Annotated in this window: 49 protein-coding genes (2 of these 49 cut by a window edge); 17 read left to right on the top strand and 32 right to left on the bottom strand. The window is 60.7% G+C overall.

Annotated elements, in window-relative coordinates; translation table 11 throughout:
- From QMK33_RS09910 to panB, 4 genes are all read right to left on the bottom strand, one after another.
- Positions 1-498, bottom strand: the 5' portion of a protein-coding gene (locus QMK33_RS09910) for a 30S ribosomal protein S16 (protein ID WP_283564420.1). It extends 57 nt beyond the left edge of the window; 498 of the gene's 555 nt are visible here — the first part of the coding sequence; its start codon is at positions 496-498; its stop codon lies off the left edge, out of view.
- Positions 499-654: 156 nt separating this feature from the next.
- Positions 655-1428 (bottom strand): acyl-CoA desaturase, encoded by a 774-nt coding sequence (locus tag QMK33_RS09905; RefSeq protein WP_283564419.1) that lies wholly within the window; start codon positions 1426-1428, stop codon positions 655-657.
- 224 nt (positions 1429-1652) lie between these two features.
- Positions 1653-2366, bottom strand: a complete 714-nt coding sequence (locus QMK33_RS09900; RefSeq protein ID WP_283564418.1) for an RluA family pseudouridine synthase — start codon at positions 2364-2366, stop codon at positions 1653-1655.
- A gap of 248 nt (positions 2367-2614) precedes the next feature.
- Positions 2615-3430 carry a 3-methyl-2-oxobutanoate hydroxymethyltransferase gene (panB, locus tag QMK33_RS09895; protein WP_283564417.1) on the bottom strand — a complete coding sequence of 272 codons (816 nt, stop codon included), beginning with the start codon at positions 3428-3430 and terminating at the stop codon, positions 2615-2617.
- 150 nt (positions 3431-3580) lie between these two features.
- On the opposite strand from panB, the gene QMK33_RS09890 reads away from it, so the two are divergent.
- Positions 3581-5059 carry a TlpA family protein disulfide reductase gene (locus QMK33_RS09890; protein WP_283564416.1) on the top strand — a complete coding sequence of 493 codons (1479 nt, stop codon included), beginning with the start codon at positions 3581-3583 and terminating at the stop codon, positions 5057-5059.
- Between the two features lie 90 nt (positions 5060-5149).
- On the opposite strand, the gene QMK33_RS09885 is transcribed toward QMK33_RS09890, so the two are convergent.
- The 7 genes from QMK33_RS09885 to QMK33_RS09855 form a co-directional block, all read right to left on the bottom strand.
- Positions 5150-6991, bottom strand: a complete 1842-nt coding sequence (locus tag QMK33_RS09885; protein WP_283564415.1) for a LysM peptidoglycan-binding domain-containing protein — start codon at positions 6989-6991, stop codon at positions 5150-5152.
- 88 nt (positions 6992-7079) lie between these two features.
- A complete protein-coding gene (locus QMK33_RS09880; protein WP_283564414.1) occupies positions 7080-9992 on the bottom strand; it encodes a TonB-dependent receptor in 2913 nt (970 codons plus the stop codon).
- Between the two features lie 21 nt (positions 9993-10013).
- Positions 10014-10658: an O-methyltransferase gene (locus QMK33_RS09875; RefSeq protein ID WP_349361724.1), complete on the bottom strand. Its 645-nt coding sequence runs from the start codon at positions 10656-10658 to the stop codon at positions 10014-10016.
- Between the two features lie 16 nt (positions 10659-10674).
- The gene (locus tag QMK33_RS09870; protein ID WP_283564413.1) at positions 10675-11124 is read right to left on the bottom strand and encodes a YDG/SRA domain-containing protein; all 450 of its coding nucleotides are present in this window, start codon (positions 11122-11124) and stop codon (positions 10675-10677) included.
- Between the two features lie 7 nt (positions 11125-11131).
- Positions 11132-12037, bottom strand: coding sequence for a YDG/SRA domain-containing protein (locus QMK33_RS09865; protein WP_283564412.1), 906 nt, complete (start codon positions 12035-12037; stop codon positions 11132-11134).
- Between the two features lie 7 nt (positions 12038-12044).
- Complete coding sequence (locus tag QMK33_RS09860) at positions 12045-13280, bottom strand: M16 family metallopeptidase (RefSeq protein ID WP_283564411.1); 1236 nt, start codon at positions 13278-13280, stop codon at positions 12045-12047.
- A gap of 98 nt (positions 13281-13378) precedes the next feature.
- Positions 13379-15997, bottom strand: a complete 2619-nt coding sequence (locus QMK33_RS09855) for a M1 family aminopeptidase (RefSeq protein WP_283564410.1) — start codon at positions 15995-15997, stop codon at positions 13379-13381.
- A 52-nt stretch (positions 15998-16049) separates the two neighbouring features.
- Here QMK33_RS09855 and pxpB point away from each other — a divergent pair, with 52 nt between their 5' ends.
- Genes pxpB through QMK33_RS09835 form a run of 4 tightly spaced genes read left to right on the top strand, consistent with a single transcriptional unit; the run spans position 16050 to position 19750 of the window.
- Positions 16050-16772, top strand: a complete 723-nt coding sequence (gene pxpB, locus QMK33_RS09850; RefSeq protein WP_283564409.1) for a 5-oxoprolinase subunit PxpB — start codon at positions 16050-16052, stop codon at positions 16770-16772.
- Positions 16762-17766 carry a 5-oxoprolinase subunit C family protein gene (locus tag QMK33_RS09845; protein WP_283564408.1) on the top strand — a complete coding sequence of 335 codons (1005 nt, stop codon included), beginning with the start codon at positions 16762-16764 and terminating at the stop codon, positions 17764-17766. The genes pxpB and QMK33_RS09845 overlap by 11 nt, the downstream gene beginning before the upstream one ends.
- A complete protein-coding gene (locus tag QMK33_RS09840) occupies positions 17763-18563 on the top strand; it encodes a LamB/YcsF family protein (protein ID WP_283564407.1) in 801 nt (266 codons plus the stop codon). Before QMK33_RS09845 ends, QMK33_RS09840 begins: the two co-directional genes overlap by 4 nt.
- A complete protein-coding gene (locus tag QMK33_RS09835; RefSeq protein ID WP_283564406.1) occupies positions 18560-19750 on the top strand; it encodes an NRAMP family divalent metal transporter in 1191 nt (396 codons plus the stop codon). Before QMK33_RS09840 ends, QMK33_RS09835 begins: the two co-directional genes overlap by 4 nt.
- Positions 19751-19857: 107 nt before the next feature.
- Here the strand turns inward: QMK33_RS09835 and QMK33_RS09830 are convergent, their stop codons facing one another.
- From QMK33_RS09830 to tilS, 9 genes are all read right to left on the bottom strand, one after another.
- Positions 19858-20928 (bottom strand): glycosyltransferase family 9 protein, encoded by a 1071-nt coding sequence (locus QMK33_RS09830; RefSeq protein ID WP_283564405.1) that lies wholly within the window; start codon positions 20926-20928, stop codon positions 19858-19860.
- Between the two features lie 62 nt (positions 20929-20990).
- Positions 20991-21623 carry a macro domain-containing protein gene (locus QMK33_RS09825; protein ID WP_283564404.1) on the bottom strand — a complete coding sequence of 211 codons (633 nt, stop codon included), beginning with the start codon at positions 21621-21623 and terminating at the stop codon, positions 20991-20993.
- A gap of 111 nt (positions 21624-21734) precedes the next feature.
- Positions 21735-22679 carry a malate dehydrogenase gene (gene mdh, locus QMK33_RS09820; protein WP_283564403.1) on the bottom strand — a complete coding sequence of 315 codons (945 nt, stop codon included), beginning with the start codon at positions 22677-22679 and terminating at the stop codon, positions 21735-21737.
- A 201-nt stretch (positions 22680-22880) separates the two neighbouring features.
- Entirely contained in the window at positions 22881-25529 is a 2649-nt protein-coding gene (locus QMK33_RS09815; protein WP_283564402.1) for a carboxypeptidase-like regulatory domain-containing protein, read from the bottom strand.
- Positions 25530-25602: 73 nt separating this feature from the next.
- Positions 25603-26448 carry a GLPGLI family protein gene (locus tag QMK33_RS09810; RefSeq protein WP_283564401.1) on the bottom strand — a complete coding sequence of 282 codons (846 nt, stop codon included), beginning with the start codon at positions 26446-26448 and terminating at the stop codon, positions 25603-25605.
- 107 nt (positions 26449-26555) lie between these two features.
- Positions 26556-26837, bottom strand: coding sequence for a hypothetical protein (locus tag QMK33_RS09805; protein WP_283564400.1), 282 nt, complete (start codon positions 26835-26837; stop codon positions 26556-26558).
- A 355-nt stretch (positions 26838-27192) separates the two neighbouring features.
- Positions 27193-27462: a hypothetical protein gene (locus tag QMK33_RS09800; RefSeq protein WP_283564399.1), complete on the bottom strand. Its 270-nt coding sequence runs from the start codon at positions 27460-27462 to the stop codon at positions 27193-27195.
- Positions 27463-27738: a hypothetical protein gene (locus QMK33_RS09795; RefSeq protein ID WP_283564398.1), complete on the bottom strand. Its 276-nt coding sequence runs from the start codon at positions 27736-27738 to the stop codon at positions 27463-27465.
- Positions 27739-27812: 74 nt separating this feature from the next.
- A complete protein-coding gene (tilS, locus tag QMK33_RS09790) occupies positions 27813-29141 on the bottom strand; it encodes a tRNA lysidine(34) synthetase TilS (RefSeq protein ID WP_283564397.1) in 1329 nt (442 codons plus the stop codon).
- A 222-nt stretch (positions 29142-29363) separates the two neighbouring features.
- Here tilS and QMK33_RS09785 point away from each other — a divergent pair, with 222 nt between their 5' ends.
- The 10 genes from QMK33_RS09785 to QMK33_RS09745 all read left to right on the top strand — a co-directional run bounded on the left by QMK33_RS09785 (position 29364) and on the right by QMK33_RS09745 (position 39583).
- On the top strand, positions 29364-31145 hold the full coding sequence (locus QMK33_RS09785) for an OstA-like protein (protein ID WP_283564396.1): 1782 nt from the start codon (positions 29364-29366) through the stop codon (positions 31143-31145).
- A gap of 71 nt (positions 31146-31216) precedes the next feature.
- Positions 31217-32056 carry an outer membrane protein assembly factor BamD gene (locus QMK33_RS09780; protein ID WP_283564395.1) on the top strand — a complete coding sequence of 280 codons (840 nt, stop codon included), beginning with the start codon at positions 31217-31219 and terminating at the stop codon, positions 32054-32056.
- 105 nt (positions 32057-32161) lie between these two features.
- Entirely contained in the window at positions 32162-32500 is a 339-nt protein-coding gene (locus QMK33_RS09775; protein ID WP_283564394.1) for a DNA-directed RNA polymerase subunit omega, read from the top strand.
- 38 nt (positions 32501-32538) lie between these two features.
- The gene (locus QMK33_RS23480) at positions 32539-33129 is read left to right on the top strand and encodes a flavoprotein (protein ID WP_349361722.1); all 591 of its coding nucleotides are present in this window, start codon (positions 32539-32541) and stop codon (positions 33127-33129) included.
- Between the two features lie 59 nt (positions 33130-33188).
- Positions 33189-33842, top strand: a complete 654-nt coding sequence (locus QMK33_RS23475; protein WP_349361721.1) for a phosphopantothenoylcysteine decarboxylase domain-containing protein — start codon at positions 33189-33191, stop codon at positions 33840-33842.
- Complete coding sequence (porD, locus tag QMK33_RS09765) at positions 33835-34752, top strand: type IX secretion system protein PorD (protein WP_283564393.1); 918 nt, start codon at positions 33835-33837, stop codon at positions 34750-34752. Before QMK33_RS23475 ends, porD begins: the two co-directional genes overlap by 8 nt.
- 345 nt (positions 34753-35097) lie before the next feature.
- On the top strand, positions 35098-36771 hold the full coding sequence (recN, locus tag QMK33_RS09760; RefSeq protein ID WP_283564392.1) for a DNA repair protein RecN: 1674 nt from the start codon (positions 35098-35100) through the stop codon (positions 36769-36771).
- A 240-nt stretch (positions 36772-37011) separates the two neighbouring features.
- A complete protein-coding gene (locus QMK33_RS09755; protein ID WP_283564391.1) occupies positions 37012-37668 on the top strand; it encodes a hypothetical protein in 657 nt (218 codons plus the stop codon).
- Positions 37669-38189: 521 nt separating this feature from the next.
- Positions 38190-38600, top strand: a complete 411-nt coding sequence (locus QMK33_RS09750; protein WP_283564390.1) for a hypothetical protein — start codon at positions 38190-38192, stop codon at positions 38598-38600.
- 161 nt (positions 38601-38761) lie between these two features.
- On the top strand, positions 38762-39583 hold the full coding sequence (locus tag QMK33_RS09745) for an enoyl-ACP reductase FabI (RefSeq protein WP_283564389.1): 822 nt from the start codon (positions 38762-38764) through the stop codon (positions 39581-39583).
- Positions 39584-39717: 134 nt separating this feature from the next.
- Here QMK33_RS09745 and QMK33_RS09740 read toward each other — a convergent pair whose 3' ends face one another.
- The 4 genes from QMK33_RS09740 to QMK33_RS09725 form a co-directional block, all read right to left on the bottom strand.
- Positions 39718-40758, bottom strand: a complete 1041-nt coding sequence (locus QMK33_RS09740; protein WP_283564388.1) for a glycoside hydrolase family 43 protein — start codon at positions 40756-40758, stop codon at positions 39718-39720.
- Between the two features lie 218 nt (positions 40759-40976).
- Entirely contained in the window at positions 40977-44216 is a 3240-nt protein-coding gene (locus QMK33_RS09735) for an efflux RND transporter permease subunit (protein WP_283564387.1), read from the bottom strand.
- A 98-nt stretch (positions 44217-44314) separates the two neighbouring features.
- Positions 44315-45463, bottom strand: a complete 1149-nt coding sequence (locus QMK33_RS09730; protein WP_283564386.1) for an efflux RND transporter periplasmic adaptor subunit — start codon at positions 45461-45463, stop codon at positions 44315-44317.
- A gap of 16 nt (positions 45464-45479) precedes the next feature.
- On the bottom strand, positions 45480-46856 hold the full coding sequence (locus QMK33_RS09725; RefSeq protein WP_283564385.1) for a TolC family protein: 1377 nt from the start codon (positions 46854-46856) through the stop codon (positions 45480-45482).
- A gap of 389 nt (positions 46857-47245) precedes the next feature.
- Between QMK33_RS09725 and QMK33_RS09720 the strand changes: the two genes are divergently transcribed.
- The gene (locus QMK33_RS09720; protein WP_283564384.1) at positions 47246-48844 is read left to right on the top strand and encodes a M28 family metallopeptidase; all 1599 of its coding nucleotides are present in this window, start codon (positions 47246-47248) and stop codon (positions 48842-48844) included.
- Positions 48845-48981: 137 nt separating this feature from the next.
- On the opposite strand, the gene QMK33_RS09715 is transcribed toward QMK33_RS09720, so the two are convergent.
- The 7 genes from QMK33_RS09715 to QMK33_RS09685 all read right to left on the bottom strand — a co-directional run bounded on the left by QMK33_RS09715 (position 48982) and on the right by QMK33_RS09685 (position 56134).
- On the bottom strand, positions 48982-49839 hold the full coding sequence (locus QMK33_RS09715) for a dienelactone hydrolase family protein (protein WP_283564383.1): 858 nt from the start codon (positions 49837-49839) through the stop codon (positions 48982-48984).
- Between the two features lie 41 nt (positions 49840-49880).
- Positions 49881-50693: a helical backbone metal receptor gene (locus QMK33_RS09710; protein ID WP_283564382.1), complete on the bottom strand. Its 813-nt coding sequence runs from the start codon at positions 50691-50693 to the stop codon at positions 49881-49883.
- Positions 50694-50801: 108 nt separating this feature from the next.
- On the bottom strand, positions 50802-51872 hold the full coding sequence (locus QMK33_RS09705; protein WP_283564381.1) for a M42 family metallopeptidase: 1071 nt from the start codon (positions 51870-51872) through the stop codon (positions 50802-50804).
- Positions 51873-51982: 110 nt separating this feature from the next.
- The gene (locus QMK33_RS09700; protein WP_283564380.1) at positions 51983-53557 is read right to left on the bottom strand and encodes an acyl-CoA carboxylase subunit beta; all 1575 of its coding nucleotides are present in this window, start codon (positions 53555-53557) and stop codon (positions 51983-51985) included.
- A 139-nt stretch (positions 53558-53696) separates the two neighbouring features.
- Positions 53697-54356, bottom strand: coding sequence for a DNA-3-methyladenine glycosylase family protein (locus tag QMK33_RS09695; protein WP_283564379.1), 660 nt, complete (start codon positions 54354-54356; stop codon positions 53697-53699).
- 9 nt (positions 54357-54365) lie between these two features.
- Positions 54366-55019, bottom strand: coding sequence for a metallophosphoesterase (locus tag QMK33_RS09690; protein ID WP_283564378.1), 654 nt, complete (start codon positions 55017-55019; stop codon positions 54366-54368).
- Positions 55020-55099: 80 nt separating this feature from the next.
- The gene (locus tag QMK33_RS09685; protein ID WP_283564377.1) at positions 55100-56134 is read right to left on the bottom strand and encodes a threonine aldolase family protein; all 1035 of its coding nucleotides are present in this window, start codon (positions 56132-56134) and stop codon (positions 55100-55102) included.
- Between the two features lie 229 nt (positions 56135-56363).
- Between QMK33_RS09685 and QMK33_RS09680 the strand changes: the two genes are divergently transcribed.
- The gene (locus QMK33_RS09680) at positions 56364-56891 is read left to right on the top strand and encodes a hypothetical protein (protein WP_283564444.1); all 528 of its coding nucleotides are present in this window, start codon (positions 56364-56366) and stop codon (positions 56889-56891) included.
- A 99-nt stretch (positions 56892-56990) separates the two neighbouring features.
- Here the strand turns inward: QMK33_RS09680 and QMK33_RS09675 are convergent, their stop codons facing one another.
- Positions 56991-57211 carry the 3' portion of a metallophosphoesterase family protein gene (locus QMK33_RS09675; protein ID WP_283564376.1) on the bottom strand. 304 nt of this gene lie beyond the right edge of the window, so the window shows 221 of its 525 coding nt (coding positions 305-525); its start codon lies off the right edge, out of view; the stop codon is at positions 56991-56993.

Genomic DNA, 57211 nt, shown 5'->3' with positions numbered 1-57211 from the left:
TTCAGCAGCAGGGGCAGCGGGCGTAGCGGCGGCCAGAGCAGCAGCTTGCTTCTGCGCCAAGGCGGCGGTGCGGGCTTCCTTCACTTTGGTTTCGGCAGCTAGGGCGTTAACGCGGGCTTCAGCTTTCGTGTCGGTGAGGCCAGTCTTCTTGGCTTCGATTTTGTTGTTCTTCTCGTCCAACCACGTCTGGTAGCGCTGGTCAGCAACTTCCTGGGTCAGCGCACCTTTAACTACACCCAGCTGGAGGTGACGACGCAGCAATACGCCACGGTAGGCGAGCATAGCGCGGACGGTTTCAGTAGGCTGAGCACCGGTCATTACCCAGTAGAAAGCGCGGTCGCTGTCGTAGGTAATGGTAGCGGGGTTGGTGTTGGGGTTGTAGGTACCAAGCTTCTCGATGAAGCGGCCATCGCGGGGAGCGCGGGCGTCGGCTACTACGATGTCGTAAGTTGCGGCCTTCTTGCGGCCACGGCGGGCGAGGCGGATTTTAACTGCCATAAACCTTGGGGGTTGTGCGATGCATCTCGTGCATCTGGGTGAGATTGTTTTCCCTGTTTGGGGCCGCAAAGGTACGGAGAATCAGGGCAATAAAAAAGGCCGAAGTGAAACTTCGACCTTTTTATGTAGGGTAAGCTTTAGCTTGTCGTCGTGCGCCTAAGCGGCCTGCGCCAGCTTTTTGACTCGCTGCTTGGGCTGCACGTTCTTGCGCTTTATCTTAATAATACGGGCTTTGTCCAACGTCCAGATAGCCACGTAAGTAGGGTCAAATTCCCACCACTTTACACCGAAGTTTACGCGCATCGGCAGCTTGTGGTGGTTGTTCTGAAATAGCTCACCAAAGGCCAGGAAATCCAGGGCCAGCGTGTTCTTGCTCTTGTCGTTGTTATCGAAGTTCTGGTAGCCGTATTTGTGGCCGCCCCAGTTTACGATAGCGCCGTGAATCGGGCCCATCAGGAAGTGAATGGGGAGCAGCAGATACTGCCACCAGGCGGTAGCAAAGCCGATGTAGAACAGCACGTAGGCCGTGCCCCAGCCCAGGCGCGAGTACACGGTGCCACCAAAAGCCTCCAGGGCTTTCCACTGCGGGATATCCCCATCGAAGCGCTCGGCCAGCTCATGCTTGTCGTTGAGCACATCGTTGTAGATGTTCTTGGTCTTCCACATCATGTCGAACGCGTTGTTCGAGAAGTGGGGCGAGTGCGGGTCCAGCTCCGTGTCGGAGTAGGCGTGGTGCATGCGGTGCAGCAGCGCATAGGCCCGCGGCGACAGGAAGGAGCTGCCCTGGCAGACATACGTGAACAAGTAGAAGAAGCGCTCCCAGAACTTGTTCATGGTGAACATTTTATGCGCCGCGTAGCGGTGCAGATAAAACGTCTGCGTGAACAGCGATAAGTAATAATGGGCAACGAAGAAAACCAGGATGGCCATTCGATAATGAAAAAGGTGTGAGGTTGGCGCCGCCCGCACAAGTTATTCCTGCGGGGCTTAGTTCACCGTTAAGACAAAATTACGGCCGTTGTTTAGCCGAAATAGCCCCACTCCTTCACAATGCCATAATGTTACACCCTTAGTCAGGGAGCGAATTGATGAATGAGTGAATGAGTGATTTTTTCTCCTGCCTGCATCCTTCGCCCCCTTACTCATTGACTTGCCTACGCAGTATAAAAAGCCCGCGCTGCGTCCCAGTGCGGGGCGTCGGGAAGAGGCGCTACAAATTTCATAGCTTCCTTGGTCACTGGGTGTTGCAGCTCCAGCTGCCGGGCGTGCAGGGCGATGCTCACGTCGGGCAGGGGGTTGAGGAAGCCGTACTTCACGTCGCCCACAATGGGCGTGTGCAGGCCCGTGGCGAGCTGCACCCGAATCTGGTGCGGCCGGCCGGTTATGGGGTTGATTTTTAGTAGATAGCGGTTGGCAGCGGGGCCCAGCAGCTCGTAGTTTAGTTCGGAGCGCTGGCCTTGGCCGTGCTTGTCGGTGTAGGCCTTGGTTACGTTGCGCATGGGGTCTTTTACCAGCCAGTGCACCAGCTTGCCGTGCTCGGGCACGGGTGGCTTGCCGGTGAGCGCCCAGTAGGTTTTGGTCATCTGGCTGTCGCGGAACATCTCGTTGAGCCGACTCAGGGCCTTGCTGGTTTTGGCCAGAATAACGATGCCCGATACCGGCCGGTCGATGCGGTGGGCCACGCCTACAAAGGCCGCACCAGGCTTCTTGTACTTGAATTTCAGGTATTCCTCGGCCTTTTTAGAGAGAGGCTCGTCGCCGGTGGCGTCGCCCTGCACCAGGATGCCGGCAGGCTTATTAATCACCAGCAGGTGATTGTCTTCGAAAATAATTTCCTGGCCTTCGGCCCACAGGTTCGGACGGTTCACGCGGTAGTAGGGCCGCAGCGCGGGCTGCGGAAAAGATAGTTCTGGTCACCAAAAAAGAAGCGGCAGCCCACCCGCGCTAGCGCGGGCTTGTGTAATTAATAACCCAACCGAGTGGCTTGCCGCCGGCGAAGGTACGGCGGGCGCGGTTTCTGGAGTTAGGGTATCGTGGATGCTGCGGGTCCGCGCGTAAGAGCGTTATTCAACGATAATACGCGCGGACCCGCAGCGTCCGCGTTACCCCCAACCAGCTAATAGCCCTCCTCCTTGCTCGGAAATTCGCGGCTTTTCACGTCGGCTACGTAGTGCTGCACGGCCTCCGTCATAATATCGTGGAGCTCGGCGTAGCGGCGCAGAAAGCGTGGCTTGAATTCCTTGGTGATGCCCAGCACGTCGTGCACCACCAGCACCTGGCCATCTACGTCGGGCCCGGCGCCGATGCCAATGACCGGGATGGTTAGCTCCTCGGCCACGCGCTTGGCCAGGGAAGCGGGTATTTTTTCGAGTACCAGGCCAAAGCAGCCGATTTCCTGGAGCAAGTGGGCATCTTCGATAAGTTTCTGGGCCTCAGATTCTTCTTTGGCCCGCACGTTATAAGTGCCAAACTTATAGATGCTTTGGGGCGTGAGGCCGAGGTGGCCCATCACCGGGATGCCGGCCGTGAGAATGCGCGTGATGCTGTCCTTAATCTCGGCCCCGCCTTCGAGCTTAATGCCGTGGCCGCCGCTCTCCTTCATAATGCGGATGGCCGAGCGCAGGGCCTCCGACGAGTTGCCTTGGTAGGAGCCGAACGGCATATCGACCACCACAAAGGCGCGCTTCACGGCCCGCACCACGCTCTGGGCGTGGTAAATCATCTGGTCGAGGGTGATGGGCAGGGTGGTTTCGTGGCCCGCCATCACGTTGGAAGCCGAGTCGCCCACGAGCAGCACATCTACCCCGGCGCCGTCCAGAATCTGGGCCATCGAGAAGTCGTAGGCCGTGAGCATGGAGATTTTTTCGCCTCGCTGCTTCATGGCCAGCATCTGGTGGGTGGTAACTAATTTGACTTCTTTATGCTGTGACATGGGGGGCGGGTAAGGGTCTTTGGGGCCGCAAAGCTGGCGACAATTTCGGAAATATGCCGACATTGGGAACGCCAAGCACTGGATTGGCGTAAAGACTAGGGGGCCGCTACCGCGCACGCTTCTGGTTTTGTTCTTCACTATTTGCTATTGATGAATTCCCTAACTCTCTGGTTGACGAGCTTAACGCTGCTGGCGACCCCAGCGGCCGCCCAAACTACCGCCGAGCTGCGGGGCCACCTCACCAACACGGGAACCGAGAAATTACTACTCAGATGGTGGAGCCAGCCCCTGGCCACCCACGAGCAGCAACGGGCCGTGCACGTAGCGCCCAACGGGGACTTCACAATGCAGGTACCACTCACGCAGCCCACGCTGGCCCAGCTCAGCTACGGCGATGAGGAACTGACGGTGTTTCTGGAGCCGGGTGACGTGCTGGCGCTGCACGGCGATGCGCCGGAGCTCACCACCACCATCAGGTTTGACTCGGGTGACGGGGCCGCGCACCGGCCCGCCGCCGCCGCCAACAACTACTTGCAGGAATTCAGCCGGAAATTCGGTAGCAACGATGCCTTTCAGGTATTACCTGATAATATTTCGTTGCCGGAGAAAGGCTTTCTGACGTTTCTTGATTATCGCCGCGACCACGAGCAGACGCTGTTGAAGCAGGCTGGCCGCCGCGGCAGTTTCACGCCCGCTTTCCAAGCCTACGCCGAGGCAGATATCGCCTATACCTACGCCGAGGACCGCCTCACCTACGCCGACCTGCGCGAGCAGACCGTAGTGAGCCAGCCCCGCCCGGAGCTATCGACCAACTACTACGATTTTTTGCAGCAGCCCGGCCTGCTGCCCGGCAACGAGCTGGCCGTGCCCAGCCCGCACTACCAGGACTTTCTGCTGGATTACGTGCATTACCAGGCCCGCACCACAGGCCACCAGCCTACCAATCCCGATTACTTCCCCACGTGCTATAGCCTGGCTGACAAGCTGTTGAGTGCCCAGGCGCGGCCCGTGGTGCTGGGCCGCATTGTGCTCGAAACCATTCGGCAGGGCCACGTGGCGCACGCCCAGGCCATGCTCAGCAGCTACGAAGCCTCGGGCCGGGCCCCGGCGGGCTGGGTAGCCCAGCTGCGCACCGATTTGGCTGACCACCAGTCGTTTGCCATCGGTAGCGTGGCCCCCCCCGTTGCGATGCGCACCGTAGATGGTCGCAAGCTGTCGCTGGCCGACTACCGGGGCAAGCTAGTGTACCTGATGTTTTGGGATAGCCGATTTCCGGCCGGCCAGCGGGAAATTCCGCACCTGAAAGAAATAACGGCTGCCGTAGCGGGCCAGCCCATTGTGGTAGTAATGGTGGCGCTGGACGAGTCGCTCACCCACTGGCAGCAAACGGTAGCCTGCGCCATGCCCGCCCTCACCGGCGTGCAGGTGAGCGTGCCGCCCGGCCGCCGCGAGGCCTTGCGCCAAGCCTATAGCATCGAGCGCCTGCCCAGCGCCGTGCTCATTGCCGAAGACGGTACCTTGCTAGACCTGCACCCGCGCAGCCTCAGCAGCCGGGCCCTGCAAGACGACCTGAAGGCCGCTGTGGGCCGCGCGGCCGCTTACCGCGCCGTGACCCTTAATAAACTGTAAGATAAGAATTTACATAAAAAAGCCCCGCGTACTGATTAATCGGTACGCGGGGCTTTTCTCTTGGGCTAATCAGGTAAAACAGCCTGCCTGCTATTGCCGGGGCACGCGCAGGGTTTCGCCCACGCGCAGGGTGGGGGCGGGCCGCTCATTGTGAGCTAGCAGAGCCGCTACGGTGCAGTTGTAGCGGCGCGAGATGCTGTAGAACGTGTCGCCAGTCGCTACCGTGTAGCTGCCGTTGCTGCTGGCGCTGACCACTAAGTCGGGCTCGGCAGCAGGTGGGCTGAGGTGCAGCGCCTGGCCGGCCCGCAGCGGGGCCACGGGCGAGATATTGTTCCAAGCGGCCAGCTCGGTGGGGCGCACGCCCACGCGGCGAGCCAGGGCATATAGGGTTTCGCCGGGGGCCACCAGGTATGGATGGCTAAAATCGGGAGAGGGGGCCGCCAGGGGCCGTACTGGCCGCACGGGCACCGGGGCCACTACTACCGGCCGCGTTGGGGCCGGCACATCCTCCGCGACTATTGCCGGGCTAGGCGCGGGCAGGGGCTGCACCGGCGGGCCTGGTACCTCGGTAGGCAAGTCGTTGATGGAAGCCAACTCCTCCTCGTCATTATCCGGCGCGGGCAGGGGTTGCGCAGGAGCGGGCGTAGCGGGGGCCAGCACCAGCGGGGGCCGCACGGCTACCGGGCGGCTACCGGGCACGGCTTGGTATTCGGCCGCCACGTTGCGGGGGCGGCTGTGGCTGAGCCACAGCACTAAGCCGGGCCTTATGGCTTCCTCGTTTGGCAGGTGGTTGTAGAGGCGCAGGGCGCGGCGCAATACGCCATAGTGCTGGGCTACGGCGGCCAGCGTTTGGCCGGGAGCTACTACGTGGTAGTCTTCATCGGCCGATTCTTTTTTACGTTGAAAAAAGTAAGGCTCATTGACAGTAAGTGGTTCGTCATCAGCCAGTTCGTTTACCTTTAGAAAGAAGCCCAGGCTGGCCCCACCGCGCTCGGCCAGGGCGGCCGGGGTTTCGTTGGGTCGGGCCAGCAGGGCCCGTATACCATTGATGCGCAAGTAGTTGGGGGCAGGGAGCGCCGCCGTTGGAATGACTAGGGCGGGCATGGTCGCCAGGGGCAGCGCGCCGGCCAGCGGCACCAGCAGCGTGTATGCGCGGCCATCCTGGGGCACGGCCCGGGCCAGCAGCCAGGGGTTGAGCTGGGCCACGGCGGCAGGGTCGGCGGCGTAGGAGGCGGCTTGCTGGGCCAGGCTTTGGCCGGGGGCGGCGGGCACCTCACGCCAGGGCACGAAGGGCACCGCGTGCTGGGCGCAGGCGGGCTCAAAAACCAGCTTCTGGGCCACAAAATCGAGTAAGTACTGGTTGGTGCGGCCCGTAAACGCCATTTGGGTGGCGTCGGCGTCGCGGGGCTGCACGTAGGGCCGCACGCCGCCGAGGCCGGTTTGGTAGCTGAGCAGGGCGTTGGCCCAGTTGTGCAGCGTGGCGTTGTTGCGCACTAGGTAGCGGGCGGCAGCGCGGGTACTGGCCGTGAGGTGGCGGCGCTCGTCGATGCTGCCGTTCACGGTGAGGCCCAGGCTGAGGGCCGTTTCGCGCTTGAGCTGCCAGTAGCCCACGGCCCCGTGGTTGCTTTCGGCGTTGCCCTGCAAGGCGCTTTCCTGGAGCACCAGGTACCGAAAATCGGCCGGCACACCTTCTTCGGCCAGCACCTGGTCGATGAGCGGAAACGCGGCTTCGGCCAGGGCTACGCGGGCCTCCAGCGAGGCGGTGTGGCGGCACAGGCTGTTCACCTTGGCCTGCACCAACTGGCGGGCATTGGCGTCGAGCGTCAGGTGCAGGCCCGCCAGGTCGAGGGTAGCTGGTACGGTAGGCGGGGGCATGGCCAGCGCCGGGCGGCTGGCCAGCCCCAGCAGCAAAGCCGGGAAAAGTTTTTTCATAACAATGTGTCAGTCAACAGCTCGCCCCATCTACTGCTGGCAAGTTAGGCAGAAAAGGTGAACGGTGGGGGGATACCTAGCACCGGTATTACCCGCCGGGAGGGCCGCCAAAGCCCCCGCCGCCCGGCTGCCCGCCGCCGGACCGGCCGTTGGAGCCGCCGCGGCCGCCGCGCTCGGGCGGGCCTTCCGGCAGGGCCGCCATATTAGCTGAGCGGATGTTATACGTGAACAAGAGCATGAGGTATTGCTGGAGCACGGTGGTTTGCACATCTTCGTAATACGCCACGTTTACGTTGCGCTGGATGGCCCGGTTCTGCTTGAGAATATCAAAGGCGTAGAGCTTGATTTCGCCGCGCTGGCCTGGGAATAGCTTCTTGCCGATGGAGGCGTTCCACAGCACGTAGTTCTGGTTATAGGCGCTGCTGAGGCCGCGGTAGAGCTGGTGGGCCACGTCGGTCTGAAACGAGATGCCCGGCCCCACTATCCAGCTAAATTTTAGGCGCGTGAGCTGGCTGAAGTAATTGTTATTCAATTGCTTGCTGAGTGTGTTGCGCACGTAGCTCTGCGTCGAGTTGGAGGAGAGCGTAAAGTCCAGGCTGGGGCTCACGTTGCTGCTCAGCACCAGGCCGCCGGTGAGGGCCGGGGTGCGGGCGTAGTTGAGCGCATTGTTCACAATGCCAGGGTTTTGGCTGAAGCTACCGCCCAGGCTCGCGTTGAAATTCGACTTGATGGCCGTGAGCGGCCGGCCGTAGTTGGCCAGCGCCCGCACGGTGTACTGCGCCCGCAAGTTGGTCGATTGCGTGAGCTGCGCCCCGGCTGGCAGCGCTACGCCGATGGTCTGGTCGTTGAGGATGGGCCGCACCGTGGTGTCGCGCACGGCCACCAACGTGCTATTGGCAATGGGATTCTGGGTGTAGCTGCCCGCGAGCAGGGCGAAGAAATTGCTGTTTTTATCGGCGCGGGCCGCTGTGTAGCGGGCCACCAGGTTGTGGGCGTATTCCTGCTTGAGGTTGGGGTTGCCGATGATGAGCTGCAACGGGTTGGAGTTGTTGACCACGGCCTGCAACTGGCTCAGGCTGGGGGCGTTGGTGCTGGTGCGGTAAAACAGCCGCACGTTGTGCGAGCGGTCGGGCCGCCACGTGAGGTTGGCCTGGGGCAGCACGTTCCAGAACGTGTAATCGACCGGGCCGGGGCGCGGAAACGTCTGGTCGCCCTGCAGCCGCGCCACCTGCGCGCTGGCCCCTACCGAGGCCTGAATGGTGCGCGTGTTGTAGCGGTAGCTCAGCCCGCCGCCCTGCGTGAGGTAGTAGTTGTTGAACACGTTGCTCAGCGCCGAATCGAGCCGCGTGTAGCCCTGGTCGCCGGCGTTGAAGTTGTTGGTGAGCTTGTTGGAGTTGTTGGGCGCGTAGCTGAGCGCGTAGTTGGCTTGCAGCTGGGCGTGCTGGCCCACCGGCTCGGTGTAGGCCAGGTTGCCGGCCATGGTGCCGCTCTTCTGGGTCAGTACCGACTGCTGGTTGAGGTTGGTGCCGGTGCCGCCCACGCGGGTAGTGTTCAGCACCGACGTGCCGTTGCGCGCGTTGTACGAGCCGTTGAGGCTGAGTGAGAGCGTGCGGCCCGCCTTGTGCCCCACCTTGCGGCGCAGCAGCAGGTCGCCGCCCGGGTTAATAGCCTCGTTGTTAGAGTTATATCGCGTATTAATCTGGCTCTGCGGCATGCCCTCGCGGGCCGTGATACCGGCCAGCGTCTGGCTGGCATCGTTTTGCTGCCACGAAATGCGGGGCCGAAACAGTACCGACGTAGCAGAGTCGATTTTATGGTCGAGCCGGAAATTGGCGCGGTGGTTGGTGTTGGTGCTGCCCGAAAGCGAGTTTTCGGTATACGTCGTATTGCTTTGGCCTGGTAGCACGTACTGGCGCAACGTATTGCTATTGAGGGTGTTATTGGAATGATTGAAGAAGTAGCTACCCGTCAGCTCGGTTTTCCTATTCCAGCTATTGGAGTAGTTGAGGCCCGCCGCCGTGGTCTTGCTGATGCCGCCGTTCTGGCTCACCAAAAAGTCGCCGGCGTTGCCTCCCGAGCCGCCGCCGCCACCCCGGCCGCCGCGCCCGCCATCCCCACCGCCGCCGGGGGCTGAGTTGCCGATAACGCCCAGCAGGTCGTCGGTGCCGAAATTTTGCTCGTTCACATTGTTGCTCTGGGCCAGCACCGTGGTGCGCCGGTTGCCGTGGAAGTCGTTGAGGTTCAGGCTGGCCCGGTAGCGGGCGGGGCCCGCGCCCACCACCGCCCGCCCAAACTGCCCGTTGCGAAAGGCCGGCTTGGTGATGATGTTCAGCGTTTTCTGCGTGTTGCCGTCGTTGAAGCCCGAGAAGCGACTTTGCTCGCTCTGCTGGTCAAAAATCTCGACCCGGTCAATGGCATCGGCGGGCAGGTTTTTGAGCACCGCGTCGGGGTCGGTACCAAAGAACGGCTTGCCATCCACGAGCACCTGCTGCACGGTTTCGCCCTGCGCCTGGGTTTTGCCCGAGGCATCGACCGAGATGCCCGGCATCTTAGCGATGAGGTCGCCGGCCGTGGCATCGGGGTTGGTTTTGAAGGCTTTCGCGTTGAGGCTGGTGGTGTCGCCGCGCTGCACCACTTGCACCTGCTCGCCGGTTACGACCACCGTTTTGAGGGCGATGCCGCCCGTTTGGAGCGCCACCGTGCCCAGCACCACGGGCGCGCCGCCGGTGGGCACCGTCACGGGCTGGCGCTGGTCCTGGTAGCCAATGTAGGAGGCCACGAACACGTAGCGGCCGGGGGCCACGCCCGAAATCTCGAAGCCGCCATCGGGGCCCACGGCGGTGCCGGTACGCACCGAATCGGGTAGGTGCACGAGCACCGCGTTGGCCCCGATGAGCGGGCTCTGGTCCTTGCCATCGAGCACCTTGCCGCGCACGGCGCTTTGCGCAAACGCGCTGGTTGTCAGCAGTAACGCCGGGCCAATCAGGAGTAGAGAACGCATAAAAGTCAGATTGATAGGAGCTTATAGTTTACGCAGCAGCAGCAGGCCGTCGCGCACCGGCAGCAGTAGCGGCACCACGCGCGGGTCGTGGCGCAGCTGCTCATTAAAGGCGCGCACGGCACGGGTGTCGTGGTCGTTGGCTTTGAGTAGGTAGGTAGCCAGTGCCTTGCCGCCCCACAGCACATTGTCCACGATAAGCAAGCCACCCGGCCGCACCTGCTCGATTACAAGCTCAAAATACCGACCGTTATGGAGCTTGTCGGCGTCAATAAAGACCAAGTCCCACACTTCGCCGACCAAGCCCGCCAAAACATCGCGCGCATCGCCGATGTGCAGGCTTACCCGCGCCGTGAGGCCCGCCGCGGCCACGTAGCGCCGGATGCGGCTTTCGCGCTCGGGGTTGATTTCGATGGTGTGCAGATGCCCGCCCTCGGCTAGTCCTTCAGCCAAGCACAGCGTAGCATAGCCCGTAAACGTGCCGATTTCCAATATCTTACGCGGCTTAACAAGGTGCGAAAGCATGCTCAGCAGCCGGCCCTGCCAGTGGCCGGTGGCCATGCGCGGCATCAGCAGCTGCAAGTGGGTTTCGCGCCAAAGCTGGTGCAACAGCGTCGGCTCGGGGCCCGAGTGCTGGTCGGCGTATTCTTGTATCGCGTTGTCAATCATCGGAATAAGCTACTAGCTAAGGGTAAAATGGCTCCAGCCGGAAACGGTACACGCGGTAGCCCGACTTGCCGGCTACGTGCTCGTGCGCCACCACGCGCCACAGCCCTTCGTAGCGAAACTGCCAAGCCGCGCCCGCGCTGGCTACCCGCCGAAAAACGCGCACCGGCCGGCCGGTTTCCTGGCTGCGGGCCAGCGCCCGGTTGCGGTGGTTGAACTCCTGGTCGGTTACCTGGCGGCCGGTCTGGCCGTTGCGCCCGCCGTGGCCCGCGTACCAGAAGTAGTCCTCATGAATCTCATCGTCCTCGTACTGGTCGGCCAGGATGATGCTTTCGGCGCCGTGGGCCACGGTGGCGCACACGCCCGCCCGCGGCGGCCGGTGCTGCCCGCGTAGTGACAAGTCGAGGCGCGAGGCAAATAAGTCGCCTGGCCGGGCCTGGCCAACGTGGCCGAAAGTGGAAATGGGCATGGCGGCGCTAGGCTAGCTCGCCGGCCTGCGGCTCGTAGAAATGCGCCCGGTGATACGCCAGAAACTCGGGTGCCACTGCGTGCTGCGGGTGCCGCCGCAATTGGCCGGGCAGGCCGAGCAGGGCGCCATTATCGGCCACGCCAAAGCTGCCCAGGTCAAAAAGCACGTGGTGGTTGGGGCAGAGGCACAGCACGTTGGCCAGTACATCGGGCCCGTGGTGCGGCGCGCCCAGCGGCCGAATGTGCGCCGCCTCGGCATACGGCCCCGCCGGGCTGGCCAGCCGCTCGCTGCACACCTGGCAGTGGTAGTCGTGCAGCGCTTTCACCTGGCGCGTCACGGCCGTGTCGCGCACCAGGCGCAGCGTAGTAGCCAGCCGGCGCGGCGCGGGGCCGTAGGCGGGCGCGGGTTCCTGGGCAGTAAAGAGGTCGGCCGCCGGGGCCGCCACGTGCGGCTCCACGTCCCAGGCTACCAGCTCTTCGAGCCGGAAGCGCCAGACGCGGTGGCCCGATTTGCCGGTTTCGGCCCAGTAGCTGGCAATGCGGTAGAGGCCCGCGTAGCGGTAAAACGTGCGGCCGGCTTCCGTCACCTTACGCGTCACGCGCACGGGCAGGCCGGTGAGCACGTTGCGGGCCAGCTCGCGGTTGGCCCCGGTCAGGGTTTGGTCGGCTACCTGCTGCTGGCTTTCGGCGCTGCGCCCGCCCCGGCCGGTGTAAATAATGACCGCGCCTAAGTCTTCATCGTCCTCGTAGCCGCCCGAGAGCACGATGCTCTCGGCCCCCTCGCCCTGCCGTGCGCTGATGCCGGCCTGCGTTTGGCGGTGCACGCCCGCGCCCCACAGCTCCAGGCGGTTGGCAAACTCGTGGCCCAGTGCAATGCCCGGCACCGGGCCAAAAACGGACGCAGACTTAGCCATGCAGCTGCTATTTCTCGGGTACGTACTGCAAAATGCTGAGGTTGTCCTCGGTCAGCACTTCGTTGGCCAGCTCGCGCAATTCGCGGGCCGTTACGCGCTCGATTTTACCAAAAATCTCGCTCAGTGGCTCCACGCGGCCCAGGTCGAGGGTGCTTTTGCCCAGCAGCTGCATCAGGCCCGAGTTACTTTCTTCGCTCATGGCGAGCTGGCCCATGAGCTGGTTTTTGGCTACGTGTAATTGACTGGTGGTTAACTCTTTATCGCGCAGCAGTTTCAGCTCTTTCTGCACCAAGCCCAGCGTGCGGTTGAGCTGCTTGGCCTCGGTGCCGAAGTAAATGCCGAACAAGCCGGTGTCGGTGTAGGGCGAATACGAGCTGTCGATGGTGTACACGAGGCCGTACTTTTCGCGCACGGCCAGGTTGAGGCGCGAGTTCATGCCGGGGCCGCCCAGGATGTTATTGAGCATGAAAAACGGCACCCGGCGCTCGTCGGTTAGCGGGTAGGCGGGGCCGCCCACCAGACAGTGCGCCTGCGAGATGGGCCGCGACTCGGTGCGGTCGCGGCGCACGTAGCCGCCAAACGGCAGCCGCTCGCGCGGCCCCAGCCGGGCCGGAATGGGCGCCAGAAACCGGTCGGCCAGCCGCTTCACTTCCTTGAACGGCAGGTTGCTCACCGAGCTGAAAATCAGCCGGTCGGTGCGCACGTTCTCGTCGTAAAAGGTGTGAAAATCAGCCGTTTGAAAGCCGCTCACGCTCTCGCGGGTACCCAGGATGTTGATGCCCAGCGGGTGCTCGCCGTATATCACGGCGTCGAAGTCGTCGATGATGGCGTCTTCGGGCGCATCCTGGTACATGCTCATCTCTTCCAGAATCACGCCGCGCTCTTTCTCTACTTCCTTCTCCGGAAATAACGAGTTGAAGGTGAGGTCGGTAAGCAGCTCAAACGCCCGCTCGAAGTGGGTGCTGAGCAGCGTGGCGTAGAAGCAGATTTTCTCCTTGGTGGTGTAGGCGTTCAGCTCGCCGCCCACGGTTTCGAGGCGGTTGAGGATGTGAAACGACTTGCGCTTGCTGGTGCCCTTAAAGGCCATGTGTTCCCAAAAGTGGGCTAGGCCCTGCTGATGGGCCTGCTCATCGCGTGAGCCGATATCGAGCAAAAAGCCGCAGTGCGCAATCTTGGTGTGCGGCACTTCTTTGTGCAGAAGCCGGATGCCGTTGGGATATTCGAATTGGTGGTAATCAGACATGGATGCTATAACCGGCGAAAGCAACAAAGTTCGGGTAGTAGCGCGGACTTTTAGTTCGCAAGTAGCAGACGTACCGGCCCGCGGACTAAAAGTCCGCGCTACCGCGCCAGTTTCTCGGCCCGAAACAGGTCGTCGGCCGCTTGCAACAGCTTGGCCCGCAGCGGCGGGTTGTAGCCGGGGTGCGCCGCCAGAAACCCGCGCACCGTGGCCGCCGCCGTGGCCGACTGGTAGCTGCCCAGCGTGCCTTGCAGCCAGCCGGCCGGAAAAAAGATATCGCCCGTCTGCTGAATTTCCTCCAGCAAATCGAGGCTGGCCGGCAGGTATTTTTCGGAGGTAGCCTGGCGCAACGGGTGGTGTAGGTAGCCGAGGGCGGCCTGCACCCAGGCCTCCTTCTCGCGGTTTTTCTCGTCTTTGAGCGAGGCAAAAAACGCGTCGCGGGTTGCTACCTCGGGCGAGAGGGCCGGCATCATAAATTGCAGCCGCTGGCGGCGGTCCACGTTGGTGATGCGCGCAAGCTGCTGCGGCAGAATGGGTTGCGCCGTAGGGTAGTCGCGCACGGCCAGCGCCAGGGCCAGGGCGGTGTAGTCATCTTCGGTCAGCTTGACCAGGCCGGGGGCTTTTTGGCCGCGCCAAATGCGGTAGAGGCGCTGCTGGGCCGCCAGGGTTAGGGCAATGCTTTGGTAGGCTTTGAAATACAGCTTCTGCTCGCCGGGTTTTGCCTGCGCCTGCATGGCTAGCCAGAGGGCTTTTTCCAGGTCCGGGGCCAGGGCATCGCGCTCGGCCGGCTTCAGAAATTGCCAAAAAATAGCGCTCATCTGGCCCGTGAGCAGCTTGATATTGAGGTCGTTGGTTTCGTGGGCCGTTTGGGCGAGGTAGCGGTCGAGCAGTAGGCGCGGCGCGAGGCCCCGGCCGCTCAGCATGTTCTCGTAGAGGGCGATGTAGGTGCTGGCGCGGGCCACCGGGTCGGGGAGGCTGGCCAGGTGGTCGGCCGCCTGCGGGGCCACCGGAAACACGCCGTAGCCGAGGCCCTGCGCGTTGAGCAGCACGTAGCTGGGCACACCTTTGCCAGCGGGCAGCGCCACGCGCACTTCGCGCTGGCTCATGTTCACGGGCAGCGCCACGGGGCCGCTGGGGTACACGGCCAGCACCTCAAACTGCTGGGGCCACAGGCGGTCGGAGCCATCCTCAGCGTGCTGACTGATAATGAGTTGCGCGGGCTGACCGGCGGGTGTTTGCAGCGTGTAGTCGAATACCGGGCGGCCGGGCTGGTTCACCCACACCTGGTTCCAGGCGGCGAGGTCGGCGGGCGTGTGGGCATCGAGAATGGCGATGAGGTCGAGCCAGGTGGCGTTGCCGTGGGCGTATTTTTTGAGATATTCCCGAACGCCTTCCTGAAACGGCTGCTCGCCCATCAGCCGCTCCAGCTGCCGCATCATAATGGGGGCTTTGTGGTAAATGATGCCGCCGTAGAGCGAGCCCGCGTTCTGCAAATTCTCCAGCGGCTGCCGGATGGGGTTGGCCCCGGCGGTACGGTCCACGGCGTAGGCGGCAGGGTAGTGGTCGGTCACGAACTTGAGCAGCTGCGCCGGGCCGGCGGCGGCCTCGGGGTTCATCTTATCGGCCATGAAATTGGCGAATACCTCCTTCATCCACACGTCGTTGAACCACTGCATCGTTACGAGGTCGCCAAACCACATGTGGGCCGTTTCGTGGCCGATGAGGTTTTGGCGGGCCAGCAGCTGGTCCTTAGTCGCGCCCTCGTCCAAAAACAGGCTAGCGGCCTTGTAATCAATATTCCCCACGTGCTCCATGCCGCCGTACTGAAAGTCGGGAATGGCCGTAAAGTCAAATTTCTGAAACGGGTAGGGGATGCCCGTGTACTGCTCCAGAAAGCTCAGCGCCTCGCCGTGCAACCGGAAAATGGTGGGCATACTAAGACGGATTTTGGTCGAGTCGGTTTCGCGGTGCAAGAAGCTCATCGGCCGGCCATTCACCCGCTGGCTCACCCGCGTAAACTTGCCCGCCGCGAATGAAAACAGGTAAGTGCTAATGGAATCGGATGGGGCGAAAGCGTAGCTTTTCACGCCAGGTTTTACGTCGTCGGCCGTGGGGGGCGAGGTTTCGCGCAACGGCCCATTGGCCACGGCCTCCCAGGTGCCGGGCACGTCCAGCGCCAGCGTGATAGTCGCCTTCAGATTGGGCTGGTCGAACACCGGCACCACCGTGCGGGCACGGTCGGGCACGAGCAGCGTGTAGAGGTAGTCGGCGTTGCGGTTGAGCGATAAGTCGCCGGCTGTGAGAATAATACCAATTACATTGTCGCCCGTGCGCAATGCGCTGGCCGGTAGGACTAAGTGCTCCTGGCGGTAGTCGATTACGGCCGGTTGGCCGTTGATAGTGAGGCTGCGCAACTGACTGGCCTGCCCCTTGAAATCGAGCTGCACCGGGGTGCGGTTATCGCGCAGCCGGAAGCGGATGGTTTCCTCGGCGCGCACCGGGTCGGCCTTGCTGGCGGGCACGGCCAGCCGCAATTCGTAGGCCACGCGGCTGATGGTTTGCTTGCGAAACTCGGCCAGCTCGCGGCTCACGCCGGTCACCACGGGTGGCACGCTGGGGGTAGTGGCGGCGGTGGCAGCAGTGGGGTAAGTGGCACGCTGGCAGGCAGCGGCCAGCAACAGGCCGCCGAGCACCCCATATTTACGGTAGTTCACGGACATAGCAAGCGTGACAAACGACAAACAATTTCCTCAAAACTAAGCCGCGACCCGCATGGCTGACTCTTCACCGCCTATGCGCCTCTATCCGCTCGGCGATGCAGCCGTGGTGCTGGAGTTTGGCCAGGCCATTGACCCGGCCACGCACCGGCTCATCCAGGCATTTGCCCAGGTGCTTGACCAGCAGCCCTTTGCCGGCCTACGCGAGTACGTGCCGGCCTTCACCACCCTCACCGTTTACTACGACCCGTGGGCGCTGCACCTTGGCGAAATTCTACCCTACGACCAGGTAGCCAGCTACTTGCAACGCCTGTTGCCGGTTGCCCATGACGCCGCCGCCAGCTACGAGCCCGGTCCGCTGGTCGAGATTCCGGTGTGCTACGGCGGCGAGTTCGGGCCCGACCTCGACCTAGTGGCTAGCCATGCGCAACTTGCAGTGGATGAAGTAATTGTCTTGCATTCAGCGCCCGAGTATCTGGTGCACATGGTGGGCTTTGCACCTGGCTTTCCTTACCTCGGCGGGCTCGATGCGCGGCTGGCTACCCCGCGCCGCGCCCAGCCCCGGCCGCTGGTACCGGCGGGCGCGGTAGGCATCGCGGGCGTGCAAACGGGCGTGTACTCGCTGCCCACGCCGGGCGGCTGGCAGCTCATCGGGCGCACGCCGCTGCGGTTGTTTGATGCGAACCGAGCCCAGCCCAGCCTGCTGCAAGCCGGCGACCGGCTGCGCTTCGTGCCCATTTCAATAGCCGAGTTTCAGCGCCTGAGCCATGAGCATTAGCGTGCTAAAGCCCGGCCTGCTCACCACCGTGCAGGACCTGGGCCGCCCCGGCTACCAAAAAACCGGCCTCGTGGTGAGCGGCGCGCTTGATGCCACGGCCCTGCGCACCGCCAACCTGCTGGTGGGCAACCCCGAAACCGCCGCCGGCCTCGAATGCACCCTGCGCGGCCCCACGCTGCGCTTCGAAACCGATGCGCTGCTGGCGCTCACCGGGGCCGACCTGGCGGCTACCATCGGCGGCGAGCCGGTGCCGTTGGGGCGGCCGGTGGCGGTGCGCGCCGGTGCGGTACTGGCCTTTGGCGCATCCAAAACAAGCGGTCGGGCCTGGCTGGCTGTGGCGGGCGGCGTGGCCGTGCCGCTGGTGCTGGGCAGCCGCGCCACCTACCTGCGCGCCGCGCTGGGCTGGCTGGCCGGCCGGGCCTTGCAGGCTGGCGACGTGCTGCCGGTGGGGGAGTGGCCGGTTGCCGCGCGGCGCTTATTTGATGCCATAAAACTCAATGAATCAGAAGATTGGGCCGCTGCCAAGTGGTATGTAGCCGCTATAGGAACAGCTTGCCCCGGCAAGCCGCTGGTAGCGCGTGCATTGCCAGGGCCTGAGTACGAGCAGTTTGCGCCGGCCAGCCAGCGGGCTTTCTGGACTGAAAATTTCACCGTAACTACCGAGGTCGACCGCATGGGCTGCCGGCTCAGCGGGCCGCTGCTGGCGCGCACCACGGCCACCGAATTGCTATCGAGCGCCGTCACGTTTGGCACGGTTCAGGTGCCGGCCGGCGGCCAGCCCATTGTGCTACTGGCCGACCGCCAGACCACCGGCGGCTACCCCCGGCTGGCCCAGGTCATCACCGCCGACCTCGGCCGGCTGGCCCAGGCACTGCCAGGCACGCTGCTGCGCTTCCAGCCGGTAGCGTTGGCCGAAGCGCAGGCGCTGTACCTTGCGCAGGAGCAGCGCCTGCGGGCCCTGGCGCGGGCTGTTTACCTGAAATCTCTCTTATGAACGCGAGTACTACCGTTGATTTAAACTGCGACATGGGCGAAAGCTTCGGTGCCTGGACCCTGGGCCAGGACGCCGAGCTCATGCCCCTGCTCACGTCGGCCAACGTGGCCTGCGGCTTCCACGCCGGCGACCCCAGCGTGATGCGCCAAACCGTGCGCCGAGCGCTGGCGGCCGGCGTGGCCATCGGGGCGCACCCCGGCCTGCCCGATTTAGTGGGTTTCGGCCGCCGCAATATGGATATTTCGGCCGAGGAAGCGTTTGATATGACCGTGTACCAGCTCGGGGCGCTGGCCGCCGTGGTGCGCGCCGAGGGCGGCCAGCTGCACCACCTCAAGCCCCACGGCGCGCTCTACAACATGGCCGCCACCAACGCCGCCCTGGCCGAGGCCATCGCCGAAGCCCTCTATAAAGTGCAGCCCGAGCTGATGCTCTACGGCCTGGCCGGCTCGGAGCTGACCAAGGCCGGCGAAAAAATCGGCCTCCGCACCGCCCACGAAGTCTTCGCCGACCGCACCTACCAGCCCAACGGCACGCTCACGCCGCGCCGCCAGCCCGACGCCCTCATCACCAGTTCAGAAGTTGCCATTGCCCAGGTACTACGCATGGTGCAGGGCGGCTGGGTCCGCACGCAGCAGGGCACGGAAGTAGCCATTCGGGCCGATACGGTGTGCCTGCACGGCGACGGCGCGCACGCCCTGGAATTTGCCCGGCAGCTGCGCACGGCCCTGGCCGGGGCCGGCGTGGTGGTGCAGATTCCCGGCCCCGCGCCGGCCACCCCTTCGCCCAGCGGCCGATGAAGCCGAAGTTTCGCGCCTTCGGCGGGGCCAGCCTGGGCGCCGCCTTCTTGATGGCCAACTCGTCCATCGGCCCGGGGTTTTTGACTCAGACCACCGTGTTTACCCAGCAGCTGCTCACCAGCTTCGGGTTTGTCATCCTCGTGTCAGTGGTGCTCGATGTGGGCGCGCAGCTCAATACCTGGCGCATCCTCACGGTGAGCGAGTTGCGGGCCCAGGACCTGGCCAATAAGCTGCTGCCGGGGCTGGGCTACTTCCTGGCGGCGATGGTCATTCTGGGGGGCTTTGCGTTTAATATCGGCAATATTGCCGGCTGCGGGCTGGGGCTGAACGTGCTCACTGGCCTTTCTTACGAGCAGGGTGCCATCATCAGCTGCGGGGTGGCACTAGTGCTGTTTTGGGTGCGCGAAGTGGGTAAGATGCTCGACGGCTTCACCAAGATTCTGGGCACGGTCAAGATTTTGCTCACGCTGGGTATTGCCTTCAGCGCGCACCCGCCGCTGCTGCAAGCGCTGCACCACACGCTGCTGCCCGCCAAGGTGAGCGCGGCGGCCATTGTCACCATCGTGGGCGGCACGGTGGGCGGCTACATCACGTTTTCGGGCGCGCACCGCCTGCTCGATGCCGGCATCAAAGGGCTTGACAACCAAGCGGTAGTCACGCGCAGCGCCGTGAGCGGCATCGTTATTTCCACCTTCATGCGGTTCGTACTGTTCCTGGCCATTGTGGGCGTGCTGAGCCAAGGCGCTGCGCTGGAGGCCGATAACCCGGCGGCGGGCGTATTCCGCGCGGCGGCGGGCGAGGTGGGTTTCCGCGTGTTCGGCATCATTTTGTGGAGCGCCGCCATCTCCTCGGTGGTGGGCGCAGCCTACACGTCAGTATCGTTTTTCAAAACGTTTCACCCGGTGTTTGAGCGCCACGAGCGGGCCTGCATTTCGATATTCATCGTGTTGTCAACCAGCATCTTCGTGCTCGTGGGCAAGCCCACGCAGCTGCTCCTGTTTGCCGGCGCGCTCAACGGCCTGATACTGCCCATCGCCCTCGGTATTATCCTCGTGGCCGCCACCAGCCGCCGCCTCATGGGCACCTACCACCACCCCCGCTGGATGCTGGTGGCCGGCTGGGTCGTAGTGGCCATCATGGGCAGCCTCAGCCTGCGCGTAGTGTGGGAGCAGCTCAATATAGCGTAAGCTTCAGCTTGCGAGCGAGCGCAGCGAGCATAGTCGTTCGCGCCGTGCGGTCCCGTCTGCTCGCTACGCTCGCTCGCAAGCTGAAGCTTACGCTACCTCGCTTTGCGTCACGCCCGCGCCTCGGCCAGCGCCGCTAGCAGCTGCGGTGCCTCAATTTCCAGCGCGCAGCGAAAATGCCCCAGTGGGCACCGGGCGTGCCCATGCAGCCCGCACGGCCGGCACGCTAGCGGCCCCGGATGCTCCACCACTCGCGAAAACGTGCTCAGCGGCCCAAACCCAAACCGGGGCACCGTGGAGCAAAAAATGGCGCACACCGGCGCATCCACCGCCGAGCACAGGTGCAGCGGAGCCGAGTCGTTGACATAATTTAAAACGGCCCCGCGCATGAGCGCCGCCGAGGCCAGCAACGATAATTTACCCGATAAATTAACCAGGCCCGGCCGGCCCGCCGCCCGCGCCAGCCTCTCGCAGGCGGCCGTGTCGGGCGGGCCGCCCAGCAAGTACACCGGCAACTCGGGCGGCAGCGCGGCCAGTAATTCCAGCCATTTTTCTTCTGGATACTGCTTGGTGAACCAGACCGAAGTAGGCGCGAGGCAGAGGTACTCGCCCACGGCCGCGTAGGGCGCGGCGGCGACTTCATCGGCCAGGGTAGGGTATATTTTTAAGTTGGAAGTTGGAAGTTGGAATGAGGAATTATTTGGCAGGGAATTAGCCGGAATTAATTCCTTCTCCCTCTTTCCAAACCCCGAATTAAGCAACCGAAGGTTGCGTTCCACCTCGTGCGTGCCGTCGCCGATAACGTGCGGCACGCGCCGCGTAAAAAAGCGGCTAAAAGGGTTTTCCGCAAAGCCTACCCGCTCGGCCGCACCCGAAAACGCCGTGAGGAACCCCGTGCTGGCAAAGCGCTGCAACGTAACCACCCGGCCGTATTTCGCCTGCCGAATTTGCGATAATAATTTCAGTAAATTCGGGTACTTTTTATTCTTTTTGTCCCAGATTAATACCCGCCGAATGTGCGGATTATTTGCCAGCAAGCCCTCGTTGCCGCGCCGCACCAGCACGTCGAGCGGCGCAGCGGGCTCGTGCAGCGCCAAGTATTCGACCAGCGCCGTGGCCAGGATAACGTCGCCGATAAAAGCGGTTTGGATGAGCAGCGTGGGGAGCGGAGGTGCAGACATAAGCAGGCCCCAAAGGTAGGCTTGGGCCGAAAACCAGCGCGGTTTCCTAGGCAGTTATGCGTTTACGGAATGTCATATTTAATATCCGACTCATTGTGCGTGTAGAAGTACGCGTAGTTAGCGCACATCTGCTCCCAGCCGGTTTCGGTCGCAAACTTTTCGTGCACCACGTCTTCCCAGGCTAGGCGCATTTGGCGGGCGCACACGAGCGGCCGTACTTGGCCAATACCCGTACCCAAACCCGGAATGGCGACGGTTTGAATTTTGCTGCTAACTAGTTCACCAGTAGCTAGCTTACCGTAGCGCAAAAGCACCAGAATGGCTTTCATGGCCTGATACACATTAGGGCCGCGCGTGATGGTCATGGGCGTGCGCATAGTAGGCGCGGCAATCAAGTAGGGGAAGGCCGGGCTACCGGTGGGCAATACTTCGGCCTGCCCAACCAATAATTCCCCGTAGTGCTTTTCGCGGATGAGGCGTTGCAAGTCCTTCTCCAAATGCCAGCCCAGGTGCTTGGAAATGGCGAAATCCAGGCCGCCATTCATGTAGCCGAAGCTGTTGGCGGGGCTGACTAGCGCATCGGCCGGGTAATCGAAAATAGAGCCGCACCGGATGGTAACCTGCGGCACATCGGCAAATACTTGCTCCCAGGCCGTGACTACGTCCTGGTTGGTGTCAATTAAATTGAGGTGCATGAAGAGGTGTTAGGCCCGCAAGGTACTGACTATCATCAACAACCACTAAAAAAGCGGCCCGCTGGCAATTGCCAGCGGGCCGCTTTTTTATAAACGCAAGGGCTGAAATGACTACGCGGCCGGGGCGGCGCTCATCTTATCCAAGGCATCCATTACCTCTTTCACGTGGCCGCGCGAGGTTTCGAGCATCGCCTTTTCTTCGTCGTTGAGCTGCAATTCAATCACGCGCTCCACGCCGTTTTTGCCCAGGATAACCGGGGCACCAAGGTACACGCCGTTGATGCCGTACTCGCCTTGCAGCTCCAGGCACACCGGAAACACGCGGCGCTGGTCGCGCACGATGGCTTCCACCATTTGGGCCGCGGCCGCGCCGGGCGCGTACCAGGCTGAGGTGCCCATGAGCTTCACCAGCTCGCCGCCACCCGACTTAGTGCGCTCGATGATAGCGTCAAGCTTCGCTTTGTCAATGAGTTCGGTCACCGGGATGCCGCCCACGGTGGTGTAGCGGGGCAGGGGCACCATGGTGTCGCCGTGGCCACCCATGAGCACCGCCTGAATGTCTTTGGGGCTCACGTTGAGGGCCTCGGCCAAAAAGGCGCGGTAGCGGGCCGTGTCGAGGATGCCGGCCATGCCGAACACCTTTTCGCGGGGCAGCTTGGCGGTGAGGTGCGCCTGGTAGGTCATCACGTCGAGCGGGTTGCTCACGATGATGATAATGGCGTTCGGCGAGTGCTTTACCACCTGCTCAGTCACTGACTTCACGATGCCGGCGTTGGTGGCAATCAGGTCGTCGCGGCTCATGCCGGGCTTACGGGGCAGGCCCGAGGTGATAACCACTACCTCCGAGCCCGCAGTGCGGGCGTAGTCGTTGGTAACGCCCACCGTGCGGGTGTCGTAGCCAATAATCGGCGATTTCTGCCAGATATCGAGCGCCTTACCTTCGGCGAAGCCTTCCTTAATGTCAACTAAAACAACTTCATTGGCAATTTCACGGGTGGCGAGCACATCGGCGCAGGTAGCGCCCACGTTGCCAGCTCCAACTACGGTGACTTTCATGGGAATTAATGAATGGTAGGGGGGAACAAAGCCAGCAAGTCTGGCTTGGTAAAAGTACGCCCGAAAGCTGCGTGGCAATGCGCCTTTGCGTTGTACGGGGGCCGGTAGGGGCGCGTCGCACGCGCCCGGCCAGATAGGAGCAAGATGCTGACAACTCCGCAACAGCGTAACCGAACGCCTGTGGGCGCGTGCGACGCGCCCCTACAGCGACAGCCGCACCAAGGCTAGCACCTGGGCCGGCCGCAGCTGGTAGGTGCTTTGAGCCAGCACAAACTGGCTCACGTAGCTGTACTGGTACTGCCGGGTGTCGAAAATATTGTTCCAGCGCAGCTCTAAATCAATTTTGCGGGCCGTGGGCAGCGTGTAGCGGTAGGTGAGGTCGGCAAATACGGCGCGTACCGGGTCGGCCGGCCCCCGGCTGGCGTAGTAGTCGGCGGCGGCCGTGAGGGCGTGGCGGCCCACCGGAAAGATGCTGGCGCTGGCGTGGTGGGCTTGCAGCAGGGCCAGCGGTTGGGCGGGTGCGCCTTCCACGGTGCTGCGCAGGGCGGTGAGCGTGGCGCTGTAATCGAGGCTGCCCCAGTCGAAGGCCGATACGCTGGTTTTGAAGGTGGCCGTGGCCGAGCGGCTGGTGGTTTGGGCCAGCGTGCCATTGAGCACCTGCGGCTGGCGGCTGCGGCTGGCCGACAGGTTAAGACTGAAATTGGTTTTCCAGGGGCTCACAAACTTGCTGACGTTGCCAAACACCGCGTGGCTCACGCGGCGGCTGTCCTGGTCGAGCGCCACCGTGGTGAGGGCCCCGCTGGCATCTACCCGGCTGCTGTACAGGCGGTTGCTAAGCGTAGTGGAAAACGAATAATTGGTGCTGAAAAACAGCGACTTGAGCGGATTCTTGAAATACAGCCCCGCGTTGTAGCTCTGTCCGATGCTGCGCGGCAGCGGCGCGTCGTTGCGCTGCAAGGTGCGGTAATCGCGCAGAATGTAGGCGTAGTTGAGCTGCGAAATATCGCCAAAGCCATTGCGCAGGCCCGCGCCCGCCGAGGCGTACCACAGCGCCCCCAGGTCGCGGCGGGCGCTGAGGCGGGGCTCGGCCACCAGCACGCGCAGGCGCTGCCCGGCGGCCAGCGCGTCGTCGTGAGCCTGGAAGTCGTAGTAGCTCACCGGCAGGTCGAGGGTGGCGTTCCACAGGTCGCTTTTGTAGCCTAGGCCGGGCTGCAGGTAGGCGCGGGTGCGGGCCCAGGCCAGGTCGTTGCGCAGGGGCAGGCCCGCCGTGGCGGGCTCGGGCGCGGTTTCCAGGGCCGAAGTCAGGCGCTGAATCTCGGTTGAGAAGCCGGCCGTGCCCGAGTAGGCCCAGTGCCCGCGGCTGGCGGTGAGCCCCAGCGAGTTACTTGTAAAAAACGACCCCAGCCGCACCTGCTGCCGGGTGGTATCGGTGGCCGCGCCGCCCGTGAGGGCCTGGGCAAACACGCTGGGGCTCACCGCCAGCCGCTGCGGCGAGTTGGTGTAAAATACCAGCGACGACGCCTGCAAAATCTTGCCCGTGCCCAGCGGCCGCACCAGCCCCAGCCGGTTGGTAGCCGCCAAAAACGGGTTGCGCGCCGCCTGCGTAATGCGCGCCCCGCTCTCGGCCCGGTAAATGTCGCTGGTCTGCGAATCCCAACTGCCCTGCAGATTCAAGGTATTTTTGAGGTAGTAGTCCTTGATATTTTTGATGAACGCCAGGTCCGTTTGCAACGTATTGAAATACAACCTGTTATATTTATCTTCCGTAATTTTAACCGTTTGATTATCAGGTAAATAATTGAACGTCTGCGAGCTGCCGCGCTGCGTTTGCACATCGTGCAGGTACGAGGCATTCACCCGCAGCTGGTTTTCCTTGCTAATGGTGACCAGGTGGTTGGCGCTCAGCAGGTGCACCCGGTTGAAGAGGTAGCGGCTGGCGGCCACCGGCGGCTGGCCCAGGCCCTGGATGTGGGTGAGGTCGGGCTTCTGGTTGCTGCTCTCGCTTTGCTGCTGCAAGTCGGCCATTGTCAGGGGCTTGAGCTCGGCGGCCACGTCCTGGCCGGTGTTGTTGCCCTGGTAGGTATCGATGAGCTGCTGCTTTTTGGTAAACAGCATCGGCGACACGTTGGCGCTCCACAGCGCCGAAGTGGGCGACGGCACCAGCCCCGCGCCCAGCCGCGCCTGCCCGGTGGCGGTTATCTTACTCTTTAGCTTGATGTTGAGCGCCGCATTGTCGGGGTGTACCAGCTTGTCGAGCGCACGGATGGGCTGGTGGTTTTCGAGCACCTGCACGCTCTGCACGGCCCCGCTGGGCAGGTTGTCGCTGGCCAGGTTGTAGCGGCTCTCCAGCAAATCCTGCCCGTTGATGTAAAACTTGCTGATGGGCCGCCCCTCGTAGGAAATCTGCCCGTCGCTGGCCACCTCAATGCCCGGCATCTTCTTGAGCACGTCCGAAATCACGCGGTCCTGCTTGCTGGCAAAGGCATCGACTTTGTAGCTGAGCGTGTCGCCCTGCCGCGTGATGGGCGCACCCTGCACCACCACCTCCTTGAGCGCGGTGGTGCTCTCCGCCATTTTGATGGCCACCGGCTGGCTGCGGTTCACCAGCCGGATAAGCTGCTCGGCGTAGCCCAGGGCGCGGGCCGAGAGGCGCAGCGAGTCGCTGGCCGGCGTGGGGGGTAAGGTCAGCTGAAACCCGCCATCGGCCCCCGAGATGACGAAGGCCGAGGCGGGCGGCTGGGTCTTGGTTTCGGCTTCTAGCAAGATGCCTTCCAGCGGCTGGCCGGCGGCGTTGCGGGCGGTGCCAGTGAGGATAGTTTGGGCATGAGCTGGTATTGATATACTCAGCAAAAAAATAGCATAGGTGACCGAACGTTGAATAAGCTTACAATTCAACCAAGTTAATCGCGGCACAATGCGGTATTTAATACTTCAACTCGATTGGATTATTTGAACGTTTTATCTTTTCTGTTAGATGGGCTCTAACTAAATCCGGGTTCTTAAATGTAACACCAGATTGAGATGCTAGATTAACAGCGTTTTCACGAGTTGATTTCACAGCCTCAAAAAATAGGCGCTTAGTAGTACTCATAGTCAACTGCGTAGGCAAGCCAATGGAATAAAGCCTTGTCGGCTTTTCTAAGCCAATTAATTCAAACGTGTAACTATTAGTCACATCGCTTATTTTAATAATAAGTCCTGGCAGACCACTGAATTTATATGGACCTTCGCTGACCGGAATTTCTCTTGTAAACCATGCCTCATACTGCCGACCTGCAAAATAAGTAGTAGCTTTTTGGCATTTATAGTCGCCTACTTTCGCAGTAGTTGCAAACAGTTGCCAAGTCAAGGGGTATTTGACCTCTTCATACTTATAGTGCTCCCGCATAATGTCGTCATAGACAACGCACTGCTTATTACTAAAAAATTTGTACACCGAATAGTTGAACTTACGGCTAGGGGCTCTAAGCATTGCGCTTATAGAGCGTCCGATATCTTCATTATTTATCCCATTTGCGTCACCCTTAGCCAAGATGGCAGCTTTGATTGAATCTCTAGCTTGAGGTACACTCTTAAATTCAGAAAATTCACCTGCAACAAGTAGTTGCATTTTTTCTGTTAAGGTATTGGGGCTAGTAGAATCCGGTCTGAATATGAGGCGGTAAGTACATGCCAGTTTGACATTCGCACCAGTAGCACTTTGCATGGGTTGCCCAACGCCGTTTCTAATTACACATACCCAAGCAAAAAATATAAGCAACTTAGTCATGATTTCCTAATTGATTATTAACGAGGTTAATTATAACTCAAAACCAGAAGAATAAAGATAATAAACAAAAAATGTTTACATTCCCTATTCTTCTGGTTTGTTATTGATTACCCTATGCAAATAAGATTGTCCCAGCCATCAGCAATAGCAAGAATATCTTGTATTGAGTTACCGCAGCAAGTCATTTCTATATCACACGAAAGGCAAACACCGACACAACCATAACCTGAGCGCTTATACAACAACTGGGTTATGGATTTGATATTTTGCCGACCAAGCTGAACAGTGGTGGAACTAGAAGCTGCATTTCTATTAGCAGGCGTACCAGCTGCCATGCTAACGAGCGAAGTACTGCCCAATAAGGCAGCCATTAAAAAAAGCTTTTTCATAAAAAAACAGAGAAAAATTCCCGGCTCCGCTGACCCCCGGAACCATGTGAGGCTGCCCTCCCGATAAAGCCCAGGTGCAGAACCTTGTTGGGCCATCGCATACGAAATGGGGAGCCAACCCGGTAGTGGCTTGCCGGCACCGGGCCACGTCAGCTAATGCATTGAGCAAGAGACTGCGTGGCGACCGATGACGGCTGTAAAACTTCGGAAAAAAAAAATAGACTTCCTAATTTCTAGTGTTAAAATATAGTGCCACTGTTGATAAGAGGCTGATAAACAATGAAATTATTTTCACTCATGTGCAATTGCTTGATTGAAAAATTACCAAAATACTTGAATGCTAAGAACGGTAAAACTACTTTAATTCCAGGGGGTTAGTCTTGCGCTTGGCGCGGTTGCGGGCCTTGACCTTGGCGGTTTCGGTTTGCTCGGGGGTGCCGAAGCGAATGTTGCCGTTGGCCAGTATTTGCTCGAAGGCCGTGCGCTCGTAGTCGGCCTTGCCGCGCACGAAGTCGGCCTTGGTGATGAGCTTGGCGTCGGCTTCGGGTGGGGCAATGGCTACCGGGGCACCCAGCTGGCGCAGCCGGGTGAGCCCGAAGGTGAGCTGGCCGCGCGTGTCGGTCACTTACTGGGCGTTTTCGTGGGTGAAGGGCGTTGCGTTGGCCACTGCCAGCAGCGAATCGGCTGCCTGCTCGCCCCGGCTCTGGAATTTTGACAGCGTTTTGCCCAGCAGCAGATAGAAAATATCCGAGCGCCTGGCTGGGTTGGTCGAGTCGGGCTGGTAGGTGAGGCGATAGGTGCCGACCAACGCGGCCGGCTCGGGGGCCAGCGTCGGGGTTTGGGCGGCGGCCTGGTAGCCAGCTAAGCCCACCAGAATCAGGGATAAAAAAGAGCCGCGCATACACTGCTGGTTATTGGGCCAGCAATATACACGCGGCTGGAAAACGAACCGCTTAAATAAGTAATCGCTGTTATTTACAGGCGCTGCACGGCCACCACCCGCGCCGTAGTTTCTTCCACCTTAAAGCGGTCATCGACGCGGAAGCCCACCACCCAGCAGATTTTGCCGTCGGCGGCGGTCAGCACGCGCACCTCGTCCTTTAGGTTGAGAGGTACTTTTTGGTCGATGAGAAAGTCGCTGAGGTGCTTCTTGCCCTTCATGCCCAGGGGCATAAACCAGTCGCCCTCGCGCCAGCGGCGCAGCGTGAGCGGGAAGCTCAACTTGTCCACATCCAGGGCGGCGGTGCTGCGCGAGCGCGGAATTTCGTAGCCAGCCCCCTCGTGGTAGGTAGCGCGTAGGCGCAGGCCATCGGCCAGTAAATCTTCTTGGTTTTCAGCTAGTTGGAAGGTGCCGTACTGCGCCAGGCGGCGCGGGGTAATCACGAGTTGGTCTCGGTCCTTCACCAGCCGGTGGGTGGGCGAGTCAAACTGCTTGCCCGACAAGCCCGTGAAGCTGGCCGCGATTTCCTTGCTCACCACCCACGAAAAGCCGAAGGGCCGCAGCATCTCGTGCAGCACCAGCGTGGTAGCGGCCGTGTTTTGGAGCAGCGCAATGCTGAAATACACGGCCTCGGGTGCGTCGCGGCGGGCCTGGGCGGCGGTGTCGGCCACGTAGCGGCGCACTATTTCTTCGGCCCCGCCTACGCGCTCGGCACTGGCGGCCAGGGTGTTATCCAGGTTGGGGTTGATGTCGCGCAGCACGGGCAGCACCTCCAGGCGCAGGCGGTTGCGCTGGTACACGGGGCTGTCGTTGCTGGCATCTTCGCGCCAGATGAGGCGGTTGGTGGCGATGTAGTCGTAGATATCGTCCTTCTCGCAGGCCAGCATGGGGCGCACCACAAAGTCATTTTTGGCCCGAATGCCGTGCAGCCCCGCCAGGCCGGTGCCGTGGGTGAGGTTGAGCAGCATGGTTTCGGCGGCGTCGCGGCGGTGGTGGGCGGTGGCCACGGCGGCGTACTCATTGGTGGCCCGCACCTGCTCAAACCAGCGGTAGCGCAGCAGCCGGGCCGCCATTTGGGTGGAAATGCCCTCGCGCTCGGCAAAGGCCTTGGTCTGGAAATACTCGGCGAAATAGGGTACCTCGTACTGTTTGGCCAGCTTGCGCACGAACTGCTCGTCGGCGTCGGCCTCTTCGCCGCGTAGGCCGAAATGGCCGTGCGCCACGGCCAGCGACACGCCCAGCCGGTGCAGCACGTCGAGCAGCACCACCGAGTCGAGGCCGCCGCTCACGGCCACCAGCACGGTATCGGTTTCGAGGTTAAAAAGGGTATTATCAGTAATGAATTGGCGAATCTGGTCGAGCATGGCGAAAGAGTGAAGCAGCCGGCCAAACCGGCTGGGGAGGCTGCAAAGTTCGCGCTATAACCTAGCCGGCAGCGCAGGCAGCGAACGCAACCGCGCAAAAAGGCCCGCCCGTCGCCGCCGCCCGGCAGCAAAAGAGGGGCTCGGGCCACCCGCCCGCCCCGCCGGGCACTAGGTTGCCCCGATGCGCGTTAGGCCCCGCCACCCGCCGTAACTTTGGCCCGAATGCCGCTTCTCCGTTTTTTCTTAGCTCTCCTGCTTTTGCTGCCACTGGGCGCGCTCTACGCCCAAAATCGGCCCGCTACTGCGCCCCGGCCCGCCGGCCCCGGTCCTCAGCCCGTGAAGGGCACGCCCGTAGAGCTGCTGCCCGGTACCGGTGAGCTGCGCGGTGGCGATTATAATGGGGTGAAAATCAGGAAGTTGCTGGGTAACGTGTCGTTCAGGCAACAGGATGTGCTGCTGTACTGCGACTCGGCCTACCAGTACCTGGAACGTAATGAGATTGAGGCGTTTAGCAACGTGCGCATTGTGCAGAGCGACACCATGACCATCACCGGCGACCACGGTTTCTATGATGGCAACAAGCGCACCGCCCGCATGACCGGTAAGCAGGTGGTGATGCACGACCCGCGCATGACGCTCACCACCACGGCCCTCGACTACGACCTGAACCGCAAAACGGCCTTCTACACTGTGGGCGGCCACCTCGTAGACCCCAAAAATACCCTCGACAGCCAGCAGGGCTTTTACGATACTAATAGCAAAGTCTTTGTTTTTAAGCGCGATGTGCACCTGGTTTCGCTCGACGAAACCGGCCAGCCCACCGACCTGCGCAACGACACGCTCACGTTTAATACTATCAGCAAAATCGCGTACTTCAATGGGCCGACCCGCATCAAGAGCGCGCAGGGCGACTTGTACGCCGAAAAAGGTACCTATAATACGGTAACGCGCATCTCTAACTTTGCCGAAAAAGCCCAAATAGAAACGCCCGGCTACCTGCTCGGCGGCGACGTGCTGGTGTATGACCAGGTGAAGCTCTACGGCGTGGCTACGGGCCACGTTTCGCTCATTTCCAAGAAGGATAACCTCGTGCTGCGCGGCGAGCAGGGCCGCTACTGGCGGGCGCTGGGCCGCACCAAGCTCTTCGGGGCGCGGCCGGTGATGCGCAACATTTCGGGCAAAGACACGCTCTACATGGCTGCCGACACGCTGCTGAGCGTGGAAGCCCGGCCCAACCGCGCCGTGCAGCGCCCTATCCTCTACGCCTGGCCTAAAGTGCAGATTTTCAGGGGCAAGATGCAGGGACGCTGCGACTCGCTCACCTACGACCGCCAGGACAGCATCATCTATCTCAACCGCGACCCGGTGGTGTGGCAGGCTCACAACCAGCTTACCTCCGATTCGATGAACCTGCGCTTCAAGCACGGCCAGCTCGACCGGGCCAACTTGTTCAGCAATGCCTTTGCTATTCAGGAAGATACCGTGCAGAACTACAACCAGGTGAAGGGCCGCAACATGATAGCCTACTTCCAGCGCGGCCAAATGGCCCGTATCGATGTGCTGGGCAACGCCGAAAGCCTCTACTTTACCCTCGATGGCGATACGGTGCTCAGCGGCATGAACAAGTCGGTGTCGGCCACCATGACGCTGCGCTTCGTCGACAACAAAATCAAGCAGCTCACCTGGCTCACCAACCCCGAGGCCAGCTACATACCGGTGCACGAGCTACTGGCTGAAAATAAGGAGCTTAAGGCCTTCCGGTGGCGGCCTGCCGAGCGGCCCACGCGCCGCCAGGTTTTCGGCAAGCACTTCGCCAGCGACCTCAAGCAAGCCAAACCCAAGCCGAAAGCCAAGACCAAGACTAAAACCAAGGCGAAAGTCCGGTCTAAAGCCAAGCCGGCTACTCCGCCCGCCAAACCAGCTACCCCCACGGCCGCGCCTCGGCCCCCGGTTACGGCGGTGCCGGCGGCGGTCCGCCCGGCCACCGCTGCAACCCCGCGCTAGGCCCGCGGCTCTTAGCAGGGCCGAGCTCCCGGTGGGCCGGCTGCCGTTTTACTAGTACCTTTGCCCTTTATATGCGATTCTCCCGTTTGATTACTGCGGCCCTGCTAACCGGCACCCTCTCGCTAGGGGCCTGCACGGGCTATCAGAAACTGCTCAAAAGCGGTAACGTAAATGAAAAATACGAGGCCGCTATCAAGTATTACGATAAAGGTGACTTCTTTCGTTCGGGCACGCTGCTGGAGGAACTGATTCCGCTGCTTAAGGGCCGCCCCGAGGCCGAGAAAGCGCAGTTTTACTTCGCCAACACCAACTACCAGCAGCGCAACTACGTGCTGAGCGCGTACTATTTCAAGCAGTTTATCGACACCTACCCCAACTCGCCGCTGGTGGAGGAGGCGTCGTTTTTGCGCGCCAAGTCGCTGTACCGCGACTCGCCGGGCTACGAACTGGACCAGACCAACACCATCACGGCGGTCGAAACCATCCAGGATTTCCTGAATACCTACGCCACGAGCCAGTTCCGCACAGAGGCCGAAAGCATGTCGCAGGAATTACAGAAGAAGCTGGAAAACAAGGCTTTCCAGAGTGCTAAGCTCTACTACGCACTGCGCTACAACCAGGCGGCCGTTACGTCGCTCGGCAACTTTACCACCCAGTATCCGGGTTCGGTGTACAGCGAGCAGGCCGATTACATTCGGTTGCAAGCGCAGTACGCCTGGGCCAAGGAAAGCGTAGAGGCCAAGCAACGCGAGCGGTTCACCGATGCGGTAGCCATTTACCAGCACTTCATCGATACCTATCCGCAGAGCAAAAATATCCGCCTGGCCCAATCCATGTACGATGACAGCCGCGCTGAGCTTGAACGCCTCAAAAGCGTGCCCGAAGCCAACGATGCCGCCGCTAAAAACTAATTTACTGGCTGCCAGTTGCTAGCCGATAGTCAGGGGCCTTGTGCCGAATGACTTACTGCTCGCCAACCGGCCGCTACCACCGCCTACCTGATACCCCAGCAACCCATGAAGACCCCCGCTTCCGCCTCCATCGTCACCCGCAACCTGGCCGACATCACGACTTCGAATAACAACGTGTACGAGGCTATCTCCATCATCTCGAAGCGCGCCAACCAACTGTCGGTGAAGCTGAAAGAGGAGCTGACCGACCGCCTCGCCGAGTTTGCCACCACTGTTGACAACCTCGAAGAAGTATTCGAAAACCGCGAGCAGATTGAAATCAGCAAGCAGTATGAGCGCCAGCCCAAGCCCACTAGCCAGGCTATTGAGGAATTCATCGCCGGCGAGCTACACTATGAAACGCCCGAGGCGGCGCCCGTAATTATCCCCCGCGAGTTATTCTAAGGCAATCGTAACTTGTTGATTGTTAATTAGTTAACTAAATGACTGCCAACCAACAAGTTGCAAGCAGTAGCCCATCAGCGCCGCTGCAAAGCCGCCGCCTGCTGCTAGGCGTGAGCGGCAGCATTGCCGCCTACAAAGCCGCGCCGCTGGTGCGGCTGCTGGTGCAGGCCGGGGCCGAGGTGCAGGTTATCCTCACCGAAGCCGCCGCCGCCTTCGTTACGCCCCTCACCCTGGGCACCCTCTCCAAAAAGCCCGTCCTGACGGGCTTTTTGCGTGATGCGGCCAGTGGGCAATGGCACAACCACGTAGAGCTGGGCCTCTGGGCCGAAGCCTATGTCATTGCCCCAGCTAGTGCCAACACATTGGGGCAGTTAGCTAATGGTTTGTGCCCTAATTTGTTGAGCGCTGTGTATTTATCGGCGCGGTGCCCGGTGTTTCTGGCCCCGGCCATGGACCTAGATATGTACGCCCACCCGGCCGTGCAGCAGAATATGCAGCGGCTGCGCTCGTTTGGCAACCACGTATTCGACTCGCCCAGCGGCGCGCTGGCCAGCGGCCTCAGCGGCCCCGGCCGCATGCTGGAGCCCGAGCAGATTGTGGCCGAGTTGGAGAAGTTTTTTGTAGGGTAAGCTTTAGCTTGCCACATTTCCTCAGCCAAAAAGGCAAGCTAAAGCTTACCCTACATTTCATGCGCGTTCTCCTCACCGCCGGCCCCACCTACGAACCTCTCGACCCGGTACGCTTCCTGGGCAACCGCTCGACTGGCAAAATGGGCTACGCCCTGGCCGAAGCCTTTGCCGCCACCGGCGCAGCCGTAACGTTGGTGAGCGGCCCCACGGCGCTGCCCTCGCCCAGTAACCCGCTCATTACCACGGTGCACGTCGAAACGGCCCAGCAGATGTACGAGGCGGCCGCGCTGGCCACGCCGCTGGCCGATGTGTGGGTGTTTGCCGCCGCCGTGGCTGACTACCGGCCGGCCACTGTGGCCGCCGAAAAAATCAAGAAAGCGGGCGAAACGCTCACCCTGGAGCTGGTGAAGAACGTGGACATTGCCGCCACGCTCGGCCAAAGCAAGCGGGCTGAACAATTTGCCGTTGGTTTTGCGTTGGAAACTACCAACGAGCTGGCGCATGCCCAGGACAAGCTGCGTCGCAAAAACTTCGACCTGGTGGTGCTCAACTCGTTGCGCGATGCCGGGGCGGGCTTCGGCCACGATACCAACAAGGTGACCGTGCTCGACCGGGCCGGGGAGGTGCTTAACTTTGAATTACAAGCCAAAACCGAACTGGCCCGCACGCTGGTATCGCTTATTCTGACCCGTTTTTCTGCTGTGTATGCGTAAGTTGTTGGTGCTGTTATCGTTGCTGGTTGGGGTGGCGGCTACGCATAGCGCCCAGGCGCAAGAGCTTAATGCGCAGGTAGTTATCTCGCTGGAAAACGTGACGATTACCGACCCCACGCTCGTGGCGCAGCTGCAAAAGGACATGACGGCCTACCTAAATACGCGCACCTGGACGCGGCAGACCTACCGGCCCGAGGAGCGCATCAAGCTGCGCCTATTTGTGGGCATCACGGGCATTCCGCAGAACGGCACGTACCAGAGCACCATGCGTCTCATTGCCACCCGGCCCGTGTACGGCACTGGCTACGAAACCAACTTGCTAAGCATCAACGACCGGAGCTTTAATTTCAACTATACCCCGCAGACGCCGCTCGATTTTTCGCCCAGCAACTTTGTGGGCAATTTATCGTCGCTGCTGGCCTTTTACGCCTACCTGGCGATTGGTAGCGACCAGGATTCGTTTGCTAAGTTCGGGGGCACTACGTACTACGACCAGGCGCGGGTGATTATGCAATACTCTAGCAGCCAAACGATTACCAATGAGTCGGATGGTGGCTGGACCGATGCTAGCCCCCGTAACCGCTACTGGCTGCTCAATAACCTCACCGACCCGCAGCTGGAAGCCTTCCGCACCGGCCTGTATGCCTACTACCGGCAGGGTATGGATATTTTTATTGAGAAGCCCGACGAGGCGCGCACCTCCATTTTGGCGGCGCTCACGGGTATTCAAAAAGCAAATACCGTGCGCCCCAATACGTTGTTCCTGCGCGCTTTCTTCGATGCCAAGGCCGACGAGATTACCAATATCTTCCGCACCAGCACCGACATTCAGCAGAAGCAGCAGCTACTCACGCTGCTCACCGATGTAGACCCCGGTAACCTGGCCAAGTACCAAACAATTAATCGCTGATTTAGACAGATTTCGCTGATTTCACTGATTCGGGCGCCAGCAATTAGCGATGCATGGGGGCAGAAGCACGGAAAATAAATTAATCAAGGTGGGTTTGCTCTACCGGGCTTACCCGAACCCGTTCGTCCTTGCGAGCGCAACGCAGTGGAGCGCGGCAATCTTTCCTTCACGCTGGGGTTACTAACCAGCTTATGCGAACGACCAAGGAAAGATTGCCGCGCTCCACTGCGTTGCGCTCGCAAGGACGGGCGGGTTCGGTAGAGCTAAAAAAGCAAAACAAAAAGAAAGCTATAACGCGCCGATAGAATCAGCGAAATCAGCGCAATCTGTTTAAATCAGCGATTTATGTTAGTCGATTTACGTATTCAGAATTACGCTCTGATTGAGCAATTAGAGATGCGGCCGTCGCCGCTGCTCAACATTATTACCGGCGAAACGGGGGCGGGCAAATCCATTATGCTGGGAGCCATTGGGCTATTACTCGGCAACCGGGCCGATTCGCGGATGCTCTTCCATACCGAGCGTAAGTGCGTGATTGAGGGGCAGTTCGACATTACGAATTACCAGTTGCAGGATATTTTTGAGTCGGAAGACCTGGACTATGATACGCAGTGCATTTTGCGGCGCGAGATTAGTCCCGCGGGCAAGTCGCGGGCGTTTGTGAACGACACGCCGGTGACGCTGGACGCGCTGCGTAAGATTGGCGCCAACCTAATGGACATTCACTCGCAGCACGATACGCTGCTGCTGGGCGATGGCGTGTTTCAGCTTAACCTGCTCGACCTCTACGCTAACCTTGTGCCCACCCGCACGCAGTATGGCAGCGCCTACCGCCAGTACCGCCGCCTCGAAACCGACCTCCGGGCGCTGGAAGACCAGGCCGTGCAGGCCAGCAAGGAATTGGATTACAACAGCTTTCTGTTGAGTGAGTTAGAAGAAGCCAGCCTCGACAAAGAGGACCAAGAAGCCCTGGAGCAAGAGGTGAAGCAGTTGGAGCACGCCGAGGAAATAAAGTACAAGCTGAGCCAGGCGCTGCACGGCCTGCGCGACAGCGAGAGCTGCGCCACCGGCACCATGAAGGACGCCTCCACGCTGCTGGGGCAGGTGGGGGGCTACTCCGAGCACTTCCGCGAGCTGCGCCAGCGCCTGGAAAGCTGCCTGATTGAGCTGCACGATATTGCCGACGAGGTCGAAACTGCCGAGCGCCGCACCGAGGGCGACCCCGCCCGTGCCGAGGAGCTGCAAGCGCGCCTCACGGTGCTCTACAACTTGCAGCGCAAGCACCAGCGCCGCGACGTGCCCGGCTTGCTCGAAACCCGCGAAACGCTGCGCCAGAAAGTGGGCTCGGTGCTGAACCTGGACAAGGAAATTACGCGCCTGCGCAAAGATTCGGACGCGGCCCTCAAGCAGGCCACCACCCAGGCATCCAAGCTTTCGGACAGCCGCCGCAAGGCTTTCCCCAAGTTTGAGAAGGAGTTGAGCGCGCTGCTGGCCGACCTGGGCATGCCCCACGCCCGCATTGTGGTGGAGCACAAAACCGGCCCGCTGGCCGCCAGCGGCTCCGATGTGGTGAGCATCCTGTTCACGGCCAACAAGGGCGCGCAGCCCCAAACGCTGAGCAAGGCCGCTTCGGGCGGCGAGTTTTCGCGCTTGATGCTGTGCATCAAGTACATGCTGGCAGATAAAACGGCGCTGCCCACGATTGTGTTTGATGAAATCGACACCGGTATCAGCGGCGAGATTGCGGTGAAGGTGGGCCGCATGATGCAGCAGATGGCGCACAAGCACCAACTGGTGGCCATTTCGCACCTGCCGCAAATGGCGGCAGCCGGCGATACCCACTACTTTGTGTACAAGGAAGACCGCGCCGACCGCACCGTGAGCCGCATCCGGCAGCTGAGCCCGGAGGACCGCATCAAGGAAATTGCGCACATGATTGCTGGAGCCAAGCCCAGCGAAAATGCCCTGCAAAGCGCCCGCGAGCTGCTGGCGCTGCGCGGCGAAGTTCTAGCGGAATAAAAGAAGCTTTGACCAGAGTTGTATAGAAGAAGTTTTGTACTAGATTTGCCTCAACTACTTCACCAACTCTTTTCCACATGAAGCTACTTTTAATTCGAGCGTTTCTATTTTCCTGCCTGCTCAGTAATCTTGCTGCAATGCTCATCCGACCAAAGTAAGGGAGTTGTTCCGGTGCAGCTATCCGCTCAGGCGATAGTCGCTGATACCTCCTTCCTACGTATCGTTACGCTGACCTCCGACATGCGAGACGTGCTCTATAATAACCTGCGCGATGCCCATAGCGAACCAAAGCGGATAGCAATGAGCAAACGGGTTAGCCTGCTGCTGAGCCGTAATGATAAGGATAGCCTGGTACTGGCTATCAAGCTTCTAAGCTTTAAGGACGTGAATCAGTACCTTGTTCACCTGAGCCAGTTTACGAGTGCAAAAGGAAAACTGGCCAAGTCAGGGATATTTTTAGAGAGGCTTCCCTTATCTGTTTTGACCGAAGCGCCGCAGTTAGCTTCTAATAAACTGGGACGCAAATACCCGGTAATTTTTGCTCATCAACCGCTAGCGGCAAAGCAAACGGCCAAAACACTTCGCAATGGTGATATATGCTCTGATTGCCACTACAACAACTGTGATGAATGTGGCCCTAGCATGAATAATGAAGAGGCTTATAATGATGGTACTAATGGTCCTTGGTACTCTTGTAGGCAAAATGCCGAAGTTAAGAGGCAGAGCGATAAAAATGTAGCTACGTCAGAAATGATAGCAGGTCTACTTGGTTGCGGCTGGTCGGCTGGTGAAGTAGCTACATATACTACTGGAATAGCCATCGAAACCGGACCTTTTGCTCCGGTAATTGGCGGTGGCGTGGGGGGTATTTACGCTACTGGATGTGCTGGCCTGTAATTTATAGGTTCTCATCTTCGCTCAATGGAATTGAGGCTGATTACCAATCCGCATTGGCAGGATGCCGCAACTAGCTATGTACTATTCAAGAAACTTTTATTCGTTTGCGTCCGTGCAGCTCTTTTGTGTCATGCTAGTAATGAACGCATCCTGGCAGCACTTTAGACACCAACATTTCGCTCTTCCAATAATGATTTTAGCATTTGGTGTGCAAATGAATGTAATAAACCGAGGGTTAAAATCCTTTAAGGAGGGGCATTATCTTAATGCTTGGTTATTTTCAGTGCTTGTGCCATTTGGTATCGCCTCGATAATGTACTGGGCAGTTTGGTATTCGGCTCATGTTGTAGGAGAAAAATTTCAATTAGTTTTTTTCTAGCCTTGTAGTGCGAACGTAAGAGGAACAATCTTTACACTTGAGGCAGACCGAACAGATGAACTAAAGCGGGACGGGCTATTTCCGGCCCGCTTTTCTTTAGTTATTTCGGCCAGCCAGTGAGGTTGTTTATAAAACCAGCACAATGAAAAAAATAGTTTACCGGCTGCCTCACACAGGCGCTCTGGAGCCTGGGCACTGGCTGACCCTGGCCACGCGCGGTGACTTGCTGGATAAGTGGAAAAAAGGCTTCGCTAGCCCCCTGGCCTGCCGGCAGGCGTTTCTCGCCAACCACGATGCCGCCCTGACTGCCGCCAAGGTTTCGCTAGGCTACAGGTTGCTAGTGAGTTGCCTGGCAATAGGGACGGTGCAATGGACGATAAAGCGAACGGAGCAGGGACGACTTGTACTCGAAAGACAGAAGGATTCACTGACGCAGGTGGTTGCTGCTACTGCACTGCTAGGGGCATTCATGGTACTGCAAGGTTACCAGTACCACTTGGATACGCAGGTTATAGAGTCTAGCTATCAAGTAGATTTGCATAAGTGCCGATAAGGCATTTTGCTTGAAGGCTTGCCGACGAATTTAAGTAGGAAAGCCGGGGTGCAGCCGGCATCCGGCTAAAGAGGCGGCCGCAAATCCGTAACTTGCGGCCTTATTTCTGGGTGCTGCCTGGGGGTCCTCCATAGCAGTTCACCATTTCACCATTTCACTGCATGTCCTCCAACCTCCTCGCCGGCAAAGTCGGCATTATCTCCGGCGCGCTCAATTCCCAATCCATTGCCTGGAAAGTAGCCCAGAAGGCCCACGAGCAGGGTGCCCGCATTGTGCTCACCAACGCTCCGCTGGCCATGCGCATGGGCGAAATAAAGGCGCTGGCCGCCGAGATTGACGCGCCCATCATTCCGGCCGACGCCACGTCGATGGAAGAGCTGGGCACGCTGTTTACGGAGGCGCAGGCGCACTTTGGGGGCAAAATCGACTTCCTGCTGCACTCCATTGGCATGAGCGCCAACATCCGCAAGGGCAAGAGCTACGGCGACCTCGACTACAAGTTTTTCCAGCAGACGCTCGACGTGTCGGCGCTGTCGCTGCACAAGATGCTGGCCGTGGCCGAAAAGCAGGATGCCTTCAACGAGTGGGGTAGCGTGGTAGCCCTCAGCTACATAGCTGCCCAGCGCGCGTTCCTCGACTACACTGATATGGCGCAGGCCAAGGCGGTGCTCGAAAGCATTGCCCGCAGCTACGGCCAGCGCCTGGGCCACCTCAAAAAGGTGCGCGTGAACACCATTTCGCAGTCGCCCACCAAAACCACGGCGGGCACCGGCATTGCGGGCTTCAACGCGTTTTATGAGTACGCCCAGAAAATGTCGCCCCTCGGCAACGCGCCCGCCGAGGCCTGCGCTGACTACTGCGTATCGCTGTTTTCGGACTTCACGCGCTACGTAACCATGCAAAACCTGATGCACGACGGCGGTTTCAGCAGCACCGGCATCTCGCAGGTGCTGGCCGATATGATGGAGAAGGCGGGGGAGTAAATCCCGTTGCCCGAATTCGGTATGAACAGAGAAAGCCTGGCTAATTTAGTCAGGCTTTTTCTGTTTAGCGGGATGTTTTCTTGAATCAAATAAGTCTTATGCAATGACGGACGACTTTGCATGCCTTTGACGCACTACTTAGCATCGGGCACTGACAGCAACTCACCCAGCGGGAGCGGGTCGCCAAAAACGGGCGCGCCGTCAGCGGCGAAGGTGAAGGGCTGCATGCGCGGGGTACGGGCGCGGCCGCAACCCTGGCCCGGCTCGGCGTTGGCGTGGTAGAGAATCCAGTGCTGCTTGCCGTTGGGCGAGTCGAAGAAGCTGTTGTGGCCCGCCGCGTAGGTGCCCTGCACGTTTTGGGCGCGGAACACGGGCTGCGGCTCCTTATGCCAGGAAGCGGGGTTGAGCAGGTCGGCCCCCGGCTCGGCCCAGACCAGGCCCAGGGCGTAAAAATCGGTCCAGCAGCCGCTGGCCGAATACACTACGTTGACCCGGCCGTTGGGGCTGGCCAAGAACTGCGGGCCTTCGTTGACGAGCACCATCGCTGGCTCGCCGGGCGCGAAGCGAGGCAGCAGGCCATGCTGCTCCCAGCCAAAGCGCGGGTCGGAGATGCGCACGCGCGGGCCGCTGATGGTCCAGGGGTTGCTGAGGCGAGCCAGGTAAATGTCCTGGCGGCCGTTCTCATCACCCTCCCAGCCCGACCACAGGGCGTAGAGCCGGCCCTGGCTTTCGAAGACCGAGCCGTCGATGGCCCACTTGTTGCCGGGCGTTTTGAGTTCGCCTTTTAGCGTCCACTTGCCCGTAGTAGGGTCGGGGGCGGGGTTTTCGAGCACGTAGAGGCGGTGGTCGTTGTTGCTGCCCCCGTCGGCGGCGAAGTACACGTACCACTTACCGGCCAGAAAATGCAGCTCGGGGGCCCAGATTTCCTTGGAGTAGGGGCCCGTGGCGGGCGGCGTCCAGATAACGGTTTTGGTGGCCTGCCCAAGCTGCGCGAGGCTCGCCGTTTTCCAGATGCTGAGGTCGCGGCCCGTGGTATGCATGTAGTAGTAGCTGCCCGCGTGGTAGATGGCCCATGGGTCGGCCCCGGCGGGCAGCAGCGGGTTGGTGAACGTGGGCTGGCCGCAGGCGGGGCCGCTGGCTAGGAGCAGCAGGAGCAGTAAGCGTAAAAAGCGCATCAGGGGGAGGATGATTCAGGGGGTAATATAAGGTCTATCAGAACGTCGTGCCGACCGCAGGGAAGCATCTCGCTCGCATCGTTGAGCGATTGAGTTAGTACCACACGTGAGGTGCTTCCCCGCGGTCGGCATGACATTCTGGCAACTTCCTGAACGGGTTGAAAACGAAGAAAGCCAGGTCCTGCGACCTGGCTTTCTTCGTTTTCAACTCAAAGGTACTAGGCCGGTACGGGCGCGCCCGGGGCGTCGCCTTGGGGCTGCGGCTCGTCGGGTTTAGGACCGCCGTGCTCCTCGTCGGGCTTGTAGTTTTTCTCCAGCTCAGCCAGCTTTTCTTTGCCGTAGGCGAAGCGCGTGATGATGACGTAGAGCACCGGCACGATGAAAATGCCCATGCCCGTAGCCGACAGCATGCCGCCGAGCACCGTCCAGCCCAGCGTCTGGCGGCTTTGGGCCCCCGCGCCGGAAGCGAACACCAGCGGCAGAATACCCAGGATAAACGCCAGCGAGGTCATGATAATGGGGCGCAGGCGCTGGCGCACGGCTTCGAGCGTGGCATCGACCAGCGGCATGCCCTTATCTACGCGCTCCTTGGCAAACTCGACAATCAGAATGGCGTTCTTGGCCGAGAGGCCGATGAGCGTAATCATCCCGATTTGGGCGTACACGTTGTTGGTGAGCTTGGGTAGGAAAATGAGCGCCAGGATGGCCCCAAAAATACCCACCGGCACGGCCAGCAGCACCGAGAACGGCACCGACCAACTTTCATACAGCGCGGCCAGAAAGAGGAACACGAAGATGATGGACAGCGCGAAGATGTAAATCGTTTGGCCGCCGGCCAGCAATTCTTCGCGGCTCAAACCCGAAAACTCGAAGCCATAGCCCTGGGGCAGAATCTGCGCGGCGGTTTCCTGGAGGGCCTTAATGGCGTCGCCCGAGCTGTAGCCGGGGGCCGGGTTGCCGTTGATTTCGGCCGCCCGAAACAGGTTGTAGTGCGAGATGAGCGGGGCCGTTTCGGTGCGCTTGTACGTGGTGAGCGTGCTCAGCGGCACCATGCCGCCAGCGGCGTTGCGCACGTAGTACTGGCCCAGGTCGGAGATATCGCCGCGGTACGACGAGTCGGCCTGCGCCACTACGCGGAACGTGCGGCCATAGAGCGTGAAGTCGTTGACGTAGGCGCTGCCCAGGTAGGTGCGCAGCGCGTTGCCAATTTCCGTGATGGATACGCCCAGCTTCTTGGCCTTCAGGCGGTCGATTTCGAGCTTATAGCCCGGCGTGTTGGCGGTGAAAAACGAGAAACCCGACGCGATTTCGGGCCGCTTGCGAATGGCCCCCAGAAATTTTTGCAGGTTGGCATCAAATGCCTGAATATCGCCCCCGGCTTCGCGTTCCTGAAAAATGAACGAGAAGCCGCCCGTGTTACCCAGGCCTGGAATGGCCGGCGGCGAAATAACCACCGTCGTAGCCTCCTTAAAGCGCGCCATGCGCTGCTGCACGCTGGCCATGAGGCCAGTTAGCTGCAGTTCTTTGGCCTTGCGGTCCTCCCAGGGCTGGAGCTGGCAGAAAATGGTGCCGGAGTTCGATTTGGAGGAGAAGTTAACGGCGTTGAGGCCGCCCAGCGCCGCGTAGTGCGCGATGCCTTTGGTCTTGCTCAGTTCCTTCATCATCTCTTGCAGCGTGGCCACGGTGCGGCCCGTGGAGGCACCTTCGGGCAGGTTGAAGGTGATGATAATGCGGCCTTCATCCTCGGTGGGCAGGAAGCCGCTGGGCTTGCTGCGGAACAGCAACCCGGCCCCCACCAAAATGCAAAGCAGGATAATCACCACGAAGCGCGAGTGCTTGATGCCGCGCTGCACCCCGTTGCCATACTTCTCGGTAACGCGGCCAAACCAGTCGTTGAATTTCTTGAAACCTTTGTTTAGCAGGCCTTTAGGCTCGCCATGCTCGCCTTCCTCGTGCGGCTTGAGGAGCAGCACGCACAGGGCCGGCGTGAGTGACAAAGCCACGAAGGCCGAAATCAGCACCGAGATGGCGATGGTGATGGCAAACTGCTGATACAGCCGCCCCGTGATGCCCGGAATGAAGCCCACCGGCACAAACACCGCCGCCAAAATGAGGGCAATGGCAATAACCGGGGCCGATATCTCGCGCATGGCCTCCAGGGTGGCATCCAGGGGGCTCATCTTGCGCTCGTTCATGTTCACTTCCACGGCCTCCACCACCACAATGGCGTCATCGACCACAATACCAATGGCGAGCACGAAACCAAAGAGCGTCAGCGTGTTAATGGTAAAGCCCAGCGGAATAAAGAAGATAAATGTGCCGATAATGGACACCGGAATGGCGAGTACCGGGATGAGCGTGGAGCGCCAGCTTTGCAGAAACACGAACACCACGATGATAACCAGCAGCAGGGCCTCGCCCAGCGTTTCGACCACCTCCTTAATGGACACCTTCACCACGCTCGCCGCCTCAAAGGGCACGATGTAGTCGAGGTCGGCCGGGAACTGCTTCTTCAGCTGGTTCATGGTGGCCAGCACGTTGTCGTAGGTAGCCAGGGCATTGGCGCCAGGTGCCTGGTACACAAGTAGGTAGGAGGCGCGCTTGCCATCCACAAACGAGTTGTTGGCGTAGTTGAACTTGCCCAACTCAATGCGCGACACGTCCTTGAGATACACCAGCGAGCCGTCGGTGGGCCGGGTTTTCACGATGACGTTGCCAAACTGCTCAATGGTGGCCAGGCGGCCCTGCACCGTGACGATGTACTCGAACGACTGCCCTTTTTGGGCGGGCGGCGCACCAATGGAGCCGGCCGCAATCTGGGCATTCTGCTCGGCCAGGGCGGCCGAAATGTCGGCCGCCGTCACGCCCAGCTGGGCCAGCTTATCGGGCTTGAGCCAGATGCGCATCGAGAAGTCATCGGCCCGGCTCACAATGTCGCCCACGCCCTTGGTCCGCAGCAGCGCGTCCTTGATAAACACGTTGGCGTAGTTGTCGAGAAAGGTGGTGCTGTGGCTGCCCTTGGGCGCGTACATGGCCACGAGCATCAAGATGCTGGGGTTTCGCTTGCGCACCGTAAGGCCCAGGCGCTGAACTTCTTGCGGAAGGGTAGGGGTGGCAATGCCCACCCGGTTCTGCACGTCGAGGGCGGCAATGTTGATGTCGGTGCCCACCTCAAAGTTCACCGTCATGCTCATCTGCCCGTTGCTGGTGCTGTTGCTTTGCAGATAGGTCATGCCGGGGGTACCGTTCACCTGCACTTCCACGGGCGTGGCCACGGTTTGCTCCACGGTTTGGGCGTCGGCCCCGATGTAGCTACCCGTTACCGACACCGTGGGCGGCGTGATTTCGGGGTACTGCCCGATGGGCAGGTTCAGCATGGCCAGCACGCCCACCAGCACGATTACCAGCGAGGCAACAATGGCAGTGACGGGCCGGCGAATAAAGGTTTCTGCAATCATTGTTTTAAGCTGTTAGCTGATAGCTGTTAGCCGATAGCTTTTGTAAGAAGCTAGCAGAGAGGAGCTAACAGCTAACAGCTATCAGCTAACAGCCAATATTATTTGGCAGCCGGCGGCCCGGCCGGGGCCGCCACTGCTGCACCGGGGGCGCTCACCTGAATTTTGCCGCCGTCGCGCAGCTTCTGCACGCCTTCGGTCACGATTTTATCCCCGTTTTTGATACCGCTGAGAATCACAATATCATCGCGCAGGCGCGGGCCGAGCTGCACCTTGCGCTGCTTGGCGCTGTCGCCGAGGGCCACATACACGAAGTTCTCGCCCATCTGCTCCACAATGGCTTTGTTGGGAATGACGAGGCGGCTGCCCGACTGCGTATTCAGCACCTTGAGCACGCCGCTGAGGCCATCCTTGAGCTGGCGCTGGGGGTTGGCAAACTGCACGCGTACCGTGATGGTACCAGTCTGGGCATCCACGGCCCGGTCGATGGTCTGGATTTTGCCCGGCTGCTTGTAGGCCTGGCCACTGGGCAGCACGAAGCGCAGCACGGAGTCGCTCACCGCGCCTTTTTGGTCTTGCAGCGTAATAAAGCGCTGAATGTTAGTCTCATTCACCGCAAAGTCCACCGCAATCGGGTTCTCGCTCGAAATCGTGTTGAGCAGCGTGGTACCCGCGCTCACCTGTGCCCCCAGCCGCACCTGCGAAATGCCGATGCGCCCCGCAAACGGCGCTTTGATGGTGGCAAAGCCCAGGTTGGTGCGCGCAATAGTAACGGCCGCCTGCGCCGCCGCCACCTGCGCCGAGGCGGTGCTGGCGGTGGTGCTGGCGTTTTCGGCCAGCTGGCGCGCCACGGCATCCTGCTGAAGCAGGCGCTGGTAGCGCACCTGGTTTACCTGGGCATTCTGGGCCGAGGCCTGCGCGCTGCGCAGGTTGGCCAGCGCCTGCTGGTAGGCGCCCTCAAACTGGCGCTTGTCAATCTCGTACAGCACCTTGCCGGCCGGCACCAGCTCGCCTTCCTGGAAATTGAGGCTCGTGATAAAGCCCGTCACCTGCGAGCGCAGCTCCACGGTTTTGAGGGCCACTACCGTGGCGGGGTACTGGTCGTAGTACACGGCGGGGGTCGTGCTGGCCGTTACCACGCTCACGGGGGTGGGCGGGGGGGCAGCGTTTTTCTTTTCTTCTTTTTTGCCGCACGCGGTGCTGGCTAGCAGGCCCGCAATGGCACACAGCGCCAGGTAGTTGGTCTTCATTTATAGGAAGCGGAAATTAATAAGAAGTGGGCAGTACGCCCTGCGTGCGCAGCAACTCGACCTTGCTGGTCAAAACCTGAAACAAGGCGCTGTAGTAGTTGAGCTGCGAGGTGCGGAGTGTGGTTTGGGCCACCAGCAAGTCGAGGTAAGCCTTAATGCCTTCGCGGTATTGGATATCCACCACGGTGTACACTTGGCGCGAGAGGTCGAGGTTTTCGCGGCTCTGCACGTAGGCTTCGTAGTAGCCTTTGTAGTTGGCCAGCGCGGTGGCATACTCGGTGGTTACCTGGTTGCGGGTGCCGAGCAGGTCTTCATCCACGCGCTGGTCTTGCAGGCGGGCCAGGCGCAGATTCTGGGTGCGCCGGAAGCCCGTGAACAGCGGCAGCGCCACCTGCATGCCCGCGTACGAGTTGGGGAAGCGTTTCTGATATTGGTCGCTCACGGCATTGGCCTGGTACACCGAGTTGTAGTTGCCAAAGGCCGACAGCGCCGGCAAAAAGCCCAGCCGGTAATAATCGACCGTCGTGCCTTGCAACGACTTCTGGGTCAGTACCTGTTGGTACTCAATGCGATTGGTGGGGTCGAGCTGGGCCAGCGTATCTACTACAGCCTCGCGCTCCAGTTGCAGCGTATCGTACTTAAGCTGCACGAGCCGGGTGGCCGGCAGTCCCATCAGCTGCTGTAAATAGGCGGTGTTGGAGTTCACGGCTTCCAGCGACTGCTTGCGGCTGGCCTTCGAGTTATTGAGGGAAATCTGGGCCTGTAAAAAGTCGGTTTTGTCCACAATGCCCGCGTCGTAGCGGTTGCGGGCATCCACGAAGTTGCGCGTGAGGCGGCGGATATCCGCATCAAACACGGCCGCCTGGCGCTGCGATAGCAACACGCTGTAAAACGCTTTGCTCACGTCCGACACGGTCGCAATCTTATTGTTAATCGTGTTCTGGCCCGCCGCCAGCCGGTTAAGGGGCGCTTGGCGGGCGGCCAGGCGCACATCGTTATTATAGATAACCTGCGTGCCGGCCACGCCCAGGGTCGTCACGTTTTTCACGCCCAGCTGGCGCGGCGTGGAGATACCCGTGGTAGGGTCAGGAAAAACGGTAAACGGCAGCCCAAAATAGTGCTGGCCCACGGCCGTGGCATTCACCTGCGGCAGCCAAGCCGACAGCGACACGCGGTTGCCGGCATCGGCAATGCCCTCGTCGAGGCGGGCCTGGCGCACCAGCGGCTGGTAGGCCAGCGCGTAGCCCAGGCACTGCTGAAGGGTGAGCGGCCCGGCCGGCGGCGGGGGTGGGGCAGGCAATTGGCGCTGGCCCCAAGCCAAGCCCGGCCCCAGTAGCAGGCACGTCAAAAAGGTCCGAAAAAGACCTCGTGCGGTGCAGGATAAAATCTTCATAAGAAACTTCAACCGAGTGAGTACGGCAAAGGTTATTGGCGGTTGGTTACCTGCTCGCGGCAACCGGCCAATCTCGCCAAACGGATAAATGGCCCGCGGGTTGAGGGCCGCGCGAAACGCTTGCTAGCTGCCCAGGCGAACGGCAGGTAGTTAAGGTATTTTCATAAAATATTTATAATGAGACCTTTGCAAGATTTAACTTTGTGTACTTAGGGCGCAGCGGCCGAGCGTAATTAGGTAGCCGGGCGGTAGATTGACAGGCATGGTCGCGGTTTTGCGGCTTGCCGTTGCGTGGCGTGCCCGGCCGCCATACGCAACGCCCGCGCCGCAGCTGGTGTCCTTCTCTTTGCAGCACCATTGCCTTTTGTCAAACCAACCCGCATTTCTGGATGCAAAAAACTTTCCTTACCCTCGTTGCCGCTAGCCTGTTGGCCGCTCCCGCCCTGGCCCAAGCGCCCGCCGGCGCCAGCCAAACCCCCGACAAGCTGGACGCCGCCGCGCTAGCCAAAATCAAGGACGAAGGCCTCAACCGCTCCAAGGTAATGGAAACGGCCTTCTACCTCACCGACGTGTGTGGCCCGCGCCTGGCCGGCTCCGAGGGCCTGGCCCGCGCCAACGCCTGGACCAAAAAGCGCCTCACCGACTACGGCCTGGCCAATGCCAACGTGGAAGCCTGGGGCGATTTCGGCCGCGGCTGGGATATCGACAAGAGTTACGTGGCCATGACGGCCCCTTACTACCACGCCCTCATTGGCGTGCCCAAGGCCTGGACGCCCAGCACCGCCGGCAGCCTGCGCAAGCCGGTTATCTACGTGAATGCCAAGGAGGAAGCTGACCTGGCCAAGTACCAGGGCCAGCTGCGCGATAAAATAGTGGTGCTGCCCGTGGCCACGCCACCCACCCCCAACTTCGAGCCCGACGCCAAGCGCCTGAGCGCCGAAGACCTGCAAAAGCTGGCCGACGCGCCCGCTGGCGGCGGGGCCCCCACCGCCGCCAACCGCCCCGCCGAAGCCAACCCCGAGGCCCGCCGCGCCGCCCTGCTGGCCGCCCGCGCCCTGCGCCAGAAGCTGAACGATATGCTGCTGGCCGAAGGCGCGGCTGCCGTGCTCAGCCCCGGCCGCGGCTCCGACGGCACCGTGTTCACCACCAACGGCGCGCCCTACGCCGCCGATGCCAAGCCGGTATTGCCCGAGCTGGAAATGTCGAGCGAGGACCAGCTGCGCCTTATTCGCCTCGTGGAGGCTGGTATTCCGGTCGAAGTAGAGCTGGAAACCAAAACCCGTTTCCAGACCCAGGACCTCAAGGGCTATAACGTGGTGGCCGAAATTCCCGGCACCGATAAGAAGCTGAAAAGTGAGGTCGTCATGCTCGGTGGCCACCTCGACTCGTGGCACGCCGCCACCGGCGCCACCGACAACGCCGCCGGCGTAGCCGTGATGATGGAGGCCGTGCGCATTCTGAAAGCCAGCGGCCTCAAGCCGCGCCGCACCATCCGCATTGCCCTGTGGGGCGAGGAGGAGGAGGGCCTGCACGGCTCGCGCAACTACGTAAAAAACCACTTCGCCGACCCTGCCACCATGCTGCTCAAGCCCGACCACGAGAAGCTGTCGGCTTACTTCAACCTCGACAATGGGGCGGGTAAAATCCGGGGTATCTACGCCCAGGGCAACGAGGCCGTGAAGCCCATTTTCACCACCTGGCTCGCCCCTTTCGCCGATATGGGCGCTACCACCGTCACCTCGCGCAACACCGGCAGCACCGACCACGTGGCCTTCGACGCGGTGGGCCTGCCCGGCTTCCAGTTCATCCAGGATGGCCTCGATTACTTCGCCCGCACCCACCACTCCAACCAGGACACCTACGACCGCCTCGTGGCCGACGACCTCAAGCAGGCCTCGGTAGTAGTGGCCTCCTTCGTGTACAACGCCGCCATGCGCGACCAGAAGCTGCCCCGCAAGCCGCTGCCCGCCGCCGCAAAGCCGCAGTAGGTGCCTGCGCAAAGGCCCCGCGTAAAATAGCGCAAGGTCTCGCCAGGTTAAAAGAGGTTTCGCAAAGTACGTCGACTCAAAAAAGAGCCTCACCTGCCCTTGCGAAACCTCTTTTAACCTGGCGAGACCTTGCGCTATTACCCCAGCTTCGCCTTAAATAGCCGCAGCGTGCGTTCCCAGGCCAGTTTAGCCGCCTCGGCGTTGTAGCGGGCGGGCGAAGTGTCGTTATTAAAGGCATGGTTAACCCCCTCGTACACAAAAAGCTCGTAGGGCGTGTGGGCGGCTTTCAGTGCCGCTTCGTAGGCCGGGATGCTGGCGTTGATGCGCTGGTCGAGGCCGCCGTAGTGCAGCATAATGTTGGCTTTAATCTGGGGCACGTCCTCGGCTTTGGGCTGCTGGCCATAATAGGCCACGGCGGCGTCGAGCTTGGGGTCGTGCACCGCCAGCTGGTTGGCGAGCCCGCCGCCCCAGCAGAAGCCCACGCAGCCAGTGCGGCCGTTGCAATCGGGCCGGGCGCGCAGGTAGGTGAGGGCGGCGAGGTAGTTGTTCAGGTTTTTGGTCGCGTCGAGCTGGCCAATTAGCTCGCGGCCCTTGTCCTCATCGGCCGGCGTGCCCCCGGCTACCGACAGCGCATCGACGCCCAGCGCCAGGTAGCCCACCTGCGCCACCCGCCGCGTAACATCTTGAATATGAGGCGTAAGACCTCGGTTTTCGTGAGCTACTATTACCGCGCCGCGTTTTTTCCTGCCCTTGGGGTGCACCAGGTAGCCGCTCATGGTGGCTCCGTCGCCGGGCCAGGTCACGGTTTCCTCCACCAGGTCGTTGGCAAGCGGCTGCACGGTGGCGGCCTGGGCGTAGCCCGGCTCCAGCACCGAAAGGGCCGTGGTGGCCAGCGCCACCGTGCCGGCCAGCGTCAGCAGCCGGTCCAGAAATTCCTTGCGCGACAGCGGGCGGTGCGTGTACTCGTCGAAGAGATTGATAATGCGCTGGTCCATAGGGCGGGGGAGGTAAGGGCCGCAAGGTATTGCCAGCCTGGTTATTTCGGCCCCCGCGTCGTCTTAAGGGTCTGGAAATAAGCCGCCGACAGCCGCAGCCGGCTCCCGTACCAGCTGAATAATTCGCCATCCACAATCTGAATTTCCGCCGCCGGGCAAATTTCCTGAAACTCAGCAACGTGCTTTGCGCCAAAGGGATAAGGTTCCGATGATAGCAGGATGCGCGCGGGCGCGGCGGCGCGCAATTGCTCCGCCGTTATTTCCGGGTAGCGGCCTAGGCCAGCGAATACGTTGCGAAAACCGGCCCGGCCCAGCATATCGTCGATAAACGTACCGCTGGCTGCTACCATGTACGGCTTGCGCCAAATGAGATAGGCCGCCGTTGCCGTGGCCTCAACTGATTGAAGCGCAGTGAAGGAAGCAGCAATTTCGACAGCGAGTACTTCGCCGCGCGCTTTTTCGCCCGTACTAAAAGCCACTCGCTTAATCATATCCAGCGCCTGCGGCAGCGTGCTGATATCGCTCAGCCACACGGGATAGGTCGCCGCTAATTGCTCAATACCAGCCTGGTAGTTTTCCTCTTTATTACCAATCAATAAATCGGGTTTCAGCGCCGCTATTTTCTCGAAGTCAAAATTCTTGGTGCCCCCGATTATCACCGCATTGTGCCGCGCCTCGGGCGGGTGAGTGCAGAATTTGGTAACCCCCACTACCCGGCTTCCTAAACCCAAGTCAAATAATAACTCGGTTTGCGAGGGCACCAGCGACACGATGCGCTGCGGGGGAAATGGCACCGCCACGCGGCGGCCCAGCTGGTCGGTAACGGTGAGCGGGAGCGAAAGGGGTAAATCCATAAAAAAAATCATCCTGAGCTTGCGAAGGACCTTTTACGTCAGCACGATGGCCATGATGCAAAAGGTCCTTCGCAAGCCCAGGATGACAGGACAACTAGCTGCTACGGATTAGCTGAAATACCGGAAATCCTGCCCGTCCTCAATGCGCAGCAGCGTCTCGTAAATGAGGCGCGTCACGCTGTCCACGTCGTCCTTGTGCACGGTTTCGACGGTGGTGTGCATATACTTGAGCGGCAGCGAGATAAGGGCCGAAGCCACGCCCGAGCCCGAGTAGGCAAAGGCGTCGGTATCGGTGCCAGTGGCGCGGGTAGCGGCGGCGCGCTGGAAGGGGATATCCGTTTCCTTGGCGGTCGTAATAATTAAATCGCGCAGGTTATTCTGCACGGCCGGGCCGTAGGTAATTACCGGACCTTTGCCGCAGAAAATATCGCCGCTGGTTTTCTTCTCGTACATCGGCGACTGCGTGTCGTGCGTCACGTCGGTAATAATGGCCACGTCGGGGGCAATGCGGTGGGCCACCATTTCGGCCCCGCGCAGGCCAATTTCCTCTTGCACCGCGTTCACGATGTAAAGGCCGAAGGGTAGCTTTTTGCCGTTCTCCTTCAGCATGCGGGCCACTTCGGCCACCATGAAGCCGCCCACGCGGTTGTCGAGGGCGCGGCCCACGTAGTACTTGTCGTTGAGCACGGTAAACTCGTCCTCAAACGTGACCACGCAGCCCACGTGAATGCCCAGCTCAGCCACCTCATCGGCCGACGAGGCGCCGCAATCCAGAAATATGGTTTCGATGGTGGGCGCTTTGTCCTGCTCCACCTTGCGCACGTGAATGGCCGGCCAGCCAAAAATGCCCTTTACCACGCCTTTTTCGCCGTAGATATTCACCCGCTTGCTGGGTGCTACCAGGGCATCGGAGCCGCCGTTGCGGCGCAGGTACAGGTAGCCTTCCTTGGTGATGTAATTAACGAAATACGAAATCTCATCGGCGTGCGCCTCGATAACAACTTTGTATTTCGCCTCGGGGTTGATTACGCCCACTACGGTGCCGTAGGTATCAACAAAATACTCGTCGATGTAGGGCTTGATATACTCCAGCCACAGTTTCTGGCCTTCTTTCTCAAAGCCGGTGGGGGAGGAGTTGTTGAGGTATTTTTCGAGAAATTCGAACGATTCGGGACGCATAAATAGAAAGTGAGATTTAACGCGAAGTTTCGCGAAGTTGGGCGCGAAGTTTTGCAAAGCCGGCTTTACTATACTTCGCGCTCAACTTTGCGAAACTTCGCGTTAAAAAATTATAGCGGGATATTTCCGTGCTTCTTACGCGGTAAAGTATCTACTTTGTTTTCCAGCATTTTAAAGGCGCGAATTAATTTCTGCCGGGTTTGCGAAGGCAGAATTACCTCATCGACAAAGCCCCGGTGGGCGGCGCGGTAGGGCGTGGCGAATTTGGCCTGGTACTCGTCCACCTTCTCCTGCAATTTGGCCTCCGGGTTTTCGGCCGCCGCGATTTCACGCTTGAAAATGATTTCGGCCGCGCCCTTGGCGCCCATTACCGCGATTTCGGCGGTGGGCCAGGCAAAGTTGAGGTCGGCCCCGATGTGCTTGCTGTTCATCACGTCGTATGCCCCGCCGTAGGCCTTGCGGGTAATCACGGTGATGCGCGGCACGGTGGCTTCGCAAAAAGCGTAGAGCAGTTTTGCCCCGTTGGTGATGATGCCGCGCCACTCCTGGTCGGTGCCGGGCAGAAAGCCGGGCACGTCCTCGAGCACCAGCAGCGGGATATTAAACGAGTCGCAGAAACGTACGAAGCGGGCGGCCTTGGTGCTGGCATTGATGTCGAGCACGCCGGCCAGCACGGCCGGCTGGTTGCCCACAATGCCGATGCTGCGGCCCGCCAGCCGCGCAAAGCCCACCACAATATTCTCGGCAAAGTTCTGGTGCACCTCCATAAACGAGTCCGCATCAATCAGACCCTCAATAACTTCTCGAATGTCGTAGGGCTGGTTGGCGTTGGCCGGAATGAGGGTGTCGAGCGCGGGGCGGCGCTCGTCCTGGTCTGCCTCGTAGGCCACGGCGGGGGCGGTTTCCTCGCAATTTTGGGGCATGTAGCTCAGCAACTGCTTGAGCTGCTGAATAATAACTACCTCGTTGGCCGCCGTGAAGTGCGTTACGCCGCTCTTGGTGCTGTGGGTGCTGGCCCCGCCCAGTTCCTCGCTGGTTACGTTTTCGTGGGTCACGGTTTTCACCACGTTGGGGCCGGTCACGAACATATAGCTCGTGTTTTCGACCATCAAAATGAAGTCCGTAATGGCTGGCGAGTACACCGCGCCGCCCGCGCACGGCCCCATAATGGCCGAAAGCTGCGGCACCACACCGCTGGCCAGTGTATTCTTATAGAAGATGTCGGCGTAGCCACCGAGGCTCACCACGCCCTCCTGAATGCGCGCGCCGCCCGAGTCGTTGAGGCCGATAACGGGCGCGCCGTTCTTCATGGCCAGGTCCATTATTTTGACGATTTTCTCGGCGTGCGTCTCGCTCAGCGAGCCGCCAAACACTGTGAAATCCTGCGAGAAAACGTACACTAGGCGGCCGTGCACGGTGCCGTAGCCCGTTACCACGCCGTCGCCGAGGTAGTATTCTTTATCGAGCCCAAAGTCTTTGGAGCGGTGCATCACAAACTTGCCGATTTCCTCGAACGAGCCCTCATCGAGCAGTAAATCAAGGCGTTCGCGGGCGGTAAGCTTGCCTTTTTTATGCTGGGCGTCGATGCGGGCCTGGCCACCGCCGAGAAGGGCTTCCTGGTTTTTGGCGGCCAGTAACTCGGTGGCAGAGGCGGCGGGATGGGTGGCTACGTGGGGGTCGGCCATTGGGGGAGGGCGGGTGGGTAAGGTAACGGGGGCGTAAAGCCCAAAGATAGGCGGCGGGTAGCGCGGACTTTCAGTCCGCGAGGCAGCGTCAATAAGAAGTAGAATAATTGCCGATGGACGTGCGGACTAAAAGTCCGCGCTACGAGCTGGCAGGTGGCGCATCCAGCGTGCGCCACAAGTACTTGCAGGCCAGCGACCGATAAGGCCGCCAGGGTTCAGCCAATACTACCATGCGCTTTTGCAGGGCGCGGCCGGTTTCTTCCAGCCCATAGAGCTTGCGCATGGCGTTTTGAATGCCCAGGTCGCCTTCGCTGAACACGTCGGGCTGGTCGAGGGCAAACATCTGTAGCATCTGGGCGGTCCAGCGGCCCACGCCTTTGATGGCGGTGAGGTGCGTGGTGAAGGCCTCCGATTCGAGCTGGCTAAGGTGCTCGTAATCAAGTAATCCGCGTTCCTGGTATTCGGCAATGGCCTGGAGGTAGCCGGCCTTTTGGCGCGACAGGCCGGCCTCACGCAACTCGTCCTCGCTCATGCGCAGCACCTCGCGCGGCTCGGGGTAGCCGTCGGGCCGAAACAGCGCCGTGAAGCGCCGCCAGATGGCCGCCGCCGCCTTAGTCGAAATCTGCTGGCTCACAATGGCGCGCAGCAGCGCCAGGTACAGGTCTTCGTGGGCGGCGGGGCGCACCGGGCCGGCCGCGGCGGCAATGGCCCGGGCCAGTACGGGGTCGGCCTGGCGCAGGTGGGCGAGGCCGGCGGCGTGCCAGTGCGGCTCGGGTTCAGGGGGCAAAGAATCAGGCATAAAGCAAGGTTATTCAATGTCACGCTCGTGGGTCGGTACCGCAATAGTTTCCAGCACTTGCCCGGTTTCACTCAGCCGCAGGGCCGTGAGCCGTGAGCCACCAGCCGCCCCCGTATCGAGGTAGATGACGTGGGCCACGGAGTCGGTTTCGGGCTGGCCGCTGTCAGTGGGGGTATGTCCAACTACTTGTAGCTGACCAGTGTTGCGGAGCGGGCCGCGTCGCCACAGTACACCGTCGGTGTCGTTTGGGTCGAGCGGGTCCGCTACATCAGCAAAGCCAGCGTGCGAAAAAAGCACGTAGTCATTTTGCCAATGCAGGGGCCGGGCGGCCAGCCAGGCAGCGTGCGGGGCCAGTAGCTGCCGGTGCGCCTGGTACTGTTGCATTGTGGCCCGGCCGCCCCAGCCCAGCCAGGATTTATACGGCCCATCGGCCCCCAGGTGCTTGGCCATGGCCCAGTCGTGGTTGCCCTTCAGAAACACCGTTTTATCGGGAAAATCCTGGCTGAGCTGGCGGCACAGCTCCACGGTTTGGGGCGAGTAGCGGCCCCGGTCCACGAGGTCGCCGAGCTGCACGAGTATTTCCTCGGCCGGCCGCCAGTGCGTGAGCAGCTCGCGTAAGGTGTGCAGGCAGCCGTGGACGTCGGCAATTACAAAGAAATTCATACGCAATTTTTAACAGCCATTACTGCCAGGAGGTGCCCAAAAAAGCGGTTTAACCAGCTCAAAAGGCTCGATACTAACACCTAATTCGCCAGCTCCGGCAGGGCGGCCACTACGCGGGCCAGCATGGCGTCGTCTACGTCGAGGTGCGTCACGAAGCGTACCCAGCTGCCGCCAAAGCCGCTGGCTTTGATGCCCTGCGCTTCGAGGCGGGCCAGGCAATCGGCCACCGTGAGGCGGCTTTCGTCGAGCCGAAAAATCAGCAGGTTGGTTTCGGGCGCCAGTATTTCGGCCACGTAGGGCAGTGGGCGCAGCGCTTCGGCCAGCGCGGCGGCGCGGCGGTGGTCGTCCGCCAGGCGCGCCACGTTGTTTTCTAAAGCGTATAGCCCGGCCGCGGCCAGGTAGCCCGCCTGCCGCCAGCCGCCGCCCATGAGCTTGCGCAGGCGCTTGCACTGCTGAATAAAATCAGCCGACCCTAACAAAACGGACCCAACCGGCGTGCCGAGGCCCTTGCTCAGGCACACCGAAATAGAATCGAAAAGCCGGCCGTAGTCCTCGCTGCGCTGCCCGGTAGCCACCAGCGCGTTAAAAATGCGCGCCCCATCCAGGTGCAGCGCCAGGCCCTGCTTTTTGGTAAAGGCGGCAATTTCTTCCAGCTCGTTCCAGGCGTAGCAGCTGCCGCCGCCCCGGTTGTGGGTGTTTTCGAGGCACACGAGGCGGGTAGTGGGGTAGTGCACGTTGTTGGCGGGCCGAATGGCCGCCTCAATCTGGCTGGCCGTGAGGCGACCGCGGTCGCCGGGCAGCAGCGCCACCGAGGCGCGGGCGTGGTGCGCAATGCCGCCCACTTCCCACAGGTACACGTGGGCCGTGGCTTCGCAAACGACTTCCGACAGCGGCGGGCAGTGCGCCTGAATGGCAATTTGGTTGGTCATGGTGCCAGAGGGGCAAAAAAGGCCGGCTGCCATGCCGAAGCGGGCGGCCAGGCTTTCTTCGAGCTGGCGCACGGTGGGGTCTTCCTCATATACATCGTCGCCGACGGGCGCGGCGTGCATGGCGGCCAGCATGGCGGGGGTGGGGCGCGTTACGGTGTCGGAGCGCAGGTCAATAATAGAGGCCATGTAAGCAATTGTCAGTTAAGTAGTTGGGCAGAATAAAAGTGCTAGTGCATTATTCGTAATGACCTGTTAATCAGAATAAGAGCCATCAGCCATCAGCTAATAGCTAACAGCCCACCACGTAGCTAATAGCTAACAGCTTGAAATAAGGTTTGGGATTTCAAAAGTAAAGCCTTATTTTTGCACCTCATTTGCCGGAACTCCCCCCAGAACTCTAATTGCCCCGAATATCATGTCTGTTACCCGTCTGAAGCGTAAGCACCGCAAAAACATCGCACGTGCCAACAATGAAGTGCGCAAAATCAAGAACTTGCTGCGCACGCCCGTGCTGAAGAACGTGGACCTGGACGAGCTGAAGTCGCGCTTCGCTGAGTCGACCCCCACTGTGGAGGCCGACGAAAAAAAAAAGCCTAGTGTAAAGCAAGAGGCTGCCGAGCCGAAGGCCGAAGGCTTGCTCGCTAAGGCTGCCGCTGTCGCCACTGCTGCTGCCGATAAGGTAAAGCACCTGGCAGCCGACGCTGCTGATGCCGTAACCCACAACAGCCTCGTGGAAAAAGCAACCGAAGCCGTGCAGGAAGCCGCCCACAACCTGGTTGAAGGTGCCAAGCACGTGCTCGAAACCAAAAGCCCCGAAGAAAACCAGGCTACGGAAGCCAACCAGACCGGCACCGTAGGTTTCGACGCCGCTGAGGCCGTAACCAAGCCGGTAACCGGAGAAGGCCAGGCCGGTGAGCACCCCAAGCCCGAAATCGCGCTGTAAACCAGCCGGTTAAGTAGATTTTCTAAAACCAGAAAGCCCTCAGCTAGTCCAGCTGAGGGCTTTCTGGTTTTAGCAGTAGCCAGCGCGCCAAAGCGCGGCTCACCCGGCGGGCACATCCAGCAGGGCCGTGCGCGGGCCCAGCTCCACGGCCTGCATCTCCACCACCTTGCCCTTGTCAATGCCAAAGCGCAGCAGCGTGCGCACCTTGTGAAAGCCGTGCCGCCCAGCTGCGCCAGGGTTCAGGGCCAGCAGCCCGAGCTTAGAGTCGGGCATGACGCGCAAAATGTGCGAGTGGCCGCACACAAACAGGCCCGGCCGCG

Source organism: Hymenobacter sp. H14-R3, from assembly GCF_030063445.1.
Classification (GTDB): domain Bacteria; phylum Bacteroidota; class Bacteroidia; order Cytophagales; family Hymenobacteraceae; genus Hymenobacter.
Note: the sequence above shows the minus strand (reverse complement) of the source record. Positions and strands in the feature narration are given on the sequence as shown.

Excerpts from the sequence above, each read along its gene's own strand:
- QMK33_RS23475 (WP_349361721.1), top strand. The coding sequence starts at position 33,189 with ATGCGCGTTCTCCTCACCGCCGGCCCCACCTACGAACCTCTCGACCCG.
- tilS (WP_283564397.1), bottom strand. The coding sequence starts at position 29,141 with ATGCTCGACCAGATTCGCCAATTCATTACTGATAATACCCTTTTTAAC.
- QMK33_RS09825 (WP_283564404.1), bottom strand. The coding sequence starts at position 21,623 with ATGCACCTCAATTTAATTGACACCAACCAGGACGTAGTCACGGCCTGG.
- QMK33_RS09875 (WP_349361724.1), bottom strand. The coding sequence starts at position 10,658 with ATGATTGACAACGCGATACAAGAATACGCCGACCAGCACTCGGGCCCC.
- QMK33_RS09865 (WP_283564412.1), bottom strand. The coding sequence starts at position 12,037 with ATGGCTAAGTCTGCGTCCGTTTTTGGCCCGGTGCCGGGCATTGCACTG.
- QMK33_RS09885 (WP_283564415.1), bottom strand. The coding sequence starts at position 6,991 with ATGAAAAAACTTTTCCCGGCTTTGCTGCTGGGGCTGGCCAGCCGCCCG.
- QMK33_RS09780 (WP_283564395.1), top strand. The coding sequence starts at position 31,217 with ATGCGATTCTCCCGTTTGATTACTGCGGCCCTGCTAACCGGCACCCTC.
- QMK33_RS09775 (WP_283564394.1), top strand. The coding sequence starts at position 32,162 with ATGAAGACCCCCGCTTCCGCCTCCATCGTCACCCGCAACCTGGCCGAC.
- QMK33_RS09690 (WP_283564378.1), bottom strand. The coding sequence starts at position 55,019 with ATGAATTTCTTTGTAATTGCCGACGTCCACGGCTGCCTGCACACCTTA.
- QMK33_RS09755 (WP_283564391.1), top strand. The coding sequence starts at position 37,012 with ATGCGAGACGTGCTCTATAATAACCTGCGCGATGCCCATAGCGAACCA.
- QMK33_RS23480 (WP_349361722.1), top strand. The coding sequence starts at position 32,539 with ATGACTGCCAACCAACAAGTTGCAAGCAGTAGCCCATCAGCGCCGCTG.
- QMK33_RS09785 (WP_283564396.1), top strand. The coding sequence starts at position 29,364 with ATGCCGCTTCTCCGTTTTTTCTTAGCTCTCCTGCTTTTGCTGCCACTG.
- QMK33_RS09805 (WP_283564400.1), bottom strand. The coding sequence starts at position 26,837 with ATGAAAAAGCTTTTTTTAATGGCTGCCTTATTGGGCAGTACTTCGCTC.
- QMK33_RS09750 (WP_283564390.1), top strand. The coding sequence starts at position 38,190 with ATGAAAAAAATAGTTTACCGGCTGCCTCACACAGGCGCTCTGGAGCCT.
- QMK33_RS09700 (WP_283564380.1), bottom strand. The coding sequence starts at position 53,557 with ATGGCCGACCCCCACGTAGCCACCCATCCCGCCGCCTCTGCCACCGAG.
- QMK33_RS09715 (WP_283564383.1), bottom strand. The coding sequence starts at position 49,839 with ATGGACCAGCGCATTATCAATCTCTTCGACGAGTACACGCACCGCCCG.
- QMK33_RS09855 (WP_283564410.1), bottom strand. The coding sequence starts at position 15,997 with ATGTCCGTGAACTACCGTAAATATGGGGTGCTCGGCGGCCTGTTGCTG.
- QMK33_RS09705 (WP_283564381.1), bottom strand. The coding sequence starts at position 51,872 with ATGCGTCCCGAATCGTTCGAATTTCTCGAAAAATACCTCAACAACTCC.
- QMK33_RS09685 (WP_283564377.1), bottom strand. The coding sequence starts at position 56,134 with ATGGCCTCTATTATTGACCTGCGCTCCGACACCGTAACGCGCCCCACC.
- QMK33_RS09845 (WP_283564408.1), top strand. The coding sequence starts at position 16,762 with ATGAGCATTAGCGTGCTAAAGCCCGGCCTGCTCACCACCGTGCAGGAC.
- QMK33_RS09795 (WP_283564398.1), bottom strand. The coding sequence starts at position 27,738 with ATGCGCGGCTCTTTTTTATCCCTGATTCTGGTGGGCTTAGCTGGCTAC.
- QMK33_RS09840 (WP_283564407.1), top strand. The coding sequence starts at position 17,763 with ATGAACGCGAGTACTACCGTTGATTTAAACTGCGACATGGGCGAAAGC.
- pxpB (WP_283564409.1), top strand. The coding sequence starts at position 16,050 with ATGGCTGACTCTTCACCGCCTATGCGCCTCTATCCGCTCGGCGATGCA.
- QMK33_RS09830 (WP_283564405.1), bottom strand. The coding sequence starts at position 20,928 with ATGTCTGCACCTCCGCTCCCCACGCTGCTCATCCAAACCGCTTTTATC.
- recN (WP_283564392.1), top strand. The coding sequence starts at position 35,098 with ATGTTAGTCGATTTACGTATTCAGAATTACGCTCTGATTGAGCAATTA.
- QMK33_RS09810 (WP_283564401.1), bottom strand. The coding sequence starts at position 26,448 with ATGACTAAGTTGCTTATATTTTTTGCTTGGGTATGTGTAATTAGAAAC.
- QMK33_RS09680 (WP_283564444.1), top strand. The coding sequence starts at position 56,364 with ATGTCTGTTACCCGTCTGAAGCGTAAGCACCGCAAAAACATCGCACGT.
- mdh (WP_283564403.1), bottom strand. The coding sequence starts at position 22,679 with ATGAAAGTCACCGTAGTTGGAGCTGGCAACGTGGGCGCTACCTGCGCC.
- QMK33_RS09880 (WP_283564414.1), bottom strand. The coding sequence starts at position 9,992 with ATGCGTTCTCTACTCCTGATTGGCCCGGCGTTACTGCTGACAACCAGC.
- QMK33_RS09710 (WP_283564382.1), bottom strand. The coding sequence starts at position 50,693 with ATGGATTTACCCCTTTCGCTCCCGCTCACCGTTACCGACCAGCTGGGC.
- QMK33_RS09695 (WP_283564379.1), bottom strand. The coding sequence starts at position 54,356 with ATGCCTGATTCTTTGCCCCCTGAACCCGAGCCGCACTGGCACGCCGCC.
- QMK33_RS09730 (WP_283564386.1), bottom strand. The coding sequence starts at position 45,463 with ATGAAGACCAACTACCTGGCGCTGTGTGCCATTGCGGGCCTGCTAGCC.
- QMK33_RS09745 (WP_283564389.1), top strand. The coding sequence starts at position 38,762 with ATGTCCTCCAACCTCCTCGCCGGCAAAGTCGGCATTATCTCCGGCGCG.
- QMK33_RS09870 (WP_283564413.1), bottom strand. The coding sequence starts at position 11,124 with ATGCCCATTTCCACTTTCGGCCACGTTGGCCAGGCCCGGCCAGGCGAC.
- QMK33_RS09720 (WP_283564384.1), top strand. The coding sequence starts at position 47,246 with ATGCAAAAAACTTTCCTTACCCTCGTTGCCGCTAGCCTGTTGGCCGCT.
- QMK33_RS09860 (WP_283564411.1), bottom strand. The coding sequence starts at position 13,280 with ATGTCTGATTACCACCAATTCGAATATCCCAACGGCATCCGGCTTCTG.
- QMK33_RS09835 (WP_283564406.1), top strand. The coding sequence starts at position 18,560 with ATGAAGCCGAAGTTTCGCGCCTTCGGCGGGGCCAGCCTGGGCGCCGCC.
- QMK33_RS09890 (WP_283564416.1), top strand. The coding sequence starts at position 3,581 with ATGAATTCCCTAACTCTCTGGTTGACGAGCTTAACGCTGCTGGCGACC.
- panB (WP_283564417.1), bottom strand. The coding sequence starts at position 3,430 with ATGTCACAGCATAAAGAAGTCAAATTAGTTACCACCCACCAGATGCTG.
- QMK33_RS09905 (WP_283564419.1), bottom strand. The coding sequence starts at position 1,428 with ATGGCCATCCTGGTTTTCTTCGTTGCCCATTATTACTTATCGCTGTTC.
- QMK33_RS09735 (WP_283564387.1), bottom strand. The coding sequence starts at position 44,216 with ATGATTGCAGAAACCTTTATTCGCCGGCCCGTCACTGCCATTGTTGCC.
- QMK33_RS09725 (WP_283564385.1), bottom strand. The coding sequence starts at position 46,856 with ATGAAGATTTTATCCTGCACCGCACGAGGTCTTTTTCGGACCTTTTTG.
- porD (WP_283564393.1), top strand. The coding sequence starts at position 33,835 with ATGCGTAAGTTGTTGGTGCTGTTATCGTTGCTGGTTGGGGTGGCGGCT.
- QMK33_RS09740 (WP_283564388.1), bottom strand. The coding sequence starts at position 40,758 with ATGCGCTTTTTACGCTTACTGCTCCTGCTGCTCCTAGCCAGCGGCCCC.